Origin of the sequence: Anaerotruncus sp. G3(2012) (assembly GCF_000403395.2) — a bacterium.
Lineage (GTDB): Bacteria > Bacillota > Clostridia > Oscillospirales > Ruminococcaceae > Anaerotruncus.
The window spans coordinates 185,184-230,157 of record NZ_KE159675.1; the positions used below are offsets into that span (position 1 = coordinate 185,184).

The 44,974-nt window shown below is 57.1% G+C and carries 47 protein-coding genes and 1 other annotated feature (1 of these 48 running past the window's edge); of the genes, 20 read left to right on the forward strand and 27 right to left on the reverse strand.

Annotation, left to right across the window (positions count from 1 at the left end; genetic code table 11):
• The 12 genes from C814_RS16165 to C814_RS16215 form a co-directional block, all read right to left on the reverse strand.
• Positions 1-132, reverse strand: the beginning of a protein-coding gene (locus C814_RS16165; RefSeq protein WP_016316458.1) for an RraA family protein. Its footprint begins 534 nt before the window's first position; only the first 132 of its 666 coding nucleotides appear in the window; it begins with the start codon at positions 130-132; the stop codon falls past the left edge of the window.
• A 154-nt stretch (positions 133-286) separates the two neighbouring features.
• Positions 287-1,687: a glucuronate isomerase gene (uxaC, locus tag C814_RS16170; protein WP_016316459.1), complete on the reverse strand. Its 1,401-nt coding sequence runs from the start codon at positions 1,685-1,687 to the stop codon at positions 287-289.
• Entirely contained in the window at positions 1,684-2,331 is a 648-nt protein-coding gene (locus tag C814_RS16175; protein WP_016316460.1) for an SGNH/GDSL hydrolase family protein, read from the reverse strand. Before C814_RS16175 ends, uxaC begins: the two co-directional genes overlap by 4 nt.
• 48 nt (positions 2,332-2,379) lie before the next feature.
• Positions 2,380-3,675: a TRAP transporter large permease gene (locus C814_RS16180; protein ID WP_016316461.1), complete on the reverse strand. Its 1,296-nt coding sequence runs from the start codon at positions 3,673-3,675 to the stop codon at positions 2,380-2,382.
• The gene (locus C814_RS0105140; RefSeq protein WP_016316462.1) at positions 3,672-4,184 is read right to left on the reverse strand and encodes a TRAP transporter small permease; all 513 of its coding nucleotides are present in this window, start codon (positions 4,182-4,184) and stop codon (positions 3,672-3,674) included. Before C814_RS0105140 ends, C814_RS16180 begins: the two co-directional genes overlap by 4 nt.
• A 129-nt stretch (positions 4,185-4,313) precedes the next feature.
• Entirely contained in the window at positions 4,314-5,378 is a 1,065-nt protein-coding gene (locus C814_RS16185) for a C4-dicarboxylate TRAP transporter substrate-binding protein (protein ID WP_016316463.1), read from the reverse strand.
• Between the two features lie 193 nt (positions 5,379-5,571).
• On the reverse strand, positions 5,572-6,273 hold the full coding sequence (locus tag C814_RS16190) for a GntR family transcriptional regulator (RefSeq protein WP_016316464.1): 702 nt from the start codon (positions 6,271-6,273) through the stop codon (positions 5,572-5,574).
• A gap of 226 nt (positions 6,274-6,499) precedes the next feature.
• Positions 6,500-7,840, reverse strand: coding sequence for a DUF4340 domain-containing protein (locus tag C814_RS16195; protein ID WP_016316465.1), 1,341 nt, complete (start codon positions 7,838-7,840; stop codon positions 6,500-6,502).
• 19 nt (positions 7,841-7,859) lie between these two features.
• Positions 7,860-9,233, reverse strand: coding sequence for a GldG family protein (locus C814_RS16200; RefSeq protein ID WP_016316466.1), 1,374 nt, complete (start codon positions 9,231-9,233; stop codon positions 7,860-7,862).
• A 13-nt stretch (positions 9,234-9,246) separates the two neighbouring features.
• Positions 9,247-9,951, reverse strand: a complete 705-nt coding sequence (locus C814_RS24210) for an ABC transporter permease (RefSeq protein WP_016316467.1) — start codon at positions 9,949-9,951, stop codon at positions 9,247-9,249.
• A complete protein-coding gene (locus C814_RS16210) occupies positions 9,948-10,916 on the reverse strand; it encodes an ABC transporter ATP-binding protein (RefSeq protein ID WP_242829017.1) in 969 nt (322 codons plus the stop codon). The genes C814_RS24210 and C814_RS16210 overlap by 4 nt, the downstream gene beginning before the upstream one ends.
• A gap of 123 nt (positions 10,917-11,039) precedes the next feature.
• Complete coding sequence (locus tag C814_RS16215) at positions 11,040-11,915, reverse strand: helix-turn-helix transcriptional regulator (protein WP_016316469.1); 876 nt, start codon at positions 11,913-11,915, stop codon at positions 11,040-11,042.
• A 146-nt stretch (positions 11,916-12,061) separates the two neighbouring features.
• Here C814_RS16215 and C814_RS16220 point away from each other — a divergent pair, with 146 nt between their 5' ends.
• On the forward strand, positions 12,062-13,144 hold the full coding sequence (locus C814_RS16220; RefSeq protein ID WP_016316470.1) for a mannonate dehydratase: 1,083 nt from the start codon (positions 12,062-12,064) through the stop codon (positions 13,142-13,144).
• Between the two features lie 49 nt (positions 13,145-13,193).
• On the forward strand, positions 13,194-13,964 hold the full coding sequence (locus C814_RS16225) for an SDR family NAD(P)-dependent oxidoreductase (RefSeq protein ID WP_016316471.1): 771 nt from the start codon (positions 13,194-13,196) through the stop codon (positions 13,962-13,964).
• Positions 13,965-14,129: 165 nt separating this feature from the next.
• Here the strand turns inward: C814_RS16225 and C814_RS16230 are convergent, their stop codons facing one another.
• Positions 14,130-15,404, reverse strand: a complete 1,275-nt coding sequence (locus tag C814_RS16230) for an adenylosuccinate synthase (RefSeq protein WP_016316472.1) — start codon at positions 15,402-15,404, stop codon at positions 14,130-14,132.
• A gap of 208 nt (positions 15,405-15,612) precedes the next feature.
• On the opposite strand from C814_RS16230, the gene spoVAC reads away from it, so the two are divergent.
• The 3 genes from spoVAC to spoVAE are packed head-to-tail and all read left to right on the forward strand — an operon-like array spanning position 15,613 to position 17,467.
• Entirely contained in the window at positions 15,613-16,056 is a 444-nt protein-coding gene (gene spoVAC / locus C814_RS16235; protein ID WP_016316473.1) for a stage V sporulation protein AC, read from the forward strand.
• 12 nt (positions 16,057-16,068) lie between these two features.
• Positions 16,069-17,097, forward strand: a complete 1,029-nt coding sequence (gene spoVAD / locus C814_RS16240; protein ID WP_016316474.1) for a stage V sporulation protein AD — start codon at positions 16,069-16,071, stop codon at positions 17,095-17,097.
• 1 nt (position 17,098) lies between these two features.
• Positions 17,099-17,467 (forward strand): stage V sporulation protein AE, encoded by a 369-nt coding sequence (spoVAE, locus tag C814_RS16245; protein ID WP_016316475.1) that lies wholly within the window; start codon positions 17,099-17,101, stop codon positions 17,465-17,467.
• A gap of 123 nt (positions 17,468-17,590) precedes the next feature.
• On the opposite strand, the gene C814_RS16250 is transcribed toward spoVAE, so the two are convergent.
• From C814_RS16250 to C814_RS16260, 3 genes are all read right to left on the reverse strand, one after another.
• A complete protein-coding gene (locus C814_RS16250; protein ID WP_016316476.1) occupies positions 17,591-18,484 on the reverse strand; it encodes a MetQ/NlpA family ABC transporter substrate-binding protein in 894 nt (297 codons plus the stop codon).
• Between the two features lie 68 nt (positions 18,485-18,552).
• Positions 18,553-19,221 carry a methionine ABC transporter permease gene (locus C814_RS16255; RefSeq protein ID WP_016316477.1) on the reverse strand — a complete coding sequence of 223 codons (669 nt, stop codon included), beginning with the start codon at positions 19,219-19,221 and terminating at the stop codon, positions 18,553-18,555.
• Positions 19,214-19,963 carry a methionine ABC transporter ATP-binding protein gene (locus C814_RS16260; protein ID WP_016316478.1) on the reverse strand — a complete coding sequence of 250 codons (750 nt, stop codon included), beginning with the start codon at positions 19,961-19,963 and terminating at the stop codon, positions 19,214-19,216. The genes C814_RS16255 and C814_RS16260 overlap by 8 nt, the downstream gene beginning before the upstream one ends.
• Before the next feature lie 61 nt (positions 19,964-20,024).
• Positions 20,025-20,265 (reverse strand) — a binding site (T-box leader).
• A 304-nt stretch (positions 20,266-20,569) separates the two neighbouring features.
• On the opposite strand from C814_RS16260, the gene sdaAB reads away from it, so the two are divergent.
• Together sdaAB and sdaAA are read left to right on the forward strand one after the other, a co-directional pair.
• Complete coding sequence (sdaAB, locus tag C814_RS16265) at positions 20,570-21,226, forward strand: L-serine ammonia-lyase, iron-sulfur-dependent subunit beta (RefSeq protein WP_016316479.1); 657 nt, start codon at positions 20,570-20,572, stop codon at positions 21,224-21,226.
• 15 nt (positions 21,227-21,241) lie between these two features.
• Positions 21,242-22,120, forward strand: coding sequence for an L-serine ammonia-lyase, iron-sulfur-dependent, subunit alpha (gene sdaAA, locus C814_RS16270; RefSeq protein ID WP_016316480.1), 879 nt, complete (start codon positions 21,242-21,244; stop codon positions 22,118-22,120).
• Between the two features lie 386 nt (positions 22,121-22,506).
• Here sdaAA and C814_RS16275 read toward each other — a convergent pair whose 3' ends face one another.
• The 10 genes from C814_RS16275 to C814_RS16320 all read right to left on the reverse strand — a co-directional run bounded on the left by C814_RS16275 (position 22,507) and on the right by C814_RS16320 (position 32,317).
• Positions 22,507-22,953, reverse strand: coding sequence for a kinase (locus tag C814_RS16275; RefSeq protein ID WP_016316482.1), 447 nt, complete (start codon positions 22,951-22,953; stop codon positions 22,507-22,509).
• A gap of 30 nt (positions 22,954-22,983) precedes the next feature.
• Positions 22,984-24,708 (reverse strand): WG repeat-containing protein, encoded by a 1,725-nt coding sequence (locus C814_RS16280; protein WP_016316483.1) that lies wholly within the window; start codon positions 24,706-24,708, stop codon positions 22,984-22,986.
• Positions 24,709-24,837: 129 nt separating this feature from the next.
• Positions 24,838-25,524 (reverse strand): hypothetical protein, encoded by a 687-nt coding sequence (locus C814_RS16285; protein ID WP_016316484.1) that lies wholly within the window; start codon positions 25,522-25,524, stop codon positions 24,838-24,840.
• A 77-nt stretch (positions 25,525-25,601) separates the two neighbouring features.
• Positions 25,602-26,318, reverse strand: a complete 717-nt coding sequence (locus C814_RS16290) for an NAD-dependent protein deacylase (protein WP_016316485.1) — start codon at positions 26,316-26,318, stop codon at positions 25,602-25,604.
• Complete coding sequence (locus C814_RS16295) at positions 26,302-26,544, reverse strand: DUF896 domain-containing protein (protein ID WP_016316486.1); 243 nt, start codon at positions 26,542-26,544, stop codon at positions 26,302-26,304. The genes C814_RS16290 and C814_RS16295 overlap by 17 nt, the downstream gene beginning before the upstream one ends.
• A gap of 486 nt (positions 26,545-27,030) precedes the next feature.
• A complete protein-coding gene (locus C814_RS16300) occupies positions 27,031-27,981 on the reverse strand; it encodes a glycosyltransferase family 2 protein (RefSeq protein WP_016316487.1) in 951 nt (316 codons plus the stop codon).
• Positions 27,982-28,001: 20 nt separating this feature from the next.
• Positions 28,002-29,954 (reverse strand): hypothetical protein, encoded by a 1,953-nt coding sequence (locus tag C814_RS16305; RefSeq protein WP_016316488.1) that lies wholly within the window; start codon positions 29,952-29,954, stop codon positions 28,002-28,004.
• 142 nt (positions 29,955-30,096) lie between these two features.
• Positions 30,097-30,555, reverse strand: coding sequence for an S-ribosylhomocysteine lyase (locus C814_RS16310; protein ID WP_016316489.1), 459 nt, complete (start codon positions 30,553-30,555; stop codon positions 30,097-30,099).
• Positions 30,556-30,558: 3 nt separating this feature from the next.
• The gene (locus C814_RS16315) at positions 30,559-31,062 is read right to left on the reverse strand and encodes a DNA-deoxyinosine glycosylase (RefSeq protein ID WP_016316490.1); all 504 of its coding nucleotides are present in this window, start codon (positions 31,060-31,062) and stop codon (positions 30,559-30,561) included.
• The gene (locus C814_RS16320; RefSeq protein ID WP_016316491.1) at positions 31,055-32,317 is read right to left on the reverse strand and encodes a competence/damage-inducible protein A; all 1,263 of its coding nucleotides are present in this window, start codon (positions 32,315-32,317) and stop codon (positions 31,055-31,057) included. The genes C814_RS16315 and C814_RS16320 overlap by 8 nt, the downstream gene beginning before the upstream one ends.
• Positions 32,318-32,490: 173 nt before the next feature.
• Here C814_RS16320 and C814_RS16325 point away from each other — a divergent pair, with 173 nt between their 5' ends.
• The 6 genes from C814_RS16325 (at position 32,491) to tadA (ending at position 37,865) form a co-directional block, all read left to right on the forward strand.
• Complete coding sequence (locus C814_RS16325; protein ID WP_016316492.1) at positions 32,491-33,222, forward strand: LytR/AlgR family response regulator transcription factor; 732 nt, start codon at positions 32,491-32,493, stop codon at positions 33,220-33,222.
• A gap of 14 nt (positions 33,223-33,236) precedes the next feature.
• On the forward strand, positions 33,237-33,998 hold the full coding sequence (locus C814_RS16330; protein ID WP_016316493.1) for a class I SAM-dependent methyltransferase: 762 nt from the start codon (positions 33,237-33,239) through the stop codon (positions 33,996-33,998).
• Complete coding sequence (locus tag C814_RS16335; RefSeq protein ID WP_016316494.1) at positions 33,995-35,332, forward strand: sensor histidine kinase; 1,338 nt, start codon at positions 33,995-33,997, stop codon at positions 35,330-35,332. The genes C814_RS16330 and C814_RS16335 overlap by 4 nt, the downstream gene beginning before the upstream one ends.
• An 81-nt stretch (positions 35,333-35,413) precedes the next feature.
• Complete coding sequence (locus C814_RS0105145) at positions 35,414-36,235, forward strand: epoxyqueuosine reductase (RefSeq protein ID WP_016316495.1); 822 nt, start codon at positions 35,414-35,416, stop codon at positions 36,233-36,235.
• 149 nt (positions 36,236-36,384) lie between these two features.
• Positions 36,385-37,380 (forward strand): CPBP family intramembrane glutamic endopeptidase, encoded by a 996-nt coding sequence (locus C814_RS16340; RefSeq protein ID WP_016316496.1) that lies wholly within the window; start codon positions 36,385-36,387, stop codon positions 37,378-37,380.
• Between the two features lie 14 nt (positions 37,381-37,394).
• The gene (gene tadA / locus C814_RS16345; protein ID WP_016316497.1) at positions 37,395-37,865 is read left to right on the forward strand and encodes a tRNA adenosine(34) deaminase TadA; all 471 of its coding nucleotides are present in this window, start codon (positions 37,395-37,397) and stop codon (positions 37,863-37,865) included.
• Between the two features lie 262 nt (positions 37,866-38,127).
• Here tadA and C814_RS16350 read toward each other — a convergent pair whose 3' ends face one another.
• On the reverse strand, positions 38,128-38,355 hold the full coding sequence (locus C814_RS16350; protein WP_016316498.1) for a hypothetical protein: 228 nt from the start codon (positions 38,353-38,355) through the stop codon (positions 38,128-38,130).
• A 162-nt stretch (positions 38,356-38,517) separates the two neighbouring features.
• On the opposite strand from C814_RS16350, the gene C814_RS0105150 reads away from it, so the two are divergent.
• The 7 genes from C814_RS0105150 to ybaK all read left to right on the forward strand — a co-directional run bounded on the left by C814_RS0105150 (position 38,518) and on the right by ybaK (position 44,536).
• Entirely contained in the window at positions 38,518-38,784 is a 267-nt protein-coding gene (locus C814_RS0105150; RefSeq protein WP_022788478.1) for a hypothetical protein, read from the forward strand.
• Between the two features lie 54 nt (positions 38,785-38,838).
• Complete coding sequence (locus C814_RS16355) at positions 38,839-40,056, forward strand: ABC transporter substrate-binding protein (protein WP_016316499.1); 1,218 nt, start codon at positions 38,839-38,841, stop codon at positions 40,054-40,056.
• Positions 40,057-40,552: 496 nt separating this feature from the next.
• The gene (locus tag C814_RS16360; RefSeq protein ID WP_022788479.1) at positions 40,553-41,440 is read left to right on the forward strand and encodes a branched-chain amino acid ABC transporter permease; all 888 of its coding nucleotides are present in this window, start codon (positions 40,553-40,555) and stop codon (positions 41,438-41,440) included.
• A gap of 9 nt (positions 41,441-41,449) precedes the next feature.
• Positions 41,450-42,496: a branched-chain amino acid ABC transporter permease gene (locus C814_RS16365; protein WP_016316501.1), complete on the forward strand. Its 1,047-nt coding sequence runs from the start codon at positions 41,450-41,452 to the stop codon at positions 42,494-42,496.
• Positions 42,493-43,257 (forward strand): ABC transporter ATP-binding protein, encoded by a 765-nt coding sequence (locus C814_RS16370; RefSeq protein WP_016316502.1) that lies wholly within the window; start codon positions 42,493-42,495, stop codon positions 43,255-43,257. The genes C814_RS16365 and C814_RS16370 overlap by 4 nt, the downstream gene beginning before the upstream one ends.
• 11 nt (positions 43,258-43,268) lie before the next feature.
• Positions 43,269-43,973: an ABC transporter ATP-binding protein gene (locus C814_RS16375; RefSeq protein WP_016316503.1), complete on the forward strand. Its 705-nt coding sequence runs from the start codon at positions 43,269-43,271 to the stop codon at positions 43,971-43,973.
• Between the two features lie 80 nt (positions 43,974-44,053).
• A complete protein-coding gene (ybaK, locus tag C814_RS16380; RefSeq protein WP_016316504.1) occupies positions 44,054-44,536 on the forward strand; it encodes a Cys-tRNA(Pro) deacylase in 483 nt (160 codons plus the stop codon).
• Positions 44,537-44,974: the final 438 nt, after the last annotated feature.

The window sequence follows — 44,974 nt, forward strand, 5'->3', positions numbered from 1 at the left end:
CATCGGCCGGATCTCCTGCGGCAGGAACTGATGTACGTATCCCATCTGATCCAGAATATCCCCCACCACAGGGGTATATAACCGTTCACGCATCAGGGCAAACATCTCGTCCTCATTTTTCCAGACAGCCATCGGCTGGTTCCCCCCTTTTTTAGAATCTGTTCTATCTCTTTTACGGAAGGCTTTTTGCGGTGAAAAAACCCCTGCCTGCCATCCTCCAGACAGTAGCTCTCTTTACGGGAGGGCGTGTCCCACTGCCTGGGAAAAGGCAGGCAAACCTTTTGGGCTAAAGCCCGAAATATTCCTTTGCGTTCAGCCAGCAGATGCGCTCGACCAGCATACCGAGAGTCTCTCTGTCGTCGGGGTACTGCCCGTTTTCCACCCAGGACCCGATCAGGTTGCAGAGAATGCGGCGGAAATATTCATGTCTGGGGTAGGACAGGAAGCTGCGGCTGTCGGTCAGCATACCGATAAACCGCCCCAGAATCCCCTCGTTTGCCAATATCCGCATCTGGGCTTCCATTCCGTCCGCGTGGTCCTGGAACCACCAAGCGGAGCCCATTTGGATTTTGGATGCGGCACTGGAATCCTGGAAGTTCCCCAGCATGGTGGCGATCACCAGATTATCCGCATCGTTCAGCGAAAACAGGATGGTCTTGGGAAGCTGGCCGGAAAACTCCAGGCTGTTCAGGAGCCCGCACAGCTTGGACGCGACCGGGAAGTCGCCCACCGAATCGAACCCGGTGGATTCGCCCAACGCCTTCACGGCTTTGGTATTGCAGTTGCGCAGCGCGTTCAGATGAATTTCCATTGCCCAGCCCCGCCTGGCGTACTCGCGGCCCAGCCAGAGGAGCAGTTCGGTCTGATAGCCCTCGACCTCTGCTGCCGACAGGGCAGCGCCGGACAGCGCTTTCCGGAAGCTGTCCGCAGCCCGTTCCGGCCCCACTGGCAAAAATGGCATTCCCTGCACGCCGTGGTCGCTGGCCACACAGCCTGCCTCGGCAAATGCGTCCATCCGGATGCGGAGCGCCTTTGTCAGGCTGTCCCAGTCGGAAATATCCACGCCAGCGGACGCTCCCAGGCGGTTCAGATACTCCCTCCAGCCGGGCTTCTCGATGCCGAGCGCGTTGTCCGGACGGTAGGCGGGCAGGATTTTGGTGTCAAGACCCTTTTCCTGCGCGATCTGCGCATGGTACGCCAGCGTATCCGCAGGGTCCTCGGTGGTGCACAGGGCGTACACATTGGACTGCCGGATAAAATGTTGGGGCGTATGCTTCCCATCCGAAAGGATCCGGCAGGTCTCTTCCCAGACCTGCGGCGCCGTTTTGGGGTTCAGCGGCTGGTTGATCCCGAAATACCGCTGCAGCTCCAGATGGGTCCAGTGGTAGACCGGATTCCCGATGGCGTAGGGCAGCGTCTGGGCGTAGGCCATGAATTTGTCGTAATCACTGGCATCCCCGGTGATATACAGCTCGTCGATCCCGTTGCCCCGCATCGCGCGCCACTTGTAGTGGTCGCCCAGCAGCCAGAGCTGCGTCAGATTCTCCGCCGGACGGTTCTCGCAGATCTCTTTTGCGCTCAGGTGGCAATGGTAGTCGATGATCGGCTGATTCTCGGCGTACTGGTGGTACAGAGCCTTCGCTGTTTCGCTTTGCAGCATGAAATCCTGATCCATAAACGGTTTCACGCGGGCGCACCTCCTTCAAACGCTTCACGGATGATCTTTTCCAGGGCTTTTGCCAGCGCGAACTGGTCCTCGAGTTCCATATGCAGCTTGTCCTTGTCGCTGGGGCCTGCGACCGTTGCAGCGTCCAGATACAGCCATCCGTGGGATTTGGCCTGCGCTTCAAAATAGGGGGCGAGCTGCTTGGACACCCCGACCGCAGATGGCGCAAAGCCGGTAAAAATGCTGTTTTCAATCCCCTCTTTGAGGTGGATGGGGCTGACCAGCAGGACCCTGGGCGTGGGGTACTCGGGGCCGTAATCATAAATTTCGGCCAGGCGTCCCAGCGCCGCCGCCCCCTGTGCAATGTCAACCGGCAGCAGGTTGAACCGCTGCTTCATGTCGTTGGTTCCCAGCATGATGATAACGAGATCAAGCGGGCGGTGGGTCCGGAGCGCAACCGGGAGCTGGGACCGTCCGTTTTTGTCCGGTTCCAGGAAATCCTCCATCACGGTGGTGCGGCCTCCGCAGCCCTCTTCGATCACATGGAATTCCTCCCCAAGCAGGTCCTGGAGCACGCTGGTCCATCTCTTGTGCAGCGGCCACCGCCCACCCGCAGGGTTGGAACCAAAGGTATTAGAGTCTCCAAAGCATAAAATGTTGATCATAAGATTGATACCTCTTTCTTTCGGAGCCTGTAAGCATCGCCGGCTGGCTTACCCGACGGCGCCATAGAACAGGTTCGGCAGGAACATGACCAGATTGGGGACAAACACCAGCAGGAGCATTTCCAGAAAGATCGCGATAAAAAACGGCATCGCGGATTTGGTGTATTCGTCCACAGGGCAGTCGAGGATTGCGCAGACCGGGTAAATGGCCGAACCGACCGGAGGCGTGAAAACCCCCATTGTAACGATGGTCGCCATCAGGATGCCGAAATGCACCGGGTCGAAGCCCACCTTCTGCACCATGGGCAGGAAGATCGGGGTCAGCAGCAGGAAGTTGACGTTGCTGTCGAGGAACATGCCCAGAATAAACAGCCACATCAGGATAATAATCATCAGGAGCTGGGGCTGGCTGGTGATGCCGAAGATCAGGTTGGCGAGCGCCTGCGGCAGCCGGCAGTAGGTGACCGCATAGCTGAACGGGCCGGACATGGTAATCAGCAGCATGACCGCCGCAGTGTCGATAACCGCGGTTTTCATCGCGTTCCAGAATTTTTTCCAGGTCAGCTCCCGATAGACCAGAGCGCCGATCAGGATGGCGTAGACGATGCAGAATGCGCCTGCCTCGGAAGGGGTGAAGAAGCCGAACCGGATTCCCACGATCAGGATCACCGGGAAGATCAGCGCCCAGATCGAATTGCGCAGGTTCACCAGGAATTCGGACAGGGTGATGCGGGGCAGCTCCTTGTTGGGAATGTCAAACTGGTTGCGCTTGCAGGTGATGGTAACGGTCGCCATCAGAAAGATCATCATGAGGACGCCGGGGATGATGCCGGCGGCAAACAGGCGCCCGATCGACACCTCGCCGACAAAACCGTAGATAATCAACCCGAGCGAGGGCGGGATGGTGGCGGTAATCATGGAGGTCAGGCTGTTGACGGCGACAATGTATCCCTTGTTGTACCCGCGTTTCTGCATCTCGGGGCCGAGCAGGCGGGTTTCCATCGCGGCGTCAGCGGTGGCGGAACCGGAGATGCCGCCCATCATCGTGCTCATGATGACCGAGACCTGCGCGACACCGCCCCACATACGGCGGGTCAGGGCGGAAGCGAATTGCAGGATGCGCTGGGTGATGCCCGATTCGTTCATCAGCGTGCCCGCGAAAATAAAGAACGGGACCGCAAGGAACGAATAGGACTGGGTCTGGGCAACGATACGCTGTACCACGATGCTGAACGGCAGGTCGGCTGTAGAGGCGAAAAAGGCCACCCCGGCGAGCCCGACGACAAATGCCACCGGCATACCGATGATTAACAGAATCACGAAGGCAAGAACCAATAAGGTCATGCGGTTTCCCCTCCCTCCAGCGGCTGAACCTTTTCCTCAACCGGTGCATTGAATTGTTTGATCTTGGAGATGATGTCGAGCACATCCGAAACGCTCATAAAAATGGACATCACGGGGAGTGCCAGCGTAACCCAGGAATAGCTGATTTTGAGGGTCTGGAACGAACGCTTCCAGCTTTCGGCGCTCAGGCGGAACCCATAGATGATGAAGATGATCAGCGCGCCAAGGATCAGGAAGTCGATCACCAGCGCGAGGGCCCGCTGTACCTTAATCGGGAGCCGCCGGGTCACAAGGTCCAGCCCCAGGAATTTGCCGTGGCGGAACGCCACGTCCGCGCCGATCAGCGTGGTCCAGCAGAGCATGAGCTGTGCAACGTCGATGCTCCATGCCAGAGGACGCCCCAGATTGCGGGCGATCGCCGAAATAAAGACCAGTGCGATCATCGCGCCGAAGCCGATGTTGCAGAGGGTCTCCTCTATCCAGCAGAAACCGTGGTAGAGTTTTTTCATCTGTCTTACCACCTCTCAGAAAAGTTTCGGGCAGTGTGAAAAAGTCCTGTACCATTGATTGGACGGAAGCCGTACACCCAGGAGCCTACGGCTTCCGTCCATTTTTAGGAGGACATGTTATCTGCCGAGTCAGGCAACAGATGCCATCTCGGACTGGATGCGGTCGCGCAGGTCAACCATGTTCAGGTCGGTGTAGGCTTTCTCAGCCGCGGCTTTGAATGCGTCTATATCCACATCCTCATTTACGGTCAGGCCGTATTTTTCGGTCATTTCCTTCTCCCAGTCGGCGCAGATCTGGTTGGTTTTCTCCTGGAACTCGACGCCAACCTCATAGAAGGTATCCTCGAACAGCTTCTGATAGTCTGCGGAGAGGCTGTCCCGGAAACCGGTGCCGGTTGCGGCGCAGCCGATCAGCTGGAAATGCTCGGTGCGGTTGATCGTGTTCACAACCTCCCACAGGCGGGTGGCGTAGAACGAAGAGGTCTGAACCTCCGCGCCGTCCAGTGCGCCCTGCTGGATCGAGGTGTAGACCTCGGACCAGCTCATCGGGGTGGCAACTGCGCCCAGGTCGTTGATCGAGGTGGTGCAGATCTCATTGCCGATGGTGCGGATCCGCTGCCCGGAGAGGTCCGCCGGCTGGTTGACCGTCTTGTTCAGGCAGAAGTTGCGGGCGCCGGAATACCAGTTGGAGGTAACCAGCCAGACTCCATGCTCGTCAGCAAACTCCTTCGCCCACTCTTCATACTGGCTGGTCTGCATGATCTTATTCAGGCCGGTGTAGTCGTCCATCAGGTAGGGCATGCCCAGGATGCCGAAATCCGGGATATAGCTGGCCAGGCGGCTGGGGTCGGTGACAGTCAGGACCGCCGCCCCCTGGAGCGCCTGCTCGATCATGTCGTCGGTATCTCCCAGGGAGGAACTGAAGAACAGTTCGGCAGTGAAGTTGCCATCTGTAGCAGCGGCCAGCTTTTCAGATACGGCAATCAGGGACTGCGACTGGAGATCGGTTTCGCTCTGGGTATTTCCGAAGCGGACGGAAACCTTTTCTGCGGAAGGCGCCGCTGCGGAGCTCTGGCTTCCTGCACTGGGTGCAGCACTGGACGCGGGGGTGCTGCTGGTGCTGCTCGAGCCGCCGCATGCAGTCAGGGATGCAGTCATAGCAAGGGCAAGTCCGAATGCGAATACTTTTTTCATGGATATTCTCCTCCTTCATTTTGTTTCGTACAAATCAACGGGCCGCTGAGGCCATTATAACATGTTAGTATGTCAGTTGGAATACACCAAATTATTTTCTCCTATTTTGACAAAAGTATACACGTTAATTTGTAAAAAAAGCACTTCATCCGCTCTTTTCGGATGAAGTGCTTTGGGGATTTCAACCAATATTTCAGTCGGACAGCTTCTGTTTGAAGTAATCCGGGTAAAGCTCCATAAGCGACCGCTCCTGTACCCACAGCTGCTGGAGATGGCTGCGCAGAAGCTGCTGGGCGCGCTCTACATCCCGCTGTTCCACACAGTCCACCAGCCGGGAATGTTCCTCGATCGCGTTAAAGGCGATGTTCCCTTCCCAGGCGGTAATCAGCCGGATCCGGTCGTAATGTCCGTTGACCTGGCGCACGATGTCTGCGCTCAGCTCCTCATGTGTAGTCTCGAATGCCAGCTGGTGGAACTGGTCGTCCAACTCCTTGTATTCCAGGCAACGGCCGTTCTGCATGGCGTCTTTCTGAAGCAGGATATTATTCCGCATATCCGCAATCGTCTGCTCAGAAGCGGCGGGGACAAACCTGCGCAGGTTTTCCACCTCCAACGCTTCCCGGATAAACCGCTCCTGATAGACCCGGTCCAGATCAATCAGGGCGACTGCGGTCCCCTTTTGGGGCGCCACATCCAGCAGGTTTTCCCCCTGAAGCCGGATGAATGCCTCCCGCACAGGGGTGCGGCTTACCCCGAGAAGGCCGGCGATCTCCTGCGTAGAAATGATGGTGCCGGGCTTCAGCACCATACTGAGAATCTCATCCCGCAGGGTGCGGTAGACCTTTTCCTGTGCACTATCCACTTTCACCATATACTGCCTGAGTATCTCCGCCATGCCAATTCATCCTCTCTCCACCCCCGTTTTCCGATCCAGGGGCTGTATGAAAAATCGAAATCACTGTTCTTTTCTAACAAAAGCAGCGTTTTGGGCACAATCGCCAGTTCTCGGCGTGGGATCGTGCGGAACACTTTCTCCTGTGAAGCGCTTTGGAGGTGCCAGCCAAGTGGCGGCAAGGGGGCTTTTTCTCTTGTAAAAAGCCCCCTGTATCGGAAACAGGCTGTCAGCCGCCCGAAAGCGAGTGAAATGCGTTTATCAAATCTGTCACAACTGTCGCATAGGTTGTAAATTCCGCGGAGCCATTTAGAAACACCGCATACTGGCGGTCGGAAACCGCGTAAAATTCCAGGATGTCCTCCTGTCCGGAACGCAGGGTAAAAACCAGCGTCAGGGCAGGCTGAGATTGAATGGTTTCTTCGCCGGTCAGAGCCGCAGCGGCCGGGATTGTATCAATCCGGTTGTAGAAGGCGAGGGTTTCCAGATAATCCATCTGGCGCCCCTCCACCGTGGCGGTCAGGGCGGTGGATTCCCCGGATACCTCGAGCGAAACCAGATGCCCTTCATATTTCGCACTCAGGCGGGAGAGGTCAGCGACACTTCGGGTGTAAATGCTGCTCCCGATCAGGTCCATGAAGCCGGCTTCCAGAAACTGTACTTTTTCTGCGGGAATCTCGCTGACCAGCATACCGTCCAGCGCGGCGCAGTAGTAGGTGTCCGGGTCTTTCCGGACAAAGCCGCAGCGGTATTCCTTTCCGTCCAGGGTGAGCTCCAGCGTGTACTCCGGCTGGTCCAGGCCGTACTGGGACAATGGGACATCGCTGCTGACGAACCGTTCGGGGGAAAGCGCCCTGAGCGGGACCAGAACAAGGTCATCCACGTCTTTCCAGTTCAGGGGTGCCGCGACCGGGGCGGTCATCCCGAAAAAGCTGCTGATCGTGTCGGTCTGGAGCTGGTCGAGCACGACCCGCCCGCGGCTGTTTTCAATCGCAATCCGGCGCAGCGCGCGGACCGACTCCCCTGTCAGGGCGGGGAACAGCTCGAGCTGACGCAGATCGGACACCCCTTGCAGCAGCATCCGGGCGGTTTCCTCCTCCACCAGATGAATTTCTGTATCGCCCTCCCGCAGCAGGTAGTATTCCTGGGATACCGGGCATCTCCTCCCCAGATACAGCCGTACCGTTTCGTCCTGTGTCAGGAGGCTGGCCTGGGCGGCGGGCGTCTCCAGCCCGAATGCCGCCAGCCCATCGGCGCCCTGTTCGACGGCCCCGCTCGAATCCAGATGCGCCAGACGGTAGATCAGGGAGACCAGCTTTTCCTGCGAATAGATACTGCTGTCTCCCCCCTCGACCGCGACCCCGGAAGGCAGGTTGAGCAGGCCGATGGTCCCGCTCTGGTTGTGCAGCACCACAGCCTGAACTTCCGCAGCACTCATATCGGTGATCTTCCGGCTGGGCGCGGCGTCCTCGGCGGAGGCGGTTTTCGGGAAAAGGGAAAGGAAAACCGCACAGGCTGCCGCAGCTGCTGTCAGCGCGGCCAATATTCGAATCTGTCTGGCCTGTTTCATACCGGTTGCGCTCCCCATCTCAACTATGCCTGCGGCGCCGGTAGACCCGGAGACCGACGATCAGCACCCCAAGAGGCAGCAGAACCACCAGTACTGCTGCCAGGCAAAGAACCTGGCCGACTGTGACCGGAAGCGGCGTTCCGCTCAGGTTTTTGGGCGGGATGCTGACCGCGCTGTCGGTCTCGGTGCACCAGTTCATGACCTGCGTCAGGAACTTCGCGTTGCCGCAGGTTTCAGACTGCAAAAGCTGATCGCTGTAAAGCCCCCGGCTACCGATGGCGACCAGCCTTGCGGTGCCGGCATCCGACGCCTTTTCCGCAGTCATTGCCAATGTAAACAACCCTTTTTCTCCATTTACATCGGTAAAGTCATAGGCGCGATCGGTTGAATAGAGCAGCTTTTGGGTTCGAATCCCAGCCTGAGAGACAAAGAGCTGCTCCAGCGCCCGCGTGGAAGGCATCACCAGATAGAGCTGGTTGCCCGAAAAATACTGGTTGATGGGGTGGGCAGAGTAGAGCGGGACGATGCTCAACGGGTTGGCATCGGTATATTGCAGCGGTTCGGCGACCACCGTATCGGTCAGGCCGACCCCCCATTCGCGCAGGAACTCCTGAAGGTTGGGCAGCGCGGCGGAGGAAGGCTCGACGAACACCGCCATGCGCCCGCCTTGGGCCATGAAGCGGTCCAGGCTGGCAATCTCCTCCCGGGAAAAATCGCTGGTAGGGGAAGCGATTACCACGAGGTCGGTCCCGTCCGGGAGGGCGGACAGCGAGAGGGTCACGCGGCCGGTCTGGTAGTTGCTCTGCTCAAACAGCCGCATCAGGCTGTCGGAAACATGCTCGTTGTGGCCTGCCGTAAACTGCACCGACGGGCTTTCGGTGCCTGCGGCGTAGAGGATCGCACTGGTCAGTTTCTGTTCGCAGTTGAGCTGTTCCACCGCGTTTCCGCTCTGGTCCAGTTCGAACATCTCTTCGAGCTGAAGCGCCCGCGCATAGTGGGCGCCCTCCACCACAATGCTGTTGAGCTGGACCTGAAATCCCCGTTGCAGGTAGGTGTCTACCAACGTGGGGTTGGCGTAGGGATCGACGTATTGGAGCGCCACCCGGCCTTGTCCGGCGCGCTCATACCGTTTCAGCACCTCCGCTACCAGAGGGAGAAAGTCCTCCTGTGTGGAAAATACCCGGATTTCCACAGGGGACGCCAGTTCCTCCAGAATCTGTACCGATTCGGCGGAAAGGTCGTACAGCCGGTTCCCGGTCATGTCCAGACGCAGGCCAAGCAGGCTGGTCAGCCGGGAGGCACAGATATTCACACAGACCAGCAGGACAGCGCCCATTGCAAGCAGCAGGCAGATGCCCGGCCGGGAACCTGTTTTTTTCTTCATAAACTTCATAGCTCCCTTTCTCCTATGCCTGTCTGCGCCCTTCGGAGACCAGCGTGACGGCAAACAGGAAAAATGCGGAAATCCCCAGATAGTACACAACGGTAGAAAGATCGAAAATCCCCATGGAAAACTCCGCGAACCGGTCGGCTGCCGAAAGGTACCCCGCCAGCGTCCGGAGCAGCTCTCCCGGCAGATAGCTCCGGGCAAACCCGACCAGCCAAAGCCCGAGCAGTACCGCATAGGTGACGATGCAGGCGATGATCTGGTTTTCGGTCAGGGCGCTGATCAGCAGCCCGATCGAGATGAAAGCCGCAGCCGCGGCCAGCATCCCCATATAGCAGCCCAGCGCGACCAGCGGGTCAAACCGGCCCAGGACAGCGAGTACCAGCAGGTAGAACAGCGTAAAGGCCAGACCGATTGAAAAGATGGTGAGAATCGCGAAAAACTTCCCCAGTGCCACCGAAAGGGAACTGACCGGTGCGCTCAAAAGGAGGCGGTCGGTGTGCATTCTGCGTTCCTCCGCATAGGAACGCATGGTGAGCACAGGCAGCAAAAAAATCACTGTGGACATCATAGGGGAAAAGAAATTCCGGATGTCCCCGTTGGCCTGAAGCAGGTTATAGACCAGAAAATAACAGCCGCCGATCAGCAGAAAGACCGCCAGATAGATATAACCGATGACCGAATGGAAGAGCTGGCCCAGCTCTTTTTGAAAAACTGCTTTCATCCCTGTGGCTGCACCTCCTGCGAACTGTGCTGCGCATAGCGCCGGTCCTGTGTAAGCTGTAAGAACACATCCTCCAGCCCGACCTGCACCGGCCGCAGCATACGGATTGGACAGCCCGCCGCAGCCAGTGCGGAAAACAGTTCCCGGTGGATGTCCGCGGAACCATGGGTGCGGATATGCCAGGTTGGATGCCCGTCCGCACCGCTGGGCTGCATCGTACAATCGGCTACCGCGTCAAGCGAGCGGATGATCGCGGAAATCTGCGCTTCCGGGCCATCCGCCTGAAGCAGCAGGCCCTCCTGTGCCCGGGCACGCAAAAGCAGCCCGTCCAGCGTGTCATCCGCTGCAAGCCGCCCGTTGCTCAACACGACAATGCGGTCACAGGTCGCGGCGATCTCCGAAAGGATATGGGAGCTGAGCAGGATGGTGTGATCCTGTTTGAGCCGGCCGATCAGTTCCCGCAGCTCGATGATCTGCTGCGGGTCAAGCCCCACTGTAGGCTCGTCCAAAACCAGAAGCCGGGGATGCCCGATCAGGGCCTGGGCAAACCCAACCCGCTGGCAGTAGCCTTTGGAAAGGTTCCGGATCAGCCGTTTGCGCACCCCCGAAAGGTTCAGGCTGTCACAAACGCCGGCAATCTGGGCCTTATATTCCCGTCGGGACAGGCCGCGCAGGCCGCAGGCAAAGGTCAGCTGCTCCTCCACCGTCATATCCGGGTAAACAGGGGGGATCTCCGGCAGATAGCCGATCCGTTTTCTGGCGGCAAGGGGATTGTCCTGGACCGAAATCCCTTCAATGGAAACTTCCCCGCTTGAAGGAGCCAGACAGTTGGTGATAATATTCATTGTGGTGGTCTTTCCGGACCCGTTGTGCCCCACCAGCCCGACCACCTGACCGGGTTCGGCGCAGAAGCTGATCTCCTCGATTGCGGCCTGATCCCCGTAAAATCTGCTGATCCCCTTCACCTCGAGCAACCTGTCTTTCCTCCATTTCCGGATAAATTGTTCCGACCCTATTCTAGCATATCACCGGGGATGGTGCAAGGGAAAGTTCCCCGCGCTGGAACGGAAAGGGGAAACCGGCTTCGCTCAGGGCCTGTATTTACGGCTGTTGGATGCCGGCTGAACGGGCTTTTCGCCGCGTCTGTACTGCATGGGGGAGACGCCGAACTCCCGCTTGAACAGATGATAAAACCGGCCCAAACTCTGGAACCCAGCGGCATAGGCCACATCAATGACCTTCTGGTCCGAATGCAGCAGCAGGTTTGCCGCGTAGTTGAGCCGTTTTGCGCTCAGGCAGGCGATGGGGGAGACGCCCAGGTATTTTTGAAAGCTGCGGCAGAGATGCTCCCGGGTGCGCCCGCTGAACCGCTCCAGATCGGACAGGTTCCAGGAAAAGCATTCGGGGGAATCGAGCTGTTCCAGCAGGAGTCGGAACCAGTCGGGGCAGGCCATTGCCTGCGGCCCGGAAAGGGTCGGGAGGATGTATTCCAGCATCACATCCAGCATCAGTCTGCGCAGCGCTGTGCAGACTGCGCGCGGCTGGCTGACGGGCAGCAGGTTCAGCGTTTCCAGCCGTGTCTGGAGAAGCAGGCGGTTCCCGGCGGTCAGGAGCAGTGTGGGCGGACGGTCCCCCTCCAGAATCCGCGCCAGCATCCCGGGTTCCTCCAGATACTGAAACATGCCTGTGACCACCCGGGCAGGAAAGGCCACATTGATGTGGTGGCATTCGCCCATCGCCTGTCTGGCGTGGACGTCACCGGGCCGGATCAGCATCAGCGTACCTGCGGAAAGCTCCTGCGGCTGCCCGTTCACGGTGATGCACATGCATCCGCTGGTGACCAGCGTCAGCTCATAGAAATCGTGCACCTGTGGATAGATAGCGGGGTCGATTTTATGGTGAAAGCGGTAGTGCATCTCACTGTCCGGGTCAATCGTCCCCTCGGCATTGATCCTGTGCAGCATGGCCAGCCCTCCCCTCTTTTTTTGATCAGAGATCAATATACAGCACTTTTTTGAAAAAAGCAAGAAGTATTTGTCCAGACTTTCGGATATAGTGGGAACAAACAAAACAGCGTCCCCCAATGGGGCAAAACAAAGGAGGTTTGTCTATGGGAATGAAGCTCGGTATTGGTTTATACCGCCATATGTTGAAACCCGAGTATTACCAGTTTGCCAGGCAGTGTGGCTGCACCCACCTGATCATCCATCTGGCAAACTACTACACCAGCGATACCAACGTTGTGACTGCTACGGATGACAAGATCAATTATGGATATTCCCAGGCAGGGGATCCCATATGGGAGCTGGACAGCCTGCTCAGGATCAAACAGCAGGCCGGGGAATATGGTCTGGAACTCTACGGGATCGAAAATTTCAATCCTGCGGATTGGTATGACGTCCTGCTGGATGGCCCGAAGCGGCAGGAGCAGATAGAAAGGCTCAAACAGGTTATCACCCGTGTGGGAAAAGCGGGCATCCCGGCATTTGGTTATAATTTCAGCCTGGCGGGCGTGTGGGGGCACCAGAAAAAACATGCTGCGCGGGGCGGCGCAGAAAGCACCTGTTTTGACGCCTCCCTGCTCGACCTGAACGCCCCCATTCCAAACGGGCAGGTGTGGAATATGACCTATGCTCCCGGTGATGGCGGTTTTATGCCTGCTGTGACTTCGGAGGAACTATGGGGGCGTCTGCAATGCTTTCTGGAACAGATGCTCCCGGTGGCGGAAGAGGCGGGCGTGGAACTGGCGCTGCATCCGGACGACCCGCCCATGCCGGAGCTGCGCGGCACCCCGCGTATGGTCTACCGGCCCGAGCTTTATCAGAAGCTGATCGACCTGGTGCCCAGCAGGTCGAACAAACTGGAGCTGTGCCTGGGCAGCTTGCAGGAGATGCAGGCTGAAAAGCCCATCTATGACTATCTGGATCAGTATCTGCGGCAGGGCAAGGTCAGCTATGTGCATTTCCGGAATGTGAGAGGCAAGGTGCCCTGTTACGACGAGGTCTTTGTGGATGAAGGGGATATCGACATGTTTCGGGTGCTTAGGCAGCTCAAGGACAGCGGATTCAGCGGTGTTTTGATCCCCGACCATACCCCGATGATGACCTGTGCGGCATCCTGGCATGCGGGTATGGCGTTCGCATTGGGGTATATGCGCGCCGCTTTCCAGATGATCGAGCGGGGAATGCTGTGAACCCCTGAAAAAATCTTTTAAACAGCAACAGACAAAGGAGTTGAAAACGATGGATGCTTTTTTTGAGCAGGCATTTGATCTTTCCGGGCAGGTTGCCCTTGTGACAGGCGGTGGAAGCGGGCTTGGCTACGCCACCGCCAAATGCCTGGCTGCGGCCGGTGCAAAGGTGGTCATCACCGGCCGCCGGGAGGAGGTTCTGGCAAAGGCGTGCCAGGAGCTGGGCGACCGTGTTTGTTATTATGTCCATGATGTCACCGATACCGACGCGGCGCCCACGTTCATCGCGCGGGTAGTGGATGAGCAGGGCGGCTGTGATATTCTGGTCAACAATGCGGGACGCCACTGCAAAAAGCCGGTGGAGGAGATCACGATACAGGATTTCCGGGATGTGATGGATGTCCACCTGTATGGCTCGTTTGCTTTGTCGCAGGCGGTGATTCCCTACATGCGCGCCAAGAAGCGCGGCAGCATCCTCTTCATTTCGTCGATGTCCGCGCTGCTCGGGATGACCCGGGTCTGTGTTTACGGGTCTGCGAAATCCGCACTGATGGGCTTGACCCGCTGCATGGCCGGAGATGTTTCCGCTGACGGCATCCGGGTCAACGCGATTATCCCCGGATTTATTGATACCCCCATGTTCCATCAGGCGGTGGATTCCGACCTTCCCCGCCAGCAGAAGATTCTGGGGCACACCCCGATGGGAAGTTACGGCAGGCCGGAGGATATTGGCTGGGCCGCGGTCTACCTTTGTTCCAATGCGGCCAGCTTTGTCAACGGCACGTCCCTGACTGTGGACGGTGGCTGCGCGATTGGGTTCTGAGCGCGGCGGTCGTACTGGGGTCATCCCTGTTATTGATCCGGATGGGGGCGTCCGGTGCATTCCGTACTGCTGCGCATCCTGCGGGCAGTGCGGATTTTTCGCACCATAAATCAAAAAATCCATGCGTCCTGCCCGGACGCATGGATTCGCTTTTTCAGAAATATTTTACCGTTCGAGGTTCTGGTCGCGGGAGGGGCCGACGCCGACCATCTTGATCGGACAGCCGCAGACCTCTTCCAGCTTCTCGATGTACCGTTTGCAGGATTCGGGCAGTTCCTCATACGACCGGCAGCCGCTCAGATCCCCCTCAAACCCTTCGACCTCCTCATAAACCGGCTGGCACTCGGCCAGCTCCTCGATCGTCGGCGGGAAATCGCGGATCACCGAGCCGTCCGGCTTCTGATAGGCCACGCAGATTTTCAGCTTCCCGAGGTTGCTCAACGTATCAATCTTGTTGATCGCGAGAGCAGTCAGGCCGTTGACACGCACCGAATGCCGCATAATAACCGAATCAAACCAGCCGCACCGGCGCGGACGCCCGGTCACTGTTCCGAATTCATGCCCGAGGTTGCGGATCGTGTCGCCCGTCTCGTCGAACAGCTCGGTTGGGAACGGGCCTGCGCCCACACGGGTGGTATAGGATTTTGCCGCGCCGATCACCTCGTCGATCAGCGTCGGGCCGATGCCGCTGCCAATGCAGACGCCCCCCGAAACCGGATGGGAACTGGTTACAAACGGATAGGTTCCATAGTCGATGTCGAGCAGGGTGCCCTGCGCCCCCTCAAACAGGACCTCCTTCCCGGCTTTCAATGCGTCATAGGCGAGCACCGAAACATCCGCGAGATACCGTTCCAGCCGCTTGCCGCAAGCGGTGTACCGCTCGATGATCTCCTCGAGGTCGAGCGCGGGCTCGTGGTAAAAATCGGTCAGCAGGCGGTTTTTGATCGTGCCGTAGGTGAGCACCTTCTCCCGGAACAGTTCCGGGTGCACCAAGTCGTACATCCGAAGGCCCGAGCGCTCCGCCTTGTCCATGTAGCAGGGGCCGATCCCCTTTTTGGTGGTGCCGATCTCGGATTTGCCGCGCATCTTTTCGCTCAGGCCGTCCAGCACCAGGTGCCACGGCATAATGACATGGGCGCGCGGGTCGATCCGGAGCATATCGCAGGAAATCCCGCGGGACTCCAACCCGTCGATCTCGCCGAGAATCCCTTCGGGATTGATGACGACCCCGCTTCCGAGCAGGCAGAGGGTATTGGGATAGAGGATGCCCGAGGGGATGAGCTGGAGCTTATAGACCTGACCATTGCTTTCAACCGTGTGGCCGGCATTGTTCCCACCTTGAGAACGCACAACCACCTCGGCGCGGGAGGCAAGGATATCAATGATCTTGCCTTTTCCCTCATCGCCCCACTGAACCCCGACAACTACTTTAGCAGGCATGTAAAAAACCTCCTGTCGATTTTGGTCAAAAAAATATAATCCGTAAAAAATGCTGGTTTGGATTCTGGGAACCGGGTCCCAAAACACCATCAACCAGTATATCAAAATTTTTGCCCACGCGCAACCGTGGTATATTTTTTATTTTGACGCAAAAACTAGAGCTGAAACTGTGAAGATTCACGAATGTTGAGAAAAAGGTGGGATCAAGATGAACCTCACACAAGAGGAATATAACGAGATGACAAAAAAGGCTTCGCCCCCCTCTCCAGCGGCGAAGAACATCACGATGGCGTTCCTGATCGGCGGGCTGATCTGCGCGGTCGGGCAGGTGCTGATCTTTGCCTATCAGAATGCGGGGATGGATTCCGAACTTGCCGCCGGCGCGGCAAGCATTACGCTGGTCTTTCTCTCGGTGCTGCTCACTGGATTGAACTCCTATGACAACATCGCCAAAGTGGCGGGCGCGGGCACGCTTGTGCCGATCACCGGTTTTGCAAACTCGGTCGCCGCGCCAGCGCTCGAGTTCAAAAGCGAAGGATTTATCCTTGGGCTTGGTGCGAAAATGTTCATTATCGCAGGGCCGGTCATCGTCTATGGGGTGAGCGCAAGCATCATCTACGGGCTGATCGTCTACCTGTTCGGGCTTTACTAAGGGGGATCGCAGATGGCACAGAGAAGAGGAAGGTATACGGTGGTGCTGGACAACCCGCCCAGTATCCGGGCCGCTGCCACAGTAGGCTGCAAAAAGGAGTCGGAGGGGCCGCTGGGCGGGATGTTCGACATCATCAACAAGGACAGTTATTTCGGGCAGGCAAGCTGGGAGAAGGCGGAAAGCCAGATGCAGTCGCTCGCTGTTTCCAAGGCGCTCGAAAAGGCCGGGCTGCAAAACACCGACATCGACTTCATCTTTGCGGGGGACCTGCTCAACCAGTGCATCGGCTCGACATACGGCCTGCGTGAGCTGGGAATCCCCTATGTCGGGCTGTTCGGCGCCTGCTCCACCATGGCGGAGAGCCTTTGTGTGGCCTCCACCTTTATCGAAGGGGGCGTGGCGCAAAAGGTGGTCGCCTGTACTTCGTCCCACTTCTGCACTGCGGAACGGCAGTTCCGTTTCCCGCTCGAATATGGTGGCCAGCGCACCCCCACTGCCCAATGGACCGCGACCGCATCCGGGGCGGCAGTGCTTCAAAATGGCGATGTCCCACCGTTTGTGCGGGCGATCACGGTAGGGACGATCGAGGACCTCGGCGTCACCGACGCCAACAACATGGGGGCCGCCATGGCACCTGCTGCGGCCATGACCATCAAGCATTTCTTTGAGGACACCGGCAAAAAGCCGGAGGAATTCGACCTGATTATTACCGGTGACCTCGGGAAGGTGGGCAGTTCTCTGCTCGCTGACCTGCTCCGCCGGGATGGGATCGACCTGGGGGACCGGCAGTCCGACTGCGGGCTGCTGCTCTACGACCTCGAAAAGCAGGATGTCCACGCGGGCGGGAGCGGCTGCGGCTGTTCCGCCTCGGTGCTTTGCGGGCATCTGCTCCCACAGATGCGGGAGGGGAAGCTGCACAATATCCTGTTTATCGCGACCGGCGCCCTGATGAGCCCAACTGTGGTACAGCAGGGGGAGAGTATTGCGTCGATCGCCCATCTGGTCTGCCTGTCCACTCAAAAATCAGGAGGTGTGTTCTGATATGGAAACATTCTGGATGATGCTCAAGGCATTTCTGGTCGGCGGGGCTCTCTGCGCGATCGGGCAAATCTTCATCGACTATACCAAGCTGACCCCCGCGCGCATCCTCACCTGTTACGTGGTGCTCGGCGTGGTGCTGGGCGGGATCGGGCTTTACCCGCGTCTGGTTGAGTTTGCGGGCGCGGGCGCGAGCGTACCGCTGCTTGGCTTCGGCAACACACTGGCCAAGGGGGTGCGGGAGGCGATCCAGACCGACGGCCTGATCGGCGTGCTGACCGGCGGGTTCACCGCAGCGGCAGCAGGCATCGCTGCGGCACTCTTCTTCTCCCTGCTGGCCGCACTGATCTTCAAACCCAAAGAAAAGGGCTGATTTCTGCCGTATCAAGAACAAAGCGATTTGGGAAGCTCCCAAATCGCTTTGTAATTTACAATTTGTCTTGCCCTCAGAAGGGCTATTTTACCAGTTGTAGAACGCCCGGTTTTGTTTCCATTCTTAGAATACCGGGATAACGGTACCGTTATATTTTTCGTCGATGAACTTGGCGTTTTCCTCGCTCTGGAGCGCGGCGAGCAGCTTCTGAATCGGGGCCTTGCCCTCGTCACCGGTGCGGACTGCGACAACGTTTGCGAACTCCTTCGCCGCTTCCGACTCCTTGTCCTCGGTGGTGAGGACGGTGTCCTCGATGCCGGCGCCAACCGCATAGTTGCCGTTGATGACCGCGAGATCGACATCCGGCAGGACACTCGGCAGCAGTGCGGCTTCCATCTCGTTGAACTTGAGGTCCTTCGGGTTGTCAACGATGTCGAGCGGGGTGGCTTCGAGTCCGACGCTTTCCTTCAGCGTAATCAGTTCGAGCTTCTGGAGCAGGAGCAGGGCGCGTGCCTCATTGGTGGTGTCGTTCGGGACCGCAACCGTTGCACCTTCCTCGAGGTCGTCCAGTGAAGCGGTCTTTCCCGGATAAAGCCCGAGCGGTTCAAAGTGGATCGCACCGGCAGAAGAAAGGTTGGTGCCGTTTTTGGCGTTAAAATCTTCGAGGTAGGGAAGATGCTGGAAATAGTTGGCGTCAATATCACCCGCATCAAGCGCCTGGTTTGGGATCACATAATCGGTAAACTCGACGATTTCGAGGGTGATGCCGTCCTTTTCGAGCAGGGGTTTGATGTTTTCGAGGATCTCGGCGTGCGGGGCAGGGGATGCGCCGACCTTCAGGGTGACCGCCTCGGGTGCAGCGGGCGCTTCGGACGATGCCGCCTCCGAAGAGGATGCCGGAGCTTCCGAGGAGGCAGGTGCTGCGGAGGATGCGGGGGAAGTACCGCCGCAGGCCGCGAGCGAGAGCGAAAGGGTCAGGGCGAGTGCCGGGGCAAACAGTTTTGCGATATGTTTCATTTGGAATACCTCTTTTCTAAGTAAGATTTCATTTATGGAAAGCCGCCGGAACCGGCGGAGACCAGCGGTCAGCGGTTGCGCTTGTCCAGACGGGTCGAAAGGCGGTCGAACACAATCTGGATGACGCAGACGATGATGACCAGCAGGATGATCGTGAGCAGCATGACCTTGGGTTCAAACCGGTGCTGGCCGTAGCGGATCGCCACATCCCCCAGGCCGCCGCCGCCGATCGCGCCCGCCATGGCGGAATAGCCGAGGATGGTGATGGTCGAGATCGAAAGCCCACGGATGAGGGAGGGGACCGACTCACGCACCATCACCTTGGAGATGATCTGCCAGTTGGTCGCGCCCATACATTTGGCGGCTTCGATCATCCCGGTGTCGATCTCGGCGAGCGAGGTTTCGACCAGCCGCGCCACAAACGGCGCAGCGCCGATCACGAGAGGCACACAGGCCGCCACCGGGCCGATCGCCTTGCCGACCAGCAGCCGGGTAAACGGGGAGATCGAGATCATCAGGATGATGAACGGCAGCGAACGCAGGATATTGACCACCCAGCCAAACACGGAATTGAACGCGTGGTTCTCCATGATCCCGCCCCGGTCGGTCACCCGGAGCAGCACCCCCATCGGCAGGCCGAGCAGGTAGGCGAACAGGGTGGAAGCGCCGACCATCCCGAGGGTGACCAGGGTATTTTCCCAGAGGAGCGGTGCAAATTTCTGAATCGTCTCAATCATCGTTCATCACCTCGTATCCAAGCAGCTGACGGGTCATGCGGCTTTTGGGGGCCGCGAAAATCTCCTGGGTGTCGCCCCACTCGACAAACTCGGAGGCGTCGATCACCGCGACCTTGTTGCAGATCGCCTTGACCACCGCGATTTCGTGGGTAATAATCACGATGGTGACATTCAGCTTCCGGTTGATGTCCCGGAGCAGTTCCAGCACGCTTTTTGTGGTGAGCGAGTCGAGAGCCGAGGTCGGCTCGTCACAGAGCAGAACCTCCGGGCTGGTCGAGAGCGCGCGTGCGATCGCGACCCTCTGCTTCTGCCCGCCCGAGAGCTGGGAGGGGTAGCTGTCCGCCTTGGCCGAAAGCCCGACCAGCTCGAGCAGTTCGCTGGTCCTGCGGGCGGTCTCGGCGGGGTCCCCGCCTGCCAGGGAGAGCGGGAAGGCGACGTTCTGCCGCACAGTGCGCTGCATCAGAAGGTTGTATCCCTGGAACACCACCCCCATACGCCGGCGCATCCGGATCAGGTCGCTGCCCGAGAGGGTATGCAGGTTGACGCCATCGAGAGTCACCGTCCCGGAAGTCGGGGCTTCGAGGGTTGAGAGGCACCGCAGCAGCGTCGATTTCCCGGCGCCGCTCATCCCGATGATGCCGAATACATCCCCGCGTCCGATGGAAAGGTTGACATCGTGCAGCGCGGTCACTTCGCCCGACTTGTCATTGAATTTTTTGGTCAGATGGCTGATTTCGATCACGTCATAACCTCCTGTTGCATTTGGGTAGGATGCAAAAAACCCCCGTCCGGATGCACACCGCATCAAGGACGAGAGCATAACAGCTTCGTGGTACCACCTTGCTTCACCCTGTAAAAAGGGCCTCAACCGGCATCTGGCGCTCAAATGCCTGTCACTGTAACGGGTGAACCCGTCGCGAACTAAAAGATTTCGCCCGCGCGGCTCCGAGACCATCTTCAGCCGGTTCCCCTTCGCCTTTTTCCACCACGCAAAGGCTCTCTGTGGAAAGTTCCGCAGCCTACTCTTCTCTTCATTGCCTTTCTGTTGTTACATTATAACACAGTTTGAAAATCCGTCAAGTGCAATTTTTCCCGCCCCTGCCGATTCCGACAAAATAACGGGAAACCGCCGGGATGCCCAGTAAAATTCTGTGCGGATTGTTGTAAACCCCTCCGCAATATGCTATAACTTTGAGAGGATGCTCCCAAACGCCCCAGCTTCCAAAGATTCGTCCGCCTTTGCTCTGGTCCGGGAGCCGCGGCAGCCAAAGGAGGCGGGGCCGGGGGGCAGCTCCCTCCACCGCGCGTGCACGCGGCGGAACAACTTGTGGAAAGAGGAGATTAGCCAATGAATGTATTTGACATCATCGGCCCGGTGATGATCGGGCCGTCCTCGTCGCATACGGCAGGGGCGGCGCGGATCGGGCGGATTGCATACATGCTGCTCGGGCAGCCTGCCAAACGGGCGGAAATCCTGCTGCATGGCTCGTTCGCCAAAACCTATAAGGGCCATGGTACCGACAAGGCACTGATTGCGGGGATTATGGGGATGAAGCCGGACGATGCACGTCTGCGCAGCAGCTTCGAGCTGGCGGAGCAGGCCGGCCTTTCGTTCGAGATCACAACAGGTCATCTGGAGGACGCGCACCCCAACACCGCACAGATCACCCTTTACGGCGAGGACAGCCAGGTAAGCGTGCAGGGGGCATCGGTGGGCGGCGGGAATATCCTGATCAACCGGATCAACGGGATGGCGGTGGAGATCAGCGGGCAGTTCACAACGCTGATTGTCCTGCATCGGGATGCGCCGGGTACGATCGCACATGTGACCGAGCTGCTCGGCAGCAACGGCATCAATATCGCGAATTTCCGTCTGGCGCGGGAGCAGAAGGGCGGGACCGCGGTTATGACGATCGAAATTGACGGGGACGCGGGCAAAGAACTGAACCGGCAGGTCGCCGCACTGGAAAATGTGCTCGGTTCGACCATGCTCAAACCGATCTGACGAGGGGGGACAACGATGCTGAATTATAACACGATAGCGGGCCTGGTGGAGCAGGCCGAACAGGCGGGAAAACCAATTTCCGAGCTGGTATTGGCACAGCAGGCCGAACAGACCGAACGTACGGAGGGTGATCTCTATGAGGAGATGCGCCGGACCTTTCGGGTGATGGAGGAGTCGGTCGCATCCGGGATCGACCCGGATCTGCGCTCGACCAGCGGGCTGACCGGCGGCGCCGCTTACCGGATGCAGCAGGCGGTGCGGGAGGGCCGCACCATTTGTGGAGAGGTGTTCGGCGGGGCACTGACCCGCGCGCTCGCAGTCAGCGAGCTGAACGCCTCAATGGGACGGATCGTCGCATCCCCCACCGCGGGCTCCTGCGGCATCCTGCCGGCTGCGGTGCTGACCATCCGGGACGCGCGCGGGCTGGACGAACGGACATGCGTGATGTCGCTGTTCACCGCTTCGGCGGTCGGTATGGTGATCGCCAACAACGCCTGCCTCGCGGGGGCGCAGGGGGGATGCCAGGCCGAGTGCGGTTCCGCGTCTGCGATGGCCGCTGCCGCTCTGGTGGAGCTGGCAGGCGGCGCCCCCGATATGGTGGCGAATGCGGTCGCAATCGCAATCAAAAATATCCTCGGGCTGGTCTGCGACCCGGTAGCCGGTCTGGTCGAAATCCCCTGTATCAAGCGGAACGCGTCGGGCGTGGCGAACGCGCTCTGTGCGGCCGAGCTTGCACTCGCCGGGATCACGAGCGCCATCCCGGCGGACGAGGTGATCCTCACGATGAAACGGGTGGGCGATACGATGCCTGCCGCCCTGCGCGAAACCGCCGAAGGGGGGCTGGCGATGACCCCGACCGGACGCCGCCTGTTCAAGCAGGTATTCGGGACCTGACTGCGCAGTGCCATTCACGGCTGCCGCGAACTAAGAACCCGTATTCACAACCATTCGACACCGTCTGAGCGGGTCTTTTGCCGGCCTGCCGCGTTGAAAAATCTTGCAATACACAAAGTATTGTCTGCGTTTTTTCGCCTTGCAGGGCAGCAAAATCCCTCGCCCATCCGGCATCCTCTGATTATGAATACAGGTTCTAAGCAGAAACGCCCCCTCCCCGTTACGCTGGAAATCCACTCTGCGTAAAAGGGAGGGGGCGTTTTGTATTTCTTTCAGAATCCATTCCGGGATGTTTGCAGCGGTGCGGCGGCAGCGAAATCGTTAGGTACCGTCGTTGTCCGCCGATGTAACCTCCTGGAAAATCCGCTCCACGGCCTGGTCAGGGGTCAGCGTCTGGTCCAGACGGGTTTCCGGGAAAAACCGATCCAGTCCTGTTCGTTCCACCAAAGCCGCATCTCCTGCGCCCCAAACGCCTCCTTCTGGGGCCTTGTCTGATGCCGCCTGACCGTTTCCTCAAACGGCAGATCGTAGTAATAGGCAAAAATCCGGCTTCCGAATGCCTGCACCGCAGCGGTGAACAGCGGACGGTACCAGTCGGCCCGCAGGATTCCTTCCAGCAGCACAGTCTCGCAATGCTGTTTTCCATAAACAAGCAGTTCCCGCAGCAGCGGCAGTGCCTGGGTATCCGGACCGTCCTCGGCCCAGAGCATCTCCCGACGGACCGTATCCTGTGAGAGCAGCAGGGTGTTGCGGCCAAATTTCCGCTGCAACGCTCTGGCGACCGTCGTTTTTCCGCTTCCCGAATTCCCCCGGAGCAGAATCAGCTTGGACATCCCGATCATCTCCCTTTCTGTCTGGCGGGTTCATTCCGGGAAGATCACCCGCGCAAGGCAAACCTTCTGTTCCTCCGGGTCCGCCGGATTGGGATAAGCGAACATCCCGACCATCGTTTCCGGGTGGTAGCAGATCAGATCGGTGAACACCGTCTCGAGCACCAGATGTCCGTCCCGGTCGATCAGGCAGATTTCCCCTTCCAGGCTGACGAACGCCACATCCCGGCCCGCGATGAATTCGTCCGCCCGGTCAAACCGGGTGTCGATCACGAATTTGCCGGTCTTGTCGAGGTAGCCCCACTGTTCGCGCGGGTTGCAGGCGAGCAGATATGGCTCCTCCTCTGCGGCGGCGCCGTTCAGCGGCGAAAGGACAAGGTCGTGGTTGTCGGTCAGCACGACCTTTCCATCGTGGACGATCCCATAGGAGAACGGCCGGTTCCCCTGTACCAGATAATAGCCGGTTGCGAGCCGGTCGCTTTGATAGATCATATTGTCGTAATGCGGTGGGATGATCTCGTTTCCCGCGCGGTCGAGCAGGCCGAACTTGTTGTTGCGCTCGAATACCGCGTAATCCCCCTTGCCGTATGCGCCCACAAAATCATATGCCAGCTCGATGCCCAGTTCGCTGTTGTCCAGATCGGTAATCATCCCCCAACGCCCCTGCTTACAGACGCTCGCGCAGTCCTCATAGACGATCAGGTCCTCCCACTCGGGTTTGACCACAACTTCACCGTCATAGCGGATCACCCCCATCTTTCCGTTGAGGGTGAAGTCGGCGTAGTCCCCCTGGAAATAGCCGATGTCATCATAAAGCGGCTCGACAATCTCGTTTCCCTCGCTGTCGCAGATGCCCCAGGCGCCGGTGGTATAGATGCCGAGCAGCGCTCTTTCGCCCTCGCGGCTTTCGCGCAGCAGGGTGAGTTTTTCACAGGAACAGTTGTTGACCGGTGTGTAATCATCCATCCGGTAGAGGCGGAGCATCCCCTCCTGCTGGAGCGCGAGGATGTTGTCGCCCGGAATCAGATAGCAGGAATCCGAACGCTCCATCTCAAAAACGGTGTTTCCCTCCCGATCAAGCAGCAGCGTCAGGTCGGGATCGACCGTCGCTTCAAACAGGCCGTGTCCGCGGGGCCGGACCGCCTGATATGCACAGGGGATCACCATGCTGCCGTCCCGGACGTCAATGATCCCCGCTTTCCCATTCCGGAAAATTTCAGCCATCCCATCCTTTGAGAGCCAGCGCGGGTCGTTGTAGTCCAGATCAAAGCCGGTCAGTAGCGCGCCGTTGGCGTTGGCAACCGCCGACTTTCCGCCCTGTTGCAGGAGGAAAAAGTCCCCGGTCCAGAATCCGCGCGGCCCACCGCGGGAATCCGGGTCCCAATGGCCCGGTTCATACTGTACCGGGGTGAGCAGCTCCAGCCCATAGCCCGCCTCCGACCACACATACTGTGCGGGCAGCTTGAGCGCATCGGAAGCGGCGGGCGGCATCCCGTCCGGGACCGGCAATTCCACTGCGGGTTCCCCTTTTACGGAGGAACCTGCAGAAGCGGGAGGCTGCGCATCCGGCAGGGACGATGGTTCCTCAGGCTGTTCCTCCGGGGCCCCGGAAGCATCCGATGAGCTGTCGGGGGCTTCAGGTTCCTCTGGAACGGAACTTGTGGAAACCGGGGTTGATGGGTCAGGGACGGGTTTCAGCAGGGTGGGGGTACATCCAGAAAGCAGGAGCAGCGTCGCCAGAATCCACGCAGTTTTCATACAAGGTCAACTCCTCTCGAAAGCAGGGCTTGTTGTTTACAGGACAAAAAATTCCAGTTGAAAAGCAGGGGAAAACAATCCGGCGCTTGTATACGCTGCGGGTTGAGGTCGGGAAGCCTCGAACAGTGCTCAGGGCATCTGTAGATAGCCGACAAGCCGGTCAGGTGTTTCCGAAAGCGGGGCATCCTCAAGCGCCAGCTCACAGACAGCGCACCACTCGGCGGACGGACTGTCCGCAAGGGGCTCGATCGCAACAGACCCGCTCGGGCCGAGTGTTATCAAAAACGGCTGAACCGCCGGCTGCGGGGCAGGAAAAAAAGATACGTTTGTCGGAGCCTGTATAAAAAGCCGGTCCCGGGAAAGGCCCTGTGCCTCTAACCTGGAAAAAAGCGGTTCCTGTGCATCCCAAATATGTCGTATCAGCCCAAGCCCCTCGTCAAGCGGGTGGCTGAACAGAAACTCCTGCGGATCAACCCGTGTGGTGAGACGGGTCATCTTCGCTGGTTTACCCGCGTCCGGGAGGCTGGCGATCCAGACCCGATCCCGTTGGAGCAGGATCAGGCTCAACGCATCCGGGTTGCCCCCGTAAAGGCTGAATCCGACCAGCATGGTTCCGTCTCCCAACCTGCGTTTTATTCCGGCGCGGCTCTCCTCCGAAACGAGCTGTTCGGGCGTCGTGGCAGGCAGCGTGTACCGCCCGCGGACAGGACCCGCTGAAAGATGGTAGACGATCAGAAAGACCGGCAGCATTACCGCCATCCGCGCGAGGAAGCCTGCGCCGGTTTCTTCTTTGAGCAGCATCTGAAAGCGTGTCATCCTGTGGTTCTCCTTCCTGCCAAATCATTCTCTTATCTCCAATAACCTGGTTGACCGGAAAAAAGGGACACATTCATTCAGATGGCCAGAGCGGAGAAGGTTTCGCCGATGCTCCCCTGAACCAGCAGGTCTGCCTTTGCATCGAGCGGGGTGGATGAGCGGTTGACAACCGCGATCTTTCCCCGGCAGTAGTTGACCAACCCGGCCGCCGGATAGACCGCCAGAGAGGTTCCGCCGATGATGAGCAGGTCACAGCTGGAGATCGCTTCAACCGACTGCTCGAGCGTCCGCCCATTCAGGCTCTCTTCATAAAGGACCACATCCGGCTTGATGATCCCGCCGCAGGTACAGCGGGGAATCCCTTCGGATGAGAGCATGTACGCCGCGTCGTATGCCCTGCCGCAGTCCATGCAGTAGTTCCGGTGCACCGATCCGTGTAACTCGTGGACGGTTTTGCTGCCCGCCGCCTGATGCAGGCCGTCGATGTTCTGTGTCACCACTGCGGTGAGCTTTCCGGCCCGCTCAAGCGCGGCGAGGGTATGGTGCGCGGCGTTTGGCTCCGCGTCGAGACAGAGCATCTTCGCCCGGTAAAATTCAAAAAATGCTTCGGTATGCCGTACAAAGAAAGTATGGCTCAGGATGGTTTCAGGCGGGTACTTCCACTGCTGGCTGTAAAGCCCGTCCACACTCCGGAAATCCGGGATGCCGCTTTCGGTCGATACCCCCGCGCCGCCGAAAAAAACAATCCGCCTGCTTTCGGATACCAGCGCCTGCAGTTCATTCTGCTGCCCCATCCGAATTCCCCCTCCGCTGTTCACATTTTTTCTGCTCCAGTTTCTTGCGGTTGCCCTGCCCGTCCACTACCCAGGTGTGGTCCAGTGTCGCCTTCAGGCTACCGCACATTTCATCTGCGTACTGGCGGCGCAGCATTGTGCGCTCCTCCTGTTCCGCTTCGGTCAGTGCCCGTTCCCGCGAGATGCGGGTCAGCTCGCTGATCCGTTCCAGCTTGCTTTTTTCCATCTTCTGCACTTCCTTTCGTGATTATGATTATATCAAATCTGAAATCGGAAGTAAACTTTGTGAAAAAAATCGCAAATTTTCTCTTGATTTTGTGGGGTGGACGTGATACAATAACCGCAGAAGAAAAACAGAGCATCGTTTCTCTTCTAAAAAGGCAGAAAATGCCCGTTTACAACAAATCTGCTTACTTCTCTCTTCCACACATACAGAAAGAACCGGATCGCTTGTCGATCCGGTTCTTTCCATTGTCTGGGAGGGAGTCTCACATATAAAATATTTCACAGGGCAGAGGATTCCCTTGTGTGCGTACTGCAATAAGAACCTGTATTCATAATCAAAGGATGTCGGATAAGCGGAGGATTTTGCTGCCCTGCAAGGCGAAAAAATGCAGCGGCCCAGAAAAAGGCCCGCTCTCAGGCGGTGTCGAATGACTGTGAATACGGGTTCTAAGGAGAGAATCCTCTTGATCCTGCCATTTGCTGATGCTTATCCTTCCTCATGCAAAAATTGTTCGATGATATAGCGGGGCCTGGATTTGCTTTCCAGATAGATTTTCCCGATATACTCTCCGATCACGCCGATCGCCAGCAGTTGCAGGCCGCCGATCGCCCATACAGATACTGCAATACTGGCCCAGCCGGTTACGGTATTTCCTGTAAAATACCGTAGCAGAAAATACAGCAGCATGAAAATACTGAAGAGAAAAATGCCAACCCCCAACTGGGAAATGAAGCGGATGGGACGTGTGCTCAGCGCAGTGATTCCTTCCACTGCAAATGCCAGCATTTTTTTGAGGGGGTATTTGCTCTCCCCTGCAAACCGCTCATGCCGCTCATATGTCACAATCCCAGACCGGTAACCAACCAATGGTACCAGCCCTCGTAAGAACAGATTGACTTCTTTGAATTGGGATAGCCCCTGTAATGCCCGCTGGCTCATCAGACGATAGTCAGCATGGTTAAAAACAATATCTGCCCCTAACCATCTCATAAGATGATAGAAGCTTTCCGCGGTAAAACGTTTAAAAAAAGTATCTGTCTGCCGCTTGCTTCGGACGCCATAAACAATGTCGCAGCCATTGAAATATTGATCCAGCATCTGATCTATTGCATCAATATCATCCTGTAAATCAGCGTCCATGGATATGGTCACGTCTGCTATGTCCTTGACAGTCATCAGACCTGCCAGTAAAGCATTTTGATGGCCGCGGTTACGGCTCAAATCAATCCCGCTGAAAAGGCGGTCTTCTTTATGGAGTTCCTGGATCATTTCCCATGTTTTATCCGTTGACCCGTCATTGACAAAAACGACTCTGCTTGCCGGACTGATTCGGTTCTGCTCGATCATCTGCTGCATCTTTCTTTTTAATCTTGCTGATGTTTCCGGCAGAACCTCCTGTTCTTTATAACATGGTATCACCAAAAATAACTTTATCATCTTCAAATTTCCCTCTGCTTTCACTGATCGTTCAAATCAAAAACCATCATCTCTTCCGGGCCGTTGTTATAAATTTCGTAACTGATGTTTTCCATGGGTTCTTTCAGTTTAAACGATATTCTATTGAATCCTTTATGGATTTTAGACTCCGCCAGAACCTGGTCGCCCTTCCGAATTTTTACACCCGCCTGATCTGCATTTTGGGTATCGCAGAAAAACATCAGGTAGTGGGTCCCCTTATTCTGTTTTATATCGTCCCTGTAAATTTCCCCGCCCTGGCGGATAACTGCTGCCTGCGGTTCCAGTTTTTCAGCTTGTCCGCGTGTGGCCATGCCGTTCATAATGCCTGCGATCCGGCTGTAGATCGGCTGATTGTCCTGAAATACATATACGGTATAACCGCTGTCCTGATAGGCCAGTTCCCCTTCTTTGGACAGTTCGGTGCTTTGGAATGTCTCCAGCTCGCTCTTGGCAAGCAGGATAAAAACTTTTCCTTCATGGTAGCCCGGTTCATGGTATTTTGCAAAAGTCAGCCATTGGAAATAGCTTATAGAATCCTTGTTGATCGTGCTGACTCCAGCCACCTCCACTTCGCCGTTACTCAGTTCTGTCAATACATTCCCGTTCCAAAAGGTTGCATATCCAAAAGTCAGGTCATTATCCAGAAGATACGCAAGTACATCTTCCCGGTTATTTTTGTTGTCCCGGCAGTCAAAAGCGTACTCTTTCCAGACCAGTAACCCGATGATCAATGCGGCTGCGATGCAGCCCCCTCCTATGAATATCCGGTCCAGCTTCTTTTCTTCCTCCTGCCAATAGATCGCTGCCGCCGGTACAGCTGCGGCTAGAACAGGGATATAGTACCGGCTTGTATAGGTATCCAAAAGGATGAAAGTTGCACTGCTGATTAGAAATGAACTGATGAAAAACACAGCTGTAAATTTTTTTTCGTAGGACAAGTTTTTGGTATTTAATATTTTTATAAACATTAAAATAAATAGCAGAAGCAGCAGTAAAACAGCTATATTCCGGATTCCCTGGAGAGAAAACAGCTTTACGCCTTGACTATATCCAAGCAGTCCCAACAAATCTTCCGTAAGCTTGCTGAACTGCGTCAATAAGGGTACCTCAGAAAAAATTTTAAATTTGTTATTTGAGTAGGAATGGAAACGGAAGACTCTGCTCAACAGGCGCTCAGAAATGAAATATCCCAGCACGGTTACCGCCGCCCCGATCAGACTTAACAAAAAATAAAGTGTTGGCTTCCATTTCAAAGCTTTTTTTAAATTCTCAGCAGTGGGTTTTTCGCGGATTTCCTGATAATTTCGATTAAAAAGAACCAGAAGAGCGGATGTCATCAGTATGGGAAGCTGGATATTTAGCATATATCGGATTCCCGACATCCCCAATATGACGGATAAAAGAAGGTATCCCGCGAGGATCCCCCTTTTTTTAATCCGGTTCGCCTCATGCCCCGTTTTTTCCACCATAAGGAACAGGGTGAGATAGAAGAATGTAATTGTAACATGCGGGATATAGTATGCCCCTTCATACATAATGTTCAGCCATATCCTGCTAAAAGGGCACAGCAGCATTGCAGCGGTCAGCAAACTGAATTCTAGATCTACTTTCAGATATTTCAACAGCACAAGATACGAGCAGAGCATAAAGCAAAACAACAGCGCGTTCCCGACCGTTCTAACCGTTGTCCAGTCGCTGAAAATTTTAAACAAAGGCGCTCTGACCAGAAGTGTGTTCAAAATCCGCAGTTCGGTCGAATAATACCATCCAGAATGAAACATCTGATTTCGTTCTGAGAGGGATTGTTCCAGTATTAACTCGGAGGCCATATCGGAATCTAGGCGGCTTCTGCATACAAAAAAATTGTTCCATGACAGCAGTATTAAAAATGCTATTAGTATGAAACCTGCAACAGCTATTAGCACTTTTTCTTTTTTCAGATTTTTTAACAACTTTTGCAACTCCAGTCCTATTTGCTTATGACATGCGGTGTCACCGACCGAAGGTATATACCTTCGGTTCTTTTATTAAAATAAAAGAACCGAAGGTATATACCTTCGGTTCTTTTATTAAAATAAAAGAAATTCTCTGATCTCATTCATAAGCGGTCATTTCGGGGGTCCAATTTTGGATGACTTCGCCAAATGCTGCACCCATCTTCCGCGCACCCGGCAGGTCATGGTCGAGATAGTTGCCGCATTCGACCTCCGAATTTCCGGGGATTTCACCCTCGTAGCCTGCGATGAAGGCACAGACATCCTTGAGCAGCCCGATCACCTCGGCATGGGACATGGTGTCCCTTACGAGGAAATAGAACCCGGTGCGGCAGCCCATCGGCCCGACATAGACCACGCTGTCGGTATACTTGCTGTTGCGGGCATAGGTCGCGAACAGATGCTCAAACGTATGCTGGGCTGCATTCTCGAGATAGGAGCCGGCGTTTGGGGTACACATCCGCAGATCGTATGTAACGACGTCCCCGTCTACGCGGGAAACGTAGATTCCTTTTTTGAGTTTGGTGTGGTCGACACAGAAACTTGCAATTTTTTTCATGATTCAGTCCTCCAAAAAGTTTAAAATCATTTGATAGCTGGCGCAGAGGGATTCAAGCGAACAGGCGCAGTTTGCGGGGCTGGTCGAAGGCAGCGCCACCGCGGGAATCCCAGTCGCCGGCTGTGTATACTTTCGATAAAGGGCAGCGGCCTTTGTGCCGGTGGTGCAGATCGCCCGGATGCGGGCGGTTTGTAGGATGGGGGAGAGGTCGTTGGGCGTGGCATTTTTGATTGATGCATCCGACGCACCTTCGATCTCGCAGGCCGCAAGCACATCCCAAAGCGCAATCCGCCGGTCGAGCAGGAACCCCCGCTTCTGTTCGTTGGTCTGAGGGACCGGGCTTTGAAAAAGCGCGGCAAGCACCTTCCAGAACCGGTTCTGCGGGTGCCCGTAGAAAAAACCGTACTCCCGCGATTTGGGCGAGGGGATTGTCCCGAGGATCAGCACACGGGAACGGGCGTCATAGACCGGCGGAATTTCATGCACCACCCTGCACAGGTCAGCCATGCGCTTTTATGGCCTTGAGCAGGGCGGAAAGCGCGTGCGAGGAGGCGAGGTAGCGGATAAACTCCCGCGCCCCATCCACATATCCACGGGAGAGCCGCAGTTCCAGCACATCGTTATACCACTCGCTGCTCACCCCGACATAGACCAAGCCAACCGGTTTCTCTTCGGTCCCACCGTCCGGGCCTGCGATGCCGGTCGTTGAGATGCCGATATCCGCGCCGGATACCCGGCGCACCCCGTCCGCCATCTGTTTTGCGGTTTCCGGGGAGACCGCCCCAACTGTTTCGAGCGTCTCGCGCGAAACGCCGAGCAGCTCCGTTTTGATTTCGTTGGAGTAGCTGACCACCCCGCAGTCGAACACCGCCGAGCTGCCTGCTACATCGGTCAGCCGTTTGGCCACATAGCCGCCGGTGCAGCTCTCCGCAACCGCGGCTTTCAGCCCTTTTTCCGTCAGCAGATGGACGGCAGCCGTTTGCAGGTTGTCCACATCCACCCCGTATACGTACTTGGAAAACCGCTCCTGAAGCTGCGCGATCACCGGTTCCATCCGCTGTTCCGCTTCCGCTTCGCTGTCGCCCGAGGCAGTCACCCGGAGCATGACCTCCCCTTCTTTGGCATAGGGGGCGATCGTCGGGTTGGTCATCTCCTCCATCTCCTTGCGCAGCTCGGATTCAAGCTGGCTTTCGCCGATCCCGAAGAAATAGAGGCAGTGGGAGCGCAGGACATGCCCTGACCGCTTGACCAGATAGGGCATCACCTGGTTCTGGAACATCGGGGCCATCTCGCGCGGCGGTCCGGGCATCATAATCGCAATTTTCCCATCTTCCCCTTCGATGATCGCACCGGGGGCGGTGCCGTTGCGGTTTTCCAGAACGATGCACCCTTCGGGCATCATCGCCTGTTTGAGGTTGTTTTCGGTCATCGGGCGGCGGAACTTCTCAAAAAAGCGGAGGAGCGCCTGCCGGGACGGTTCGTGCATCTCGAGCTTTTTCCCAAAATATCCCGCAATCGTCTCTTTGGTCAGGTCATCATAGGTGGGGCCGAGCCCGCCGGTCGTAATCACAATGCTGTTGCGGGAGAACGCCAGCTCGAGCGCCTCTTTCAAACGCTCGGGGTTGTCCCCGACCACCGTATGATGATAAAGGTTGATCCCCGCGTCGGCAAGGCCGCGCGAGATCACCTGCGAATTGGTGTTGACAATATTGCCGAGCAGAATCTCGGTGCCGATACAGAGAATCTCCGCAGAATCATTCATAAACCATTCCCCCAATCAGGCTGTTTGATTTCAGGATACTACGCTATAGTATACCACAGATTGAAAAAAATTGCGAAAAGAAAGTGGGATTTTTTCAAGTTTTATCAAAAGGTGATTGTGTTTCCGCCCTGTTTTGTGATAGGATGGTGACAGAAAAAAAGGGGGGGATCCGGTTGTTGCAGATCCTGTTTTGTGATGACGACCCGCAGATCCTCGCACAGTATGCCGGTCGGGTCGAACGGCTTGCCCAAAAGCATCGGATTGAGATACGCACCGCCTGTTTTCCGAGCGCGGAATCGCTGCTGTTTGCGTTGGAGGATTCCCCCGGGGATGCGGATATCCTTTATCTGGATGTCCAGATGGAGCGGATGTCCGGCATCGACGCGGCCAGGCGTCTGCGGGAGGCCGGCTGCCGGGCGCAGATCATCTTCCTGACCCAGATGCGGGAGGCTGTCTTTGAGAGCTTCGATGCAGCGCCGCTGCAATATCTGGTGAAAGGCGGGTTCACCTGCGAAAAATTTGAACAGACCTTTCTCAAGGCGGTCAGGCTGGCCCGGCGGAATACGGGCGAACTGTTCCGCTGCGAGCGGGGCGCGGAATGCCGGGCGATCCCGCTGCGGGAGATCGTCTATTTCGAGGTCAGCAAACGGATTGTCACCGTCCATTACGACAGCGGGGCGTTTGCCTTCTATTCGAGTATGGACGAGCTGGAAACCCGCCTGCTGGACAAAGGGTTTGTCCGTACCCACCGGGCCTTTCTGGTCAGTCTGGCGCGGATCCGGCGGATGGGGCAGGAAACGCTGCTGCTCACCAGTGGGGAAGAGGTCCCGCTCGGGCGGACCCATGCAAAAAAAGTCAGGGAGGTGCTTTCCCGGTTCCTTTCGGACGGCGGACTGACCGTCTGAAAGCGGGGAATCCGATGGAATACGAATCCATTTACGACAATCCGGTCTTTTTTGAAGGCTACCGCCAGATACGCGCACAGAAAAACAACTACAACGACCTGCTGGAACAGCCGGTGATGCGTGCCCTGCTGCCCGATCTCAGCGGGAAAACGGTGCTTGACCTGGGCTGCGGCTATGGGCGCAGCTGTGCGGATGCGGTTGCCCGCGGCGCCTGCCGGGTGGTGGGGATCGACCTTTCAGAGCGGATGCTCGAGGTTGCGCGCCGCGAAAATGCGGACCCGAAGATCGTCTACCGGCGGATGGACATCAGCCGGGCCGGAGGGCTGGGGGAGCGGTTTGACCTTGTCTACAGTTCGCTCGCGTTCCACTACATTCCGGATTTTGCGGCCCTCGTGCGGGTGCTGGCGGGGCTTGTCCGGCCGGGCGGGACGCTGCTCTTCTCGCAGGAACACCCGGTTGTCACCGCGCCGCGGAGCGATCGGTCCAGCTGGGTTCGGGATGCGGGCGGGAACCCCGAAGCGTTCCTGCTCTCCGATTACAACCGCCCCGGGCGGCGGGAGTCCCACTGGATTATCGACGGGGTGGTGGTCTGGCACCGCACGATGGGGGAGATTGTGACCGCCCTTGCACAGGGGGGGTTCCGGATCGACATCCTGCGGGAGACCTCGCCCGGCGAAGCCGCCCTTGCGGCAGACCCGTCGCTCTGCCGGGAATTGCACAAGCCGAATTTTCTCATCATACGGGCAGAACGGATGCCGGATAGGGGGATGGCATGAACCGGACCTTCCTTGCAGGGGCATTCGCGGTTTTGGGAATCTTTGCGTTCCATCTTCAGGCATTCCGGTATACCCGGCGGCTGTTCGCCTGCGGGCGCCGCGCAAAACGCTGGACGCTCCCGCTCTGCTGTGTGAATACCGGGATATTTGCGGTGCTCGCCTGGTCACCGCTGCACATCTTTACCGTTTATCTGCTGATGACCGCGCTCTATCTGGCGGAGAATGCCCTTCTCTTTCATGCCGGGCCGCTGCACGCCCTTTTCGTCGGGGTGCTGTTTCCATTTGTCCTGCTGGGGGTGCGCGGGGTCATGATCCCATTCTTTGCGCTCACAGTCGGAACCAACCTGTACGGCGTGGTTGCCAGCCCCTGTTGGTACAGCGTTTCGCTTGCCGTTTCCCTGTTCCTCTGCTGCCCTTTGCTCTGGCTCCAGCGGCGGATGTTCCCGGATGAGCACCTGCGCCTGCTGCTGGCCTGTCAGGAACAGGCCGGCCTCGCCAGCACCAGTCTGTGCCTTCTGTTCGCCTATCTCGTGCTGGAAAGCTATGTCTACTACTACGACTTCCCGCACATCTGGACGCTCGCGTTCCATCTGCTCACCAGTGTGGTGGCTGTGGCCTGCTTTTATACGGTGCTCTGGTATGCAATCGACATCAGCACCTACATCGAATATGAACTGAAAACCCGTCAGGTTGAAAAACAGCTCCAGCGGCAGGTCAGCCATTACCAGCAGTTCACCCGTTATGTTCAGGAGCTGCGGGCGTTCAAACACGACTATCAGCGGATGGCCGACGCAGTCCGCTGGATGGTCGAGACAGGGGAACGGGAGACCGCGCTCGAGCTGCTTGGGCAGATGAACCACGAGATGGAAAACTCCCTGCACTATACCCGTTACGCCAACCATGTGGTCGTTGATGCGATCTTGCAGGAATGCGCCGGACGGTGCGCGGATAACAGAATTGCGTTCTCCGCCACCGTCAACCTGCCCGGGCGGATCGGATTGAGCGACCTGGAACTCTGCCGGATTTTTGGCAACCTGGTGGACAATGCGTTTGAGGCCTGCTCTGAAGTTCCGGAAAGCAGCGAACGGTTCCTGTCGCTCACGAGCAGCAGCAACGGCGGATGGGTCACGGTCGAGCTGCGCAACCCGTTTGCCGGGGAGATCGAGCTGGATGGGGAAGGGAACCCGGTCAGCCGCAAGGACGACCGGTTCCAGCATGGGATTGGCCTGGTATCGGTGCGGCAGATTGTCGAACGCGGCGGCGGGTTCCTACAGATCGAGATTGACCCGCAGTCCCATATCTTTGCAGCGCGGCTCCACTTTTGTGTTTCCTGAAGTGGGGATCTGCAAAGCGGGGTTGTAAGGGCGGCAGGGAAAAACGCCCTTGCCAGCATTTTGATCGGAAGGGGGAGGACGGTGGAACGTCTGCGCGCATGTATGCAACCGTTTGGGATCGACCAATGGGGGGCCTGCCGGTTTTCCGAGCTGCCCCCGCTTCTGGAGGTGCGTTCCAGAGAACGCATCCCCCAAAACGCCCAATCGGTGCTGGTTTTCCTGTTCGGATACTATACCGAAGCCTTTCCCGACCGCAACATCGCACGATACGCGGTGCCGGACGATTATCACAGCATCCTGCGTCCGCTGCTTGCGGAGGTCGCGGCGTCCTGTGCGGAGCGGTTTCCGGGGGAAGCGTTTGTCCCGTTTATCGACAGCTCCCCGATTGACGAGGTCGCGGCGGCTGCCCTCGCAGGGCTGGGGGAGGTTGGTCTGAACGGCCTGCTGCTGAATCCGGTCTATGGCAGCTACTGCTTTATTGGAGAGATCGTGACCACCCTGCCGCTGGAAATCCCACCGCCGCAGCCGCAGCAGCTCTGTACCCGGTGCGGAGCGTGCCGCGCGGCCTGCCCTTCCGGGGCGCTCGCACAGGGCCGTTTTACCCGGGAACGGTGCCGCTCGGAGCTCACCCAGAAAAAAGGGGAGCTGACCCTCTGGGAGCAGGAGCAGATTCGGGAAGGAGGGCTTGTCTGGGGCTGTGACCGGTGTACCGAAGCCTGTCCGGTCAATCGGAGTGCTGCCAAAAGCAGGGTGGAGGGATTTTATCGCAATCCTGCCCCGGTGGTGGACGCCCAAAACGCCGCTCTTCTCTGCAAAACCAAATCATACGGCTGGCGCGGCAAAAATATCCTGCTGCGCAATCTGCATATCCTTTCCGGGGAGACAAAAGATGTGGTATCATAGCTATAAAACAGCTATGATACCAGGGTTATGGCAAGGGCAATGCGTGTGCAGAGTCCGCGCCGGCCCCAATGACCAATGACACCAAATCCCTTTGATGCGTGGTATCATCGCTGTCATATCAAAACTTATGGCCAGAAGGAGAAATTCCCATGTACAGCCCCACCGAGAATCCGCTGTCCGCATACCGGCGTTTTCGTGCCCAGACAGCTTTTATTGAGCATCTCCGGATACAAAGCGGTCTGCTTGCGCTCGCGGTCATCATCAATATCCTGATCCTTTACCTCCTCCAGACGGCGGGGGTCTGGCTGCTGCGGGGATGGTTCCGGCGGTTCCCTCCGGTCCTCCTCTCTTCTGACGCAGTCAACGAGCTTTTTACGATCTTTCTTTATCTGGCGGCTTTTCTTCTGCCTTATCTTGTCTATGCCCACATGGTGCGCTTTCCCTATCGGGAAATTCCCCATGATCCGCCTTATCCGCCGGTACTGTTTGCCTGTACCGGGGTTGCTTTGGGGGTATCGCTGGCCGGCTCGGTCCTGACCGCTATGGTAGCGAGCGTTTTCGCGCTGTTCGGCCTGTTTTCCCCTCCGATTCCGATGCATCTGCCCGCCGATTCTTTTGCTGCGTTTCTGTTTGTCATCAACACGGTGATTCTGCCCGCGTTTCTGGAGGAATTTGTAAATCGAGGCATCATCCTCGGGTCCCTTCGCAGGTTTGGGGATCGGTTGGCAGTTGTGGTTTCTGCCGCGCTCTTTGCCCTGCTCCACCGCAATATGACCCAGATTCCGCACGCGTTCCTGATGGGCCTGGCGCTGGGCTTCTTTGTCGTGAAAACCCATTCGCTCTGGACTGGGATATTCATCCATCTTATGAATAACTTGATTGTCCTGCTGCTGGCCGTTGGAAGCCTTCAGATGAATGGCTGGAGGCTGGCCCTTCTGGAGCTTTGCCGTATGTTCTTTTACGGAGGGGCTGCTGTCATGGGGCTGGTCTACCTTCTGATTGTGCGAAAAGTGGACCTGTCACTGCGCCGTTTGAACAGCCCGGTAGGCGAGGGGAAACTGTGGTCCGGGCTGCTTCTGAACGTCCCAATGGTGATGCTGATGCTTCTGTTTGCCTGGGTGATCTGGCTGAGTTTTTACCACTGAATCTGGGAGGTGTGATGGTGGAAGATCAGGTTTATATGGAACGCGCACTCGAACTGGCACAAATGGCTGCCGCGATCTGGGAGGTGCCTGTGGGGGCGGTCGTAGTCTGTGACGGTCAGATCGTCGGAGAGGGGTATAATCGCCGTGAATCCGGCAAAAATGCCCTTGCCCATGCCGAGCTGGAGGCGATCGACATGGCCTGCCGCAGGCTTGGAGGCTGGCGCCTACATCGGTGCGACCTCTATGTGACGCTGGAGCCGTGTCCGATGTGTGCGGGCGCGATTGTCAATGCCCGCATCCGGCGGGTGGTCTACGGCGCGTCCGACCCCAAAGCGGGTTGCTTTGGTTCGGTCAGCGATTTCAATGCCCTGCCGTTCAACCATAAACCAGAGATCGTTTCCGGCGTGCTTCAAAACGAGTGCGCGGGCCTCCTGTCCGCTTTTTTCAAAGAACTGCGGAACCGTCTCAAAAATCCCGGTCAATAGCATTGATGTTATGCGCCGCCCGTCCAGTAATTTACCGGCGGGGCCCTCCCGCTTACAGTGCTACAAAAGGGAGTGCGGTCGTAGCGGGGAATCCTGCGTGTGCTGTCACACCATGAAAAAAGAGACTGTGCTTGTGGAACACAATCTCTTTCCTATATTTTGAGTATGGATGCACAGCTGTCCAAACGGTTGGAGTGATTGTGGATACAGATGAAAAGTCCTCTATTGCAGAAGGGGCCCATTTTGCACCATATATCCTGTTTTACTCCTGATTTTGCAGGATTGAGAGGACTTCCTCCGGGCTTTTGCCCGATTCCTTCACAAAGGCGGCGAGCTTTTCCAGATCGGCCTGCTCTTTGGCGGCACGTTTCTCTTTCAGTTCTTTTTTCAGTCGGGAAATCGCTTCCTTATGTTCTTCGATCTTGTTTTCGATCTCCTGAATCTGCTCCTCGTAAGACATCCTGATTTCTTTTTTACTTCTGCGCGGCATATTCGGCTCACCCTTTCGCTGATTTGCTTTTTAAGAGTATTGTACCCAAAACAGACTAATTTGTAAAGCGAAAAAGCACGAATTTTGAAGAGCAGCGTGAATTGCTTTGCAATCCATCGAAAATACGAGAAATCCGTATGTCGGCCAGGCGGAAAAAGCGGCATGGATGTCCGCCGCATTACAAGGCGGATACATGCTGCCCGCGTTTGGATGAGAGAAATGTGCAAAACAGGGCAGCCTGTTCAGATGGCCAAGAGGTTCCAAAATCCGGTTTTTCTGCTGCATGGAGCGGTTCAAATGAGGGATTCATACGATAATTTTATGAATATTTATAAAACTGGCGGGGATTGTTTGCAGATGATTGGCGAAAAAAGCAATGGATTTTATGGCGGATTTGCAATATACTTTTTGATAAGGTTACCACTTTAAAGTAGTAACAGGACTCCAGTGTAAAACAGATTCAAACATAGGGAGGAAAAGAATATGAAAAGAGTATTTGCATCTATGCTGGCGGCAGCGATGGTCGCTGGCGCATTTGCAGGGTGCGGTTCCAGCGGGAGCAGTTCGGCGCCTGCTGCATCTTCCGCGCCTGATGCAGGCAGCTCTGCACCGGCCGCATCGAGCGAGGCTCCTGCCGCGGCACCTTCTGGAGACAGCATCAAAATTGGCGTACTTGCCCCGCTGACCGGCGAGGTTTCCGACTACGGAATCGCGACATCCAACGGCATTAAGATGGCGTTCGAGGAGATCAACGCGAACGGCGGCATTCTGGGCCAGCAGGTCGAGCTGGTTCTCATGGACGAGAAAGGCGACCCGACTGAAGCGGTCAACGCATACAACAGCATGGTCAGCCAGGGGGTTGTCGCTGTGATCGGTGACGTCACCTCCAAGCCCTGTCAGGCGGTTGCGGATGTGGCGGTAGAGGATAACATGCCGATGCTGACTGCGACCGGTACCGCGGCGGGCATCACCCTGACCGGTGACAACGTATTCCGCACCTGCTACACCGACCCGTTCCAGGGCACCATCATGGCGACCTTCGCAGCAGACAACCTCGGCGCGAAGAAGGTAGCGATCCTGAGCAACAACAGCGAGGAATACTCCAGCGGCCTGACACAGGCATTTAAAGCGCAGGCGGCTGTCAAAGGGATCGAGATTGTAAGCGAGGAGGCGTATGCGGGCGCAGACATCGACTTCAATGTGCAGATCAACAACCTGATCGCGCAGAGTCCCGAAGCGATTTTCGTGCCCGACTATTACGGCAAGGTAGCGCTGATCCTCGATCAGGTGCGCGCAGCCGGCTATGAAGGCCCGGTGCTGGGCGGCGACGGCTGGGACGGTGTCCTGAACATCATTTCGGCGGATAAGATGTCGGTTACCGAGAACACCTATTTTGCAAACCACTATGCGGACGAGGACGAGAAAGCGGCGAAGTTCCTCTCGGACTACAAAGCGAAGTTCAATCTGGATGGCCGCTCGTTCTCGGCGCTGGGCTATGACTCGGCCTATATCATCGCACAGGCGATCGAGAATGCCGGTTCGACCGACAGCCAGGCGATTATCAACGCGATGGCAGCAGCTGATTATGATGGGATCACCGGACATATCACCTTTGATGAGAACGGCGACCCGATCAAGACGGTTTCGGTTCTGAAGTGCTCCAACGGCGCTGCGGTGCTCGAGGCGAAGGTCGAGGCGTAATGGCCCCGCAACAACAGAAGTGATAGGATGTTTGCAAAGGGGTAGGGCCGGACGGCTCTGCCCTTTTGCGGGTATCCGGCATTGAGACAGTGGAAGTCTGGCTCCAGACCAGCTTTCCGGGTGCAGGGCGCCCTCCCCGGGGCTAGGGACAGCGGAAGCCTGGCTCCAGACCAGCCTTCCGGGGCAGGGCGCCCTCCTCGGGGCTTCTCGGGCTTTTCAGCCCGAAGCGCGCAAAGCGCGACGCCCCTGCGGGCTGTCTTGCGGGATAGGGGTCGGCGACCCCTCCCCGCAGGCCCCACCCCAACAGGCTGGGTGGGTCAGTTCCATCCGGTTTGCCCGGCCTGCGGGAAGATTTTTAAAGCCTGCTTTTTAGAACCAAAAGTTTCGTCCACCTTTTCAAAGGTGGCGGGGTCGAGGGGCAGAGCCCCCGTGAGAGAGCCGCAGATCAGAGACACAGCCTGTTTGAGGGGCTGGGAAAGGCGAGGGATTGGTAGACGTGACACTTTTTATCAAACAGCTTATCAACGGCTTTCAGGTGGGCAGCGTTTATGCGCTGGTCGCACTGGGCTACACAATGGTATACGGTATCGTAAAGCTAATTAACTTTGCACACGGAGATTTCATCATGGTAGGCGGATATATGGCGGTATTTTCGATCCCGCTGCTCACCAGTGCGGGGCTTCCGGCGTGGCTTTGCATACTGCTTTCGGTCGTGGTCTGCGCGCTGATCGGCTTTTTGACCGAAAAGATCGCCTATAAGCCGCTGCGTGGCGCGCCCAGCCTTTCGGTTCTGATTACGGCGATCGCGATGAGCCTCTTCCTCGAGAACCTTGCGCTCATCCTCTTTTCCTCCGCGCCCCGTTCGGTCAGCAATATCTTTCATGTGCCGCCGATCGTTTTCGGTTCGGTCCAGCTCACCGGCGTTTCGGTGGTGACCATCCTGCTTTCGGTTGCGATCATGGCGGGATTGCAGCTCTTTATCAAAAAAACCCGGATGGGCAAGGCGATGCGGGCGGTTTCGGAGGATGGGAAAGCGGCGATCCTCATGGGCATCAACACCAACCGGACTATCTCGCTCACCTTTGCGATCGGGTCCGGGCTGGCTGGTGTCGCGGCGGTCATGTATTGTTCCGCTTACCCGCAGGTCCAGCCGTACATGGGCTCGATGCTCGGCCTGAAAGCGTTTGTTGCGGCGGTGCTCGGCGGCATCGGCAATATCCCGGGCGCGATGCTTGGCGGCGTGCTGATCGGCCTTGTCGAGAGCATGACCAAAGGCTATATCTCCACCCAGCTCGCGGATGCGGTGGTATTCGGAATCCTGATTGTTGTCCTGCTGGTCCGCCCGGCGGGGATCTTCGGCAAAAATATCGGCGAGAAAGTGTAGGTGGTTGGATTGAAAAGCAGAAAAGAGACCATGCGCTCCTATGTCATCAATCTGATAGCGGTTGTACTGCTCTTTGTCCTGATGAATGTCGGGACACGCACCGGCCTGCTCGGGCGGTATCAGACCGGCGTTTTGATGGTCATTTTTATCAATATTATTCTGGCAATCTCCCTCAACCTGACAACCGGCTTCCTGGGGCAGATTGCACTTGGGCATGCGGGATTTATGTCGATCGGTGCATATACAGCGGCCCTGTTTGTGAAATATATTCAGGAGACAGTGGGGATCACGCTCGCGCAGAAGGGGAACGTTTCCCCCGCGGGTACTGGATTTTTCCTGTTGTCGCTTCTGCTGGCTGGTTTGGTGGCGGCTCTGTTCGGGCTGCTGGTCGGGGTCCCGGCGCTGCGCCTAAAGGGGGATTATCTCGCCATCATTACGCTCGGCTTTGGTGAGATTATCCGCACAATGATCGAGTTCTTTTCGTTTACCGGCGGTGCGCAGGGGCTTAACCGTATCCCCAAGACCGCGACCCTGAATGTCGTTTACATCATTATGGTTGTCTGCGTGATGGTCATGTTTGCCTTCGTCCGTTCGCGGCATGGGCGCGCGATCATGGCGATCCGTGAGGACGACATCGCCTCCGAGGCTTCGGGCATCCCGAATACCTATTACAAGGTTCTGGCGTTCACCTTTGCAGCGTTCTTTGCAGGAATCGCAGGCGGCATCTACGGGCAGTACCTCGGTATCCTCGGCGCGACCGACTTCGATTTCATGAAGTCGATCGACATCCTGGTGTTTGTCGTGCTGGGCGGCATGGGGTCGCTCACCGGGTCGATTGTCTCGGCGGTCGGGCTGACCATCCTGCCTGAAGTCCTGCGCTCGCTCGCCGACTATCGGATGCTGATCTATTCGGTGGTGCTGGTGCTGGTTATGATCTTCAAGCCGTCCGGCCTGCTTGGTACCTATGAGTTCTCGTTGACCCGGCTGATCGACCGGCTGACCGGCAGGCAGAAAAAACAGCCGTCCGCGGCAGGGAAAGGGGGCGCGTCCGAATGAGTGTACCAGTGCTGAAAGCGGAGAACCTCGGCATTACCTTCGGCGGACTCAAGGCGGTTGAGGGGTTTCATGTCGAGATCGAGCAGAAAGAGCTGATCGGCCTGATCGGGCCGAACGGTGCGGGAAAAACCACCGTCTTTAACCTGCTCACCGGCGTCTATCAGCCGACCGAGGGCGCAGTCTATCTGAACGGGACCGCGCTGATCGGGAAAAAGCCGCATCAGATGGTTGCGGCAGGGATCGCGCGGACGTTCCAGAATATCCGGCTGTTCAAAAAGATGAGCGTGCTGGAGAATGTCAAGGTCGCATTTAACCACAACATGAAGTACAGCGGGTTACAGGCGATCCTGCGCGCCCCTTCCTACTGGAAGGAGGAGCAGGAGATCGACCGTAAGGCATGTGACCTGCTCAGCGTGTTCCATATGGAGGAGCTTGCCGGCCACGTAGCGGAAAATCTGCCGTATGGCCAGCAGCGCAAGCTGGAGATCGCACGCGCGCTCGCGACCAACCCGAAAGTCCTGCTGCTCGATGAGCCAGCCGCGGGCATGAACCCGACCGAGACCGCTGAACTGATGCAGGCCATCTCGCTGATCCGGGAACGGTTTGGAATTGCGATCCTGCTGATCGAGCACGACATGAGCCTGGTGATGAATGTCTGTGAGCGGATCGTTGTAATCGACTATGGGCAGATCATCGCCCACGGCACGCCGAAGGAGATCGCCAACAATCCGCGTGTGATCGGCGCATATCTTGGAGAATAGGAGGGAAACCGATGCTGAAAGTTACTGATCTGCATGTGTCCTATGGGGCAATCCACGCGATCCACGGGATCAGTCTGGAGGTCAACGAGGGGGAGATCGTCTCACTGATCGGCGCGAACGGCGCGGGTAAAACCACCACGCTGCATACCATCTCCGGTCTGAAAAAAGCGACTTCGGGAGAGGTTTCTCTAGAAGGGCATAACCTGCTTGCCACCGATCCGGCGAAGATCATCACGCTGGGGATGGCGCATGTCCCAGAGGGGCGGCGGATTTTTTCACAAATGACGGTGCAGGAAAATCTGGAGATGGGAGCGTTTATCGTGGGCGACAAGGCGCAGATTGCGGAGGATGTGGAGAACGTCTACCGCCATTTTCCCCGTCTCAAGGAGCGGTATAAACAGGCGGGCGGCACCCTCTCAGGCGGCGAACAGCAGATGCTCGCGATCGGGCGCGCGATGATGTCCCGGCCCCGCATCCTGCTGATGGATGAGCCTTCGATGGGCCTTTCACCGCTGCTGGTGAAGGAGATTTTCAAAATCATCGAGGAGCTGAACCAGAGCGGTATGACCATCCTGCTGGTAGAGCAGAACGCGAAGATGGCGCTGGGAATTGCAAACCGCGCCTATGTGCTCGAGACAGGGAAAGTCGTCATGAGCGGGGATGCAAAGGAGATGCTTGCGGATGACAAGGTGCGCAAGGCATATCTGGGCATGTAGCCCCGTATGATCGGGGAAAAATGGGAATCGGGGCGCTCCGGTTCCCATTTTTGATGGTCAGAAAGGGGAAGGGATGTCGGATGGCAGAACAGAAAACAAACGCTATGCGGATGCTGGATCGGGCAAAGGTGCCCTATCAGACGCACACCTATGACCATGCAGACGGGAAGATCGACGGAGTGAGCGTTGCGGAAAAGCTGGGGCAGCGGGTGGAACAGGTCTACAAAACGTTGGTGACGCGGGGGAACGGGGGATTTTATGTGTTTGTCATCCCAGTCTCCAAAGAGCTGGATCTCAAAAAAGCTGCGAAAGCTGTAGGGGAAAAGGCGGTTGAGATGATCCATGTAAACGAGATCAACAAGATAACGGGTTACATCCGCGGCGGCTGTTCGCCGGTCGGGATGAAAAAACAGTTTCCCACAGTTTTTGATGCTGCGGTGGAAACGCTGCCGTCGGTCATCGTCAGCGGCGGGCGGATTGGCTGCCAGATCGAAGCGGCTCCATCCGACCTGCTGCCGCTGGTCGGGGCAAAGATCGCACCGCTCGTCCGGGAACCAGCCTGAATACGCAAAGCCGCCCGTTTTTCCCAATTCGAAAAACGGGCGGCAGCTTTTTTAGGGCGTGTACTCATAATCAGGGGATGCCCGTTCAGACGGCATCAAATGGCTGTGAGTACGGGTTTTAAGGGCCTGTTCTGTATTTCTTTTTTGCAAGGGGGCTTTTTCACTTGCAAAAAGCCCCCTCTTGCCGCTTCGCGGCAATTCACCCGAAAAACGCGCTTCACAGGCTAAAGCATTCCGCGCTCTGCGGAGCGCGTCGGGGGCTCTGCCCCTCGACCCCGCAATTTTTTGAAAAAAATTGAGTAAAACTTTAGTTTTGGGAAAAAGTGGCACCCAGCCCGGAAGGGAGGGGCCTACGGCGAGGGGTCACCGACCCCTCGCCCGCAAGGCAAACTGAGGGGGCGTCGCGCGAAGCGCGCTTCGGGCTGAAAGCCCGAGAAG

What these genes read in the sequence shown, in the direction of transcription:
- C814_RS16175 (WP_016316460.1), bottom strand. Translation starts at nt 2,331, where the DNA reads ATGATCAACATTTTATGCTTTGGAGACTCTAATACCTTTGGTTCCAAC.
- C814_RS16180 (WP_016316461.1), bottom strand. Translation starts at nt 3,675, where the DNA reads ATGACCTTATTGGTTCTTGCCTTCGTGATTCTGTTAATCATCGGTATG.
- C814_RS0105140 (WP_016316462.1), bottom strand. Translation starts at nt 4,184, where the DNA reads ATGAAAAAACTCTACCACGGTTTCTGCTGGATAGAGGAGACCCTCTGC.
- C814_RS16185 (WP_016316463.1), bottom strand. Translation starts at nt 5,378, where the DNA reads ATGAAAAAAGTATTCGCATTCGGACTTGCCCTTGCTATGACTGCATCC.
- C814_RS16190 (WP_016316464.1), bottom strand. Translation starts at nt 6,273, where the DNA reads ATGGCGGAGATACTCAGGCAGTATATGGTGAAAGTGGATAGTGCACAG.
- C814_RS16195 (WP_016316465.1), bottom strand. Translation starts at nt 7,840, where the DNA reads ATGAAACAGGCCAGACAGATTCGAATATTGGCCGCGCTGACAGCAGCT.
- C814_RS16200 (WP_016316466.1), bottom strand. Translation starts at nt 9,233, where the DNA reads ATGAAGTTTATGAAGAAAAAAACAGGTTCCCGGCCGGGCATCTGCCTG.
- C814_RS24210 (WP_016316467.1), bottom strand. Translation starts at nt 9,951, where the DNA reads ATGAAAGCAGTTTTTCAAAAAGAGCTGGGCCAGCTCTTCCATTCGGTC.
- C814_RS16215 (WP_016316469.1), bottom strand. Translation starts at nt 11,915, where the DNA reads ATGCTGCACAGGATCAATGCCGAGGGGACGATTGACCCGGACAGTGAG.
- C814_RS16220 (WP_016316470.1), top strand. Translation starts at nt 12,062, where the DNA reads ATGGGAATGAAGCTCGGTATTGGTTTATACCGCCATATGTTGAAACCC.
- C814_RS16225 (WP_016316471.1), top strand. Translation starts at nt 13,194, where the DNA reads ATGGATGCTTTTTTTGAGCAGGCATTTGATCTTTCCGGGCAGGTTGCC.
- C814_RS16230 (WP_016316472.1), bottom strand. Translation starts at nt 15,404, where the DNA reads ATGCCTGCTAAAGTAGTTGTCGGGGTTCAGTGGGGCGATGAGGGAAAA.
- spoVAC (WP_016316473.1), top strand. Translation starts at nt 15,613, where the DNA reads ATGAACCTCACACAAGAGGAATATAACGAGATGACAAAAAAGGCTTCG.
- spoVAD (WP_016316474.1), top strand. Translation starts at nt 16,069, where the DNA reads ATGGCACAGAGAAGAGGAAGGTATACGGTGGTGCTGGACAACCCGCCC.
- spoVAE (WP_016316475.1), top strand. Translation starts at nt 17,099, where the DNA reads ATGGAAACATTCTGGATGATGCTCAAGGCATTTCTGGTCGGCGGGGCT.
- C814_RS16250 (WP_016316476.1), bottom strand. Translation starts at nt 18,484, where the DNA reads ATGAAACATATCGCAAAACTGTTTGCCCCGGCACTCGCCCTGACCCTT.
- C814_RS16255 (WP_016316477.1), bottom strand. Translation starts at nt 19,221, where the DNA reads ATGATTGAGACGATTCAGAAATTTGCACCGCTCCTCTGGGAAAATACC.
- sdaAB (WP_016316479.1), top strand. Translation starts at nt 20,570, where the DNA reads ATGAATGTATTTGACATCATCGGCCCGGTGATGATCGGGCCGTCCTCG.
- sdaAA (WP_016316480.1), top strand. Translation starts at nt 21,242, where the DNA reads ATGCTGAATTATAACACGATAGCGGGCCTGGTGGAGCAGGCCGAACAG.
- C814_RS16275 (WP_016316482.1), bottom strand. Translation starts at nt 22,953, where the DNA reads ATGTCCAAGCTGATTCTGCTCCGGGGGAATTCGGGAAGCGGAAAAACG.
- C814_RS16280 (WP_016316483.1), bottom strand. Translation starts at nt 24,708, where the DNA reads ATGAAAACTGCGTGGATTCTGGCGACGCTGCTCCTGCTTTCTGGATGT.
- C814_RS16285 (WP_016316484.1), bottom strand. Translation starts at nt 25,524, where the DNA reads ATGACACGCTTTCAGATGCTGCTCAAAGAAGAAACCGGCGCAGGCTTC.
- C814_RS16290 (WP_016316485.1), bottom strand. Translation starts at nt 26,318, where the DNA reads ATGGGGCAGCAGAATGAACTGCAGGCGCTGGTATCCGAAAGCAGGCGG.
- C814_RS16295 (WP_016316486.1), bottom strand. Translation starts at nt 26,544, where the DNA reads ATGGAAAAAAGCAAGCTGGAACGGATCAGCGAGCTGACCCGCATCTCG.
- C814_RS16300 (WP_016316487.1), bottom strand. Translation starts at nt 27,981, where the DNA reads ATGATAAAGTTATTTTTGGTGATACCATGTTATAAAGAACAGGAGGTT.
- C814_RS16310 (WP_016316489.1), bottom strand. Translation starts at nt 30,555, where the DNA reads ATGAAAAAAATTGCAAGTTTCTGTGTCGACCACACCAAACTCAAAAAA.
- C814_RS16315 (WP_016316490.1), bottom strand. Translation starts at nt 31,062, where the DNA reads ATGGCTGACCTGTGCAGGGTGGTGCATGAAATTCCGCCGGTCTATGAC.
- C814_RS16320 (WP_016316491.1), bottom strand. Translation starts at nt 32,317, where the DNA reads ATGAATGATTCTGCGGAGATTCTCTGTATCGGCACCGAGATTCTGCTC.
- C814_RS16330 (WP_016316493.1), top strand. Translation starts at nt 33,237, where the DNA reads ATGGAATACGAATCCATTTACGACAATCCGGTCTTTTTTGAAGGCTAC.
- C814_RS16335 (WP_016316494.1), top strand. Translation starts at nt 33,995, where the DNA reads ATGAACCGGACCTTCCTTGCAGGGGCATTCGCGGTTTTGGGAATCTTT.
- C814_RS16340 (WP_016316496.1), top strand. Translation starts at nt 36,385, where the DNA reads ATGTACAGCCCCACCGAGAATCCGCTGTCCGCATACCGGCGTTTTCGT.
- tadA (WP_016316497.1), top strand. Translation starts at nt 37,395, where the DNA reads ATGGTGGAAGATCAGGTTTATATGGAACGCGCACTCGAACTGGCACAA.
- C814_RS16350 (WP_016316498.1), bottom strand. Translation starts at nt 38,355, where the DNA reads ATGCCGCGCAGAAGTAAAAAAGAAATCAGGATGTCTTACGAGGAGCAG.
- C814_RS0105150 (WP_022788478.1), top strand. Translation starts at nt 38,518, where the DNA reads ATGGATGTCCGCCGCATTACAAGGCGGATACATGCTGCCCGCGTTTGG.
- C814_RS16355 (WP_016316499.1), top strand. Translation starts at nt 38,839, where the DNA reads ATGAAAAGAGTATTTGCATCTATGCTGGCGGCAGCGATGGTCGCTGGC.
- C814_RS16370 (WP_016316502.1), top strand. Translation starts at nt 42,493, where the DNA reads ATGAGTGTACCAGTGCTGAAAGCGGAGAACCTCGGCATTACCTTCGGC.
- C814_RS16375 (WP_016316503.1), top strand. Translation starts at nt 43,269, where the DNA reads ATGCTGAAAGTTACTGATCTGCATGTGTCCTATGGGGCAATCCACGCG.
- ybaK (WP_016316504.1), top strand. Translation starts at nt 44,054, where the DNA reads ATGGCAGAACAGAAAACAAACGCTATGCGGATGCTGGATCGGGCAAAG.